The sequence below is a fragment of the Micromonospora sp. NPDC047074 genome (genome assembly GCF_040643815.1).
Lineage (GTDB): Bacteria > Actinomycetota > Actinomycetes > Mycobacteriales > Micromonosporaceae > Micromonospora.
The window spans coordinates 1-57,194 of sequence record NZ_JBEYVB010000031.1 but is presented as its reverse complement, the minus strand read 5'-3'; the positions used below and the strand labels follow the sequence as shown (position 1 = coordinate 57,194).

Sequence of the window (57,194 nt, the reverse complement as noted above, 5' to 3'; positions counted from 1 at the left end):
GGGCGCGCAGGCCCACCGGGTCCGGTGCCGGCACCGCCGGGGCGGGCTCCGGCACGTCCCGGCGGGCGTCGAAGTACGCCGCCGCTGCCCGGTCCTCCTCGGTGGGCGCGGCGAGGATCGCGTAGACCAGCCCGACCACCCCGAACACCACCGCGAGGATGATCGGCACCAGCAGGCTGCTGACCCCGGCACCGGACACCTCGCCCTGCCGCGAGTGCGTGTGCACCGACATGGCGCTCATGCCCGTGAAGTGCATGCCGTTCACCGCGACACCCATCAGCAGGGCCGAGCCGACGATCGCCAGCGGCCGGCGGACCGTCACCGCGAGCCAGAGGGCCACCGTGGCGGCGACCACCGCGATCACGATGGACAGCACGACGCGGACCCTGTCGTAGCCGATGCTGCCGTTGAGCCGCATGGCCGCCATGCCGGAGTAGTGCATCGCGGCGACCCCGGCGCCGGTGAACAGGCCCCCGGCGAGCAGCCGCACGGCGGAGAGCCGCCCGGTGCCGACGATGGCCAGGCCGATGCCGACCGCGATCACCGCGATCAGCGCGCTGGCCGCGGTGATCGGCACGTCGTACCGGATCCGGGTGCCCTCGACGGCGAAGCCGAGCATCGCCATGAAGTGCATGGTCCAGATGGCGGTGCCGCCGATGGCCCAGGCCGACAGGCACCCCCACCAGGCGCGCTGGCCCGCGCTGCCGGCGGTGCGGATCCGGCCGGCGCAGATCAGGCCCAGGGCCGAGCCCAGGACCGACAGCGCGTAGCTGAGCGCAGGGGTGATCCACCCGTACTCAAAGTGATTGATCTCCGCCACGGCGGCCTTCCCTCAGATCGGTTACCGGCGCGCGGTTGTTTGCGCCGCAGCAATGATCAGGGATGCCTTCAACAGGCACGACGGCACCCCCCGGACAATTCGGGGGGTGCCGTCGCGATGACTCAACGATGCGTCGATTTCGATATGCGGTTACCTACGGTAACGATCAGGCAGTGGCGTGATAGGCGAGCACGCCGCGGTTCACCCCGGCGATCGCCTGCCGGGCGGTCGCCCTGAGCTCCGTCGAGGCACCTCCGGAGTCGGCGAGCTGACCGAGCAGGTCGACCACCTGCCGCGCCCACCGGACGAAGTCCCCGGCCGGCATCTCGCCGTCGATCTCGTGGCCGCTCGCGAGGACCTTCGCCAGCGCCTCGCCCCGGGCCCACCGGTAGATCGGCCAGGCGAAGCCGAAGTCGGGCTCGCGGGTGACCGCGAGGCCACGGGCCGCCTCGTCGGCCTCGATCTCGCTCCACAGCTTGAGCGTCTCGTCGACCGCCTCGGCCACGGCACCACGCGGCAGCGACGCCCGCTCGTCGACGTCCCGACGGGCCTCGAAGACGACCACGGAGACCGCGGCCGCCAACTCGGCCGGGGAGAGCCCGTCCCACACCCCGCGCCGCAGGCACTCGGCGACCAGCAGGTCCGCCTCGGTCCAGATCCGGCCGAGCATCCGGCCGGCGTCGGTCACCGCGCCGTCCGGCGTGAGGTAGCCCCGGGCGGTGAGCAGCGCCACGATCCGGTCGAACGTCCGGGCCAGCGAGCCCGTCCGCCCGGCCACCCGCTGCCGCAGCTCCTCGGTGTCCTTCTCCAGGCGGCGGCGCCGCTCCGCCCAGCGGGCGTGCTCCTCGCGGTCGGGGCAGGCGTGGCAGGGGTGCCGGCGCAGCTCGGTGCGCAGCTGGCTGAGCCGGTGGTCCTCACCGGCCGCCTGCCGGGAGCGGCCGCCCCGGCGCCCGCCGTGCCGGTCCAGCCCCGTGCCGCTGACCTCGGCGGCCAGGTCACGGCGGGCCGCCGGCGAGCGGTGGTTGAAGTGCTTCGGCACCCGGATGCGCGCCAGCACCTCCGCCGGAGTGGTGAAGTCGCCGGGGCTGATCCGACCCGCCCAGCGGTCCTGGGTGAGCACCAGCGGCCGGGGCTCGCCGAAACCACCGGTGGCCGGGTCGAGCACGACGGCCAGGCCCGCCCGCCGGCCCGACGGCACCCGGATCACGTCGCCGACCCGCAGCCGCTCCAGCGAGGCCACCGCGGCGGCCTTGCGCTGGGTCTGCCCCTGCCGGGCGATCGCCCGCTCCCGGTCGGCGATCGCCACCCGCAGCGCGAAGTACTCGTCGAAGTCGCCGTGGTGGCAGGCCGCCTCCGCGCCGTACGCCTCGATGGTCTCGGTGTTGCGCTGCACCTGGCGGGCCAGGCCGACCACCGACCGGTCGGCCTGGAACTGCGCGAACGAGGACTCCAGCAGCGCCCTGGCCGGCTCGGCACCGACGGTGCCGACCAGGTTGACCGCCATGTTGTACGACGGCCGGAAGCTGGACCGCAGCGGGTAGGTGCGGGTGGAGGCGAGACCGGCCACGTGCCGGGGATCGGTCTCCGGGGACCAGACGACGACCGCGTGCCCCTCGACGTCGATGCCACGCCGCCCGGCGCGGCCGGTGAGCTGGGTGTACTCCCCCGGCGTCAGGTCGACGTGCGCCTCGCCGTTGTACTTCACCAGGCGCTCCAGCACGACGCAGCGGGCCGGCATGTTGATGCCCAGGGCCAGCGTCTCGGTGGCGAAGACCGCCTTGACCAGGCCCCGGACGAAGAGCTCCTCGACGACCTCCTTGAACACCGGCAACATGCCGGCGTGGTGGGCGGCCAGGCCGCGCTCGAGGCCGTCGAGCCACTCCCAGTAGCCGAGGACGGTCAGGTCCTCGCCGGGGATGGCGGTGACCCGCGACTCGACGACCCGGCGGATCTCCGCCCGCTCCTCCGGGGAGGTGAGCCGCAGTCCCGCGGCGAGGCACTGCTGCACGGCGGCGGCGCAGCCGGCGCGGCTGAAGATGAACAGGATCGCCGGCAGCAGCCCCTCCCGGTCGAGGCGGTCGACGATGTCGGGACGCATCGGGCCGCGCCACCGGGGCCCGCGCCGCCCGGCGCCGGGGCCGGCGCTGCGCCCCTCGCCGAGCTCGAGTCGGCGCATCGTGTCGCGGGTGTAGCGCAGCAGCTCGGGGTGTACGTCGTGCTTGCGGGCGGCGTCGGCGTCGTGGAACAGGTCGAACATCCGCTTGCCGACCAGCATGTGCTGCCACAGCGGCACGGGGCGGTGCTCGCTGACCACCACGGCGGTCTCGCCGCGCACGGTGACCAGCCAGTCGGCGAACTCCTCCGCGTTGGACACGGTGGCCGACAGCGAGACCAGGGTCACCGAGGCGGGCAGGTGGATGATCACCTCTTCCCACACCCCGCCACGGAACCGGTCGGCAAGGTAGTGCACCTCGTCCATCACCACGTACGCCAGGCCCTCCAGGGTGGCCGAGCCGGCGTAGAGCATGTTGCGCAGCACCTCGGTGGTCATCACCACCACGGGGGCGTCGCCGTTGATGGCGTTGTCGCCGGTGAGCAGCCCGACCTGCGCGGCGCCGTAGCGCTCGACCAGGTCGTGGTACTTCTGGTTGGACAGGGCCTTGATCGGGGTGGTGTAGAAGCACTTGCGCCGCGGGGGCGGGGTGGCCACGCCGCCGGCCGTCGGTGTCGCCGCGGCGTCACCGGTCGCCTCGCGTGCCGGCGCCCCGCGCAGCGCCAGGTGCACGGCGAACTCGCCGACCACGGTCTTGCCGGCCCCGGTCGGGGCGCACACCAGGACACCGCTGCCCCGTTCCAGCGCCTGGCACGCCTCCCGCTGGAAGTCGTCGAGATCGAACCCCAGGTCAAGGGCGAACTCGTCCAGCGCCGGGAACTGTGAGGCCTGCGCGGCCCGGCGGCGCGCCGCGGCGTACCGCTCGGCGGGGCTCGACATGCCTCCAAGATTAATGCGTGCCCCCGACGACCACCGGACAAGGCCAACCGACAACAGGTTCCGGGGCGGTCGGTAGGGTGCACGACGTGCCGGATCATGCCGAACCGCCCCACGCCGCGCACGGCGCCGTGCGCCCCGGTCCGTCCCGCCGCCCCGTGGAGGCGGTCCTGCTCGACTTCCACGGCACTCTGGCCCAGGTCGAGGAGCCCCACGAGTGGGTGCTCGCCGCCGCCGCCTCCTGCGGGGTGACCCTGGAGCGGATGCGGGCCACCGCGCTGGCCGACCGGCTGCTGACCGCCGGCCGCGCGGGTGGCCCGCGGCCCACCCGGGTGCCGCCCCGGCTGGCCGAGCTGTGGGCGGACCGGGACCTCTACCCGTACGCCCACCGGGGCGCCTACACAGGGCTCGCCGAGACCGTCGACGCCGGCATCGAGGGCTTCGCCGAGGCGCTCTACGAGCGGGTGCTGGTGCCCGAGGGTTGGGTGCCGTACCCGGACACCGCGCCGACGCTGGCCGCCCTGCGGGAGGCGGGCGTGCGGGTGGCCGTGGTCAGCAACATCGGCTTCGACATCCGGCCGATGTTCGAGGCGTGGGGGTTGGCCGGCCTGATCGACGCGTTCGTCCTGTCGTACGAGGTGGGGCGCTGCAAGCCCGACCAGGGGATCTTCCTGCGCGCCTGCGGGATGCTCGGCGTGGATCCGGAGCGGACCCTGATGGTGGGCGACACCGTGGCCGACGCGGGGGCCGTGTCGGCCGGGTGCGCGGTGCTGGTGCTGCCGGCGGCCGAGGCGGGGCGGCCGAACGGCCTGGGTGCCGTGCTGGACCTGGCCGGGGTCGAGAAGCAGCGCTAGCGGCATGTCGACAGCACCGTTAACAGGCGGCGCTAACGCGAGGGCGTTATCGTCGCTGCCATGATCACTGAGACGTCGCCCCGGGACCGGATCGTCCGGGCCGCCGCCGCCCTGCTCGCCGAGGGTGGCCGGGAGGCGGTCTCCACCCGCGCGGTCAGCCGTGCCGCCGGCGTGCAGGCGCCGACGATCTACCGGCAGTTCGGCGACATGCGCGGCCTGCTGGACGCCGCGGCCAGCTACGGGTTCGCCGCGTACCTGCACGCCGAGGCGGCCCGGGACCTCGCCGGCGACCCCGTCGACGACCTGCGCCGGGGCTGGGACATGCACGTGGACTTCGGCGTGGCCAACCCGGCCTTCCACACCCTCATGTACGGCGATCCGCGCCCCGGCGAGACCCCCACCGCGGCCCGGGTCGCCGCCGACATCCTGCGCCAACTCGTGCGGCGGGTCGCCGAGGCGGGCCGGCTGCGCACGGGCGTCGACGAGGCGACCGAGATGCTGCACGCCGCCGGCTGCGGCGTGACCCTCGCCCTGATCCGCACACCGGCCCGCGACCGCGATCCCGCCCTGTCGGCCCGGACCCGGGAGGCGGTGCTCGCCGCCCTGGTCACCGACTCCGCCGCGGCCCGGGCGACCTCCCGGGCCGACCGCCCGGTCCGGCACGCGGTGGCGCTGCGGGCCGCCCTCGACACCGTGGCCGCCGACCTCACCGCCGCCGAACGCGCCCTGCTCGCCGAGTGGCTCGACCGCATCGTCCGCGACGGGCGCTGACCCGCCGCACGGCCTCCGGCCAACGCCGCGCCCGCGCAGCCCGTGCCGCGGCGACACCCTGCCGGCGGAAGGTCAGCGCAGCAGGCGCAGGGCGGCGGGCACCGCGGTGACGGTCAGCGGGAGGTCCAGGGCGCGCTCGCCGTCGGCGTACGTGGTGATGCCCTCGGCGTCGAGTTCCACCGTGCGGACCCGGTAGCTGCGCACGAGCGGGTGGGTCACGTGGCTGCCCCGGTAGATGCGCGGCTTGACCCGCATCAGGGTGCGCCGGTCGAACCGGCCGCCCACCACCACGTCGAGCAGGCCGTCGGTCGGGTCGGCGTCCGGACAGACCCGCATGCCGCCGCCGTAGCTGGCGCAGTTGCCGACCGCGACCAGCACGGCGTCCACCTCCTGCACCTCCCCGTCGAGCCGGAGCCGGTAGCGGCGCGGACGCAGCCGGGCCAACTCCACCAGGATCGCCAGGTCGTAGCGGCGTGGACCGCGCGGCCAGCGCATCCGGTTGGCGCGCTCGTTGACGATCGCGTCGAAGCCGGCCGCGAGCACCGCCGCGTACCAGCGGCTCGTGCCGTCGCCGGCTGTCATCCGCGCCAGGTCCACCGGGTGGGTGCGGCCGTCGCGCAGGGCCGCCGCGATGACGTCGGCGGCGGCGAGCGGGTCGGCCGGGAACCCGGTGTCGGCGGCGAAGTCGTTGCCGGTGCCGGCCGGCACCGGGCCGAACGGGACCGCCGTCCCCGCGACCGCCTGCACGGCGCGGTGCACGGTCCCGTCGCCGCCGACCGCGACCAGGGCCGAGACGCCGTCGCGCACCGCCGCGCGGCAGGCCGCCTCGGCCTCGTCGCCGGTGTGCGCGCGCAGCGGGCGTACCGGCCGGCCGGCGGCCTCGATCCGGTGCAGGACCTGCGGCAGCAGCGCCCGGTGCCGCCCCCGGCCCGAGGTCGGGTTGGCCAGCACGGCGACGGGCCCGTCGGGGGCCACGGAGGGGTGATCGTCTGCGGTCACGGCGAGCACCGTACCGCCCCCGGCCGGGTGGGGGCACCGCCCACCGTGCGGTCGGCGACCCGTCGGCAACGCGCCGCGCACCTCGGACGCAACTGACATTTGTCACGGCCCGCCGTGCGGCACGCATTCGTCGTCATGACTGAACGCACTGGAACCGCCATGGCCCGAACGGACAAACTCATATCCGTCAGCAGGACGCAAGCATCGACCGAACAGCGGAGGGAGTGGTCACGGTGGACGAGCGCTACGACAGCTACTGCGCCGCCGACCGGATGTTCTACGACTCGCTCGGCAGCGCGGTCGACCAGCCCACCTTCGCGGCGGCGCAGCGGCCCGTCCCCGACGGCTGGCGTTCCGAGCCGCTCGACGACTGGCTGATCTACGCCCCCGAGGGCGGCACGCTGCCCCAGCAGGGCTGGAAGATCCACGTGTCGGCGACGCTGGCCAACGCGGAGCGGGTGCTGGACACCGTCTGGGACTACTGCGTCCCGCGTGCACTGTCCTTCAAGTTCCTCCGCGGCCCGCGCACCCTGCTGCTGCGCAACTCCAAGTACGCCGCCCGGGCCGCCAGCGGCAAGTTCGTCACCGTCTACCCCCGCGACGACGCGGAACTGGAGCTGGTCTGCAAGGAGCTCGACGAGCTGCTCGCCGGCGAGCCCGGCCCGTACATCCTCAGCGACCTGCGCCACGGCGCCGGGCCGGTGCACGTACGCTACGGCGGCTTCGCCGCGCGCTACTGCCACTCCCCCGACGGCCAGGTGGTCCCGGCCATCGAGGACGACACCGGCACGCTGGTGCCCGACCGCCGCGATCCCGTGTTCCACGTGCCGTCCTGGGTGACGCTGCCCGACTTCCTCGGCCCGCACCTGGCCGCCCGCAACGCCACCAGCACCGACGAGGTGCCGTACCGGATCGAGAAGGTCATCCACTTCTCCAACGGCGGCGGCCTCTACGTCGGCCGGGACGTGCGGACCGACACGAGGGTGGTGCTGAAGGAGGCCCGTCCGCACGCCGGCCTCGACGCCGACGGCACCGACGCGGTCGCCCGCCTGGCCCGGGAGGCCGACGCGCTGCGCCGGCTCGCCGACCTGCCGCAGGTGCCCCGGGTGCACGACGAGTTCACCCTCGGCGAGCACCGGTTCCTCGCGCTGGAGTTCATCGAGGGCCGCGCGCTGAACAAGGTCCTCGTCGACCGGTACCCGCTGATCGACGCCGACGCCACGGACGCCGACCGCGCCGACTACACCCGCTGGGCGCTGGACGTGCACCGGCAGGTCGAGCAGGTCGTCACGGCGATCCACGAACGCGGCCTGGTCTACGGCGACCTGCACCTGTTCAACGTCATGGTCCGCCCCGACGACCGGATCACGCTTGTCGACTTCGAGGTCGCCGCCCCGATCGACGGGCACCGCCGGCCGGGCCTGCGCAACCAGGGCTTCGCCGCACCCCGGGACCGCTCCGGTCCCGCCGTCGACCGGTACGCCCTGGCCTGCCTGCGGCTGGCGCTGTTCCTGCCGCTGACCCAGCTCGTCCGGCTCGGCCCGGACAAGGCCGCGCACCTCGCCGACGTGATCGCCGAACACTTCCCGGTTCCGAGGGAACTCCTCGACGACGCCGTACGGGAGATCACCGGCACCGGTCCGGCGGACGCCGGGCCGGCCCCCGACCTCACCGTCGACGTCGGACCGGAGCACCGCGACCGGCTCGCCCGGGCGATCCTCGCCAGCGCGACACCCGAGCGCGACGACCGGCTCTTCCCCGGCGACATCGAACAGTTCCGCAGCGGCGGGCTCAACCTCGCCCACGGCGCGGCCGGCGTCCTGTACGCCCTGCACGTCAGCGGCGCGGGCCAATGGCCGGAACACGAGCGGTGGCTGGTCCGCCACGCCACGGCACCCGCCTCCGGCACCCGGTGCGGCTTCTACGACGGCCTGCACGGCGTCGCGTACGCCCTGGAGGCGCTCGGCCGCCGGCAGGACGCCCTCGACGTGCTCGACATCTGCCTGCGCCAGCCGCTGGACGGCCTGGACCACAGCCTCTCGGGCGGCCTCTCCGGCATCGCGCTCAACCTGGCCGAACTGGCCGGACGCACCGGCGAGACGGCCCTGCGCGACGCGGCCTGGCGGGTCGCCGAGCGGGTGGTCGACCAGCTCGCCGACGACCCGGGGCCGGACGTCAGCGGGGGGCGCAACCCGTACGCCGGGCTGCTGCGCGGCCGGACCGGGCCGGCGCTGCTGCTGGTGCGGCTGCACGAGCTGACCGGCGAGCAGGCGCTGCTGGAGCACGCCGCGACGGCCCTGCGGCAGGACCTGCGCCGCTGCGTGGTGCGCCCCGACGGCGCGCTGGAGGTCAACGAGGGCTGGCGCACCATGCCCTACCTCGGCCAGGGCAGCGTCGGCATCGGGCTGGTGCTCGATGCGTACCTGCGGCACCGCGCCGACGAACGGTTCGCCGAGGCCAGCGCCGGCGTACGCCGCGCCGCCCGGTCACCGTTCTACGCGCAGTCCGGCCTCTTCGCCGGGCGCGCCGGCATCGTGGCCTACCTGGCGGCGTACCCCGACGATCCGCAGCGGTGCCGCGAACGCGACGCCCAGGTGGCCCGGCTGGCCTGGCACGCCCTGCCCCACGCCGACGGGACGGCCTTCCCCGGCGAGCAGTTGCTGCGGCTGTCCATGGACCTCGGCACCGGCACCGCCGGCGTGCTGCTGGCGCTGGCCGCCGCGCGGCCCGACGCCCCGGTGAGCCTGCCGTTCCTCGCGCCCCTGGCGGGCGCCCCCGACCCCCTCGCCGACGCGAGGGCGACCGACCCGACCGACCAGCACGGAAGGAGGTGACACGACATGGCGCTTCTGGACCTCCAGGGCCTCGAGATGGCCCCCGCCGACCGCACCGGCGGCGGCAGCCGGGCGAGCCTGCTGCTCTGCGGCGACAGCTCGCTGTCCATCACGACCTGCAACTGATCATGTCACCACGCGAGGCCCTGGGCGGGTAGACGTATCCGCCCAGGGCCGCACGTCTTACGCGGGAGAAACCATGGGCGCGCCGACCGGCTCCGACCGCCTGCTGCGGCGGGTGGTCCGCGACGGCGGCGGGTGGACGGTCCTGCTCGGCGCGGTCGCGCTCACCGGTGCGGCCGCCGAGCTCGCCCTGCCCGCCGCGCTCGGGCTCGCGGTCGACGCCGCCGTCGGCGGCGACGGCTCCCTCCGCTGGCCGGCCGCCGCCTGCGGCCTGGTCGCCGTCCTCATGGTCACCGACGTCCTCGCCGACGTGGCCAGCGGGTACGGGGCGGCCCGGGCCACCGCGCGGCTGCGCCGCCGCCTGTTGCGGCACCTGTTCGCCTGCGACGTGCGCACCGTCCGCCGCTATCCGGTGGGCGACCTGGTCGGCCGGCTCGCCGGGCAGGCCGCCGACGCCGGGCAGGCCGGCACGGCCGTGGTGCTGGGCGTCGTCGCGCTGCTCCCCCCGGTCGGCAGCGTCGTGGCGCTCACCCTGCTCGAACCGCTGCTCGGCGTCACCCTCCTCGGCGGGCTGGCCCTGCTCGCGGTGCTCATGCGCACCTTCGTCACCGACGCCTCCGCCGCCGTCGCCGGCTACCAGCGGGTGCTGGGGGTCCTCGCGGGCCGGCTGCTGGAGGCTCTCGGCGGCGCCCGCACCATCGCCGCCGCCGCGACCGTCGAGCGGGAACGCGACCGGGTGCTGGCGGCCCTGCCGGAACTGCGCGGGTACGGCCAGCTCGGCTGGCGCCTGCTGGCCAGGGCGAGCGCCCGCACCGCCGCCGTGGGGCCGCTGCTCCAGGTGGCCGTCGTGGCCGTCGGCGGGTACGCGCTGACCGCCGGCTGGCTCTCCCCCGGCCAACTCGTCGCCGCCGTGCAGTACGCGGCCCTCGGCGCCGGCCTGGGCGCGGTGCTGGCCACGCTGAACCGCCTCGTCCGCAGCCGCGCGGCGGCCGGCCGCATCGCCGAGCCGCTGGCCCACCCGGTACGCCCCGACGGCACCGAACCGCTGCCGCCCGGCCGGGGCGAACTGCGGCTGCGCGGGGTCGGCGTCCGCGCCGAGGACGGGCGGCCGGTCCTCGACGGGATCGACCTGACCGTCCCGGCGGGCGCCATGGTGGCCGTCGTCGGGCGCTCGGGCGCCGGCAAGTCGACCCTCGCCGCCGTGGCGGGCCGGCTGCACGACCCGGACGTCGGCGAGGTGCTGCTGGACGGGGTGCCGCTGCGCCGGTTGAGCCCGCCCGCGCTGCGCCGGGCCGTCGGCCACGCCTTCGACCGGCCCGTCCTGGTGGGTGAGACCGTGCACGACGCGGTCGGGCTCGGGCTGCCCGCCGGCTCGGCGCCTCCGCCCGACGGCGCCGCCCCGGCCACTGCGGCGGTGCTGACCGCGGCACGGGCGGCCCAGGTCGCCGACGTCGTCGCCCGGCTGCCCGAGGGCTTCCGCACCCGGCTGGTGGACGCGCCGTTCTCCGGTGGTGAGGCGCAGCGCCTCGGGCTGGCCCGCGCGTTCCCCGCCGAGCGGCTGCTCGTCCTCGACGACGCCACGTCCAGCCTGGACACCGCCACCGAACACCGGATCGCCCGGGCGGTGGCGGCCGGCGCCCGCGGGCGTACCCGGCTCGTGGTCACCCACCGCGCGACGACGGCGGCGGCGGCCGACCTGGTGGCGTGGCTCGACGGCGGGCGGTTGCGGGCCGTGGCGCCGCACCGGCGGCTCTGGGCCGACCCGGCCTACCGGGCGGTCTTCGCACCGGACGGGGCCACCCGATGAGCGGCCCCGGCGTGCGCCGCACCACCTGGGCGGCACTGCGTGCCCGCCGCCGGGCGCTGGGCCGGCTGGCCGCCTGGTCGGCGGTCGAGGCCCTGCCGGCGCTGCTCGGCGGGGTGCTCGTGGCCCGGGCCGTCGACCGGGGCTTCCTGGCCGGTCAGTTCGCCACCGGCCTGGCCTGGCTGGGTGGGCTCGCCCTGGCCGTGCTGGTCGGCGCGGCGGCGACGGGGCAGGTGTACCGCAGCCTCGGCGCGGTGGTGGAGCCGTTCCGCGACGAGCTGGCGACCCGGGTGGTGCACGGGGCACTGCGCGAGGCGACCCGGGCCGGCGGCCGGGCGGACAGCGCCGCCGTGGCCCGGCTGACCCACCAGGTGGAGGTGGTCCGGGACACCTTCGGCGGGCTGCTGCTGGTGGTGCGCGGATTCCTGTTCGCCGCCGGCGCCGCGCTGCTCGGCCTGCTCGCCCTGGCGCCGCTGCTGGCGGGCGCGGTGGCCGCCCCGCTGGCGGTGGGGCTCGCCGTGTTCGGGGCGTCGCTGCCGGCCATGGTGACGCACCAGCGGGCCCAGGTGACCGCCGGCGAACGGCTCGGCCGCTCGGCGGCGTCCGCGCTGGCCGGGCACCGCGACGTCGTCGCCTGCGGCGCGCGCGAGCGCGTGGTCTCCGCCGTGGACGGGCGGGTCGCCGCGCAGGCCGACGCCGAGCGGACACTGGCCCGGATGGCGGCGCTGCGCAGCCTCAGCATCGGGGTGGGCAGCTGGCTGCCGGTGGCGGTGCTGCTGCTGGCCGCGCCGTGGCTGGTGCGGCAGGGGCTGAGCGCCGGGGCGGTGCTGGGCGCGCTGGTCTACGTGACCACCGGGCTGCAACCCGCGCTGCACGCGGTCGTACAGGGCGTCGGCGGCGGGGGCCTGCGCTACGCCGTCACGCTGGGCCGGATCCTGCGCACGAGCCCACCCGACGACCCGCCGCCCGCCGCGGCGACCGCCGCCGACCCGGGGGGCCCGCCACCGGCCGGTACCCGCGCGGCGCCGCGTACCGCCGCTCCCGCCGGCGGGTGGGCGGTGGAGCTGCGCGGGCTGACCTTCCGGTACGGCCCGCAGGCCCGGCCCGTCCTGGCGGACCTCACCCTGACGGTGGCGGCCGGCGAGCACCTGGCCGTGGTGGGACCGAGCGGGGCCGGGAAGTCCACCCTGGCCGCGCTGGTCGCCGGGCTGGTGACACCGGACTCGGGCTCGGCCCACCTGGCCGGCGTGCCGGTCGCCGGCACCCCGCCGGACGCGCTGGCCCGGCTGCGGGTGCTGGTGCCGCAGGAGGCGTACGTACGCTCAGGTTCCCTGGGTGACAACCTCCGCTACCTGCGCCCCGACGCCGACGACGCGACCGTCCTCGCCGCCGTGCACGCCCTCGGGGCCGGCGCCCTGGTGAACCGCCTCGGGGGCCTCGACGCCGCACTCGACCCCGCCGCACTCTCCGCCGGGGAACGCCAGCTCGTCGCGGCGGCCCGGGCCTACCTCGCACCGGCGTCGCTGGTGATCCTCGACGAGGCGACGTGTCACCTGGACCCGACGCTGGAGGCGACCGTCGAACGCGCCTTCGCCCGGCGCGGCGGCACCCTGGTGGTGATCGCGCACCGGATCAGCTCGGCGACCCGGGCCCGCCGGGTGCTGGTGCTCGACGGCGACCGGCCGCTCGCCGGCACCCATGACGAGCTGCTGGCCCGCTCGCCCACCTACCGGGAGCTGGTCGGGTACTGGGAGGACGCGCCGCCGCCGGCCCGCGTGCCGCTCAGCCGCGCGTGACGGCACGCCGGGCCGGCTCCGCGGTCAGATCCAGCCAGCCTCGCGGGCGACCCGCACCGCCTCCACCCTCGTGCGCGCGCCCGCCTTGCGGGTGATCCGGCCGAGATGGTTGCGTACGGTCCCCGGGGCGAGCCCGAGCGTCCGGGCGACCTCCGCGACCGGCGCCCCGGCCGCGGTCAGGTCGAGGATCTCGGTCTCCCGTGAGGTCAGCGGGCTGTCCCGGGCCAGCGCCGCCACCACCAGGTCGGCGTCGACCACCGACTCGCACCGCGCCAGCCGCCGGATGCCGTCCAGCACGCGGTGCGGGGAGACGTCGCTGCCGAGGATCCCGACGGAGCGTCCCGGCACGAAGACCCGGTGCAGGCTACGCGCCCGGCGCCGGTCGGCGAGCACCAGCAACGGGCACTGCCCCGCCACGCCCGCCTCACCGATGAGGGCGAGGTCGACGACCGCGACGTCGGGGCGCTGCGCGCGAACCGCCCCCGGGAGGGCGTCGCCCCGGTCCAGCTCCGCCACCACGCTGATGTCCACCTCGGCGGCGAGGACGAGCGACAGGGCGCCACGGACCAGGGCACCGTCCAGGGCGAGCAGGGTACGGATCACCGTCGACCCCTTCGGAGCGTCATCAGACAGATCACGGACCGTCAGAATTCAAACACGTCCCGGTGAGTTCCGCTCGGCGAGCGACCGGCACCGTCCACGCTGGATGAGCACCCGGGGGTACGGGCCGGACCGGCACGCCCGGCCCGCACCCCGCAGGACGGCTACATCCAGCCGTCGCGACGGGCCCGCCACACCGCCTCCATGCGGTTGCGGGCACCGGTCTTACGCATGATCGCCGACAGGTGGTTGCGTACCGTCCCGTGCGCCAGGTAGAGCCGGCGGGCGATCTCCTTGAGCGGCAGACCCTCCGCGGCCACCCTCAGGACCTCCACCTCCCGACGCGTCAGCGGGCTCGATCTGGGGCGCAGTGCCGTCACGGCGGCGGCGGCGTCGATGACCTTCTCCCCGGCGGCGAGTTCCCGGACGGCCCCGACCAGCGCCCCCAGGGAGGCGTCCTTGCCGAGCAGGCCCCGGACGCCCGCGGCCAGCAGGTCCTCGACCACGCTCTGGCTCCACCGACGGCCCATGGCCAGCACGGCCGTGCCGGGTACCGCTCCGGTGATCTCGGCGACGGCCTCGACCGGGTTCGGGGCGTCCGGCGCCAGGTCGACAAGCACCACGTCCGGCCGGTGCCGACGCAGCAGGACGGGCAACTCCGTCACCCCGGTCACCTCGGCGACCACCTCGATGTCCTCCTCGCTCGACAACGCCGCGCACAGCGCGGTGCGCAGCAGACCCATCTCCTCAACAACGACGACGCGGATCAACGCGTTAGCTCCGATCTCGGGGTACGCGGGCGGCGACCGGGTCCTGTTGACGGGACCGCGCTGGCCGGCCGCGCGAAACGGCTGGGTCCTGGCCCGCGACACGTCGACGACCGACGGTCTGGGGCAACCGTGTGGCCAGGCTCCGGGCGATGTGGTCGGACGGACCGGACGATCACGCGGGACGGGCCACCAGGGGGACTCAGCCGGGGCGGGCGGTCACGCCGAAGAATCGGTCACCGCGGGCCGGCGGTGCGGGTGGCGACCCGTCGTCGACCCCGCCCGGGTGGTCCGTGTCGGTCGACGGCCCGGCCACCGCCGGGGCACCGCCGTCCGTGGTGGCCGCGACGCCGTCCTCGCCCGGCAGGACGGGGCGGGCCGGCAGGCCGGTCGGTCCCGGTGCCGACGCGGCCGCGTCCCCACCGCCCCGGCCGGGGCGCCGGTCGGATTCGGCACCGGGCGCCGGGGCGATCGGGAACCACGTCCCGGCGGCCGGTGCTGGAGCGTTCGCCGCGCTCGGCGACTGCACCGACGTCGACGCCACCGGCCGCTGCGCCGCCGGGGGCGACAGGCCCGGCCCGCCGGCGGGAGGCGACGACGGGTCAGCCGGCACGACCGGCGCCGGGGCGATCACACAGGGCAACCCGATCACGCGCGACACCACGGAGTCCGTGGCGGACAGGACGGCACGGACCACCGGTGTCACGACGGACGACACGGTGCCGGCGGCCCGGGGAACCAGGGCTGCCCCGGCAGAGGTCGCCGGCCGTGCGAGGGACGACGCCATCGCGGCGAGGCGGGGAACCAGGGACGTCCCGGCAGGCGCCGCCGGGGCACGGGACGAGGGCGCGAGGCGGCGTACGGGCGGAGGCGTGCCGTCGTCCGGCACCGCGGCGCCAGGTGCGGCAGTGACCGGGGCGGTGGGGGTGGCGGTGGCCGGTGGCCGGTGCCGCTCGTCGTCCCGGGGGCGATCGCGGTCCCGGGAGGCGGGCGTCATTCGCCGGCCCAGCTCGGTCACGAGGTCGCCGACCGGCGTCACCAGGCCGGTACGCGCGCCCGGCCGGTCACGGCGGCCGGTGCGGGGCGCGGATCGGGCAGGCCCGACCACGGCAGTACCGTCGCCGGTCAGCGCCGGAGCGGGTCGGGAACCTGGCGGGCCCGAGGCCTCCGTGACGCCGCCCAGCCCCGTCCCGGCGAGGCCCGCCCGGTCCGCGGCGGTGGCCGGGTCGCCGGACAGGGCGACACCCAGGACACCGGCCCCCACGGCCACGCCGAACAGCAGGGCCAACCGGGCGACGGGCAGCCTGCGCCGCCGCGGCGGAGAATCAGGCGCCGGGGCGGCGACGGGTGTACGACGAAACGTCGGGCGACGCACTGGACAGCGACCTCCCTCGTCGGGCACGTCGACACATCGTAAAGATCTGCTTACCCGATCGCAGCTCGTGAGTGCTGGGTGACGGATTGCCGACTGGGCGCTGGCGGCTGAGGCGTGGTGCGTTAAGACGGAACAAGCCCTCCCGGTGCGGGAGGGCTTGTTCCGTGCGTCGCGGGACGGGCGGCCGGTCAGGTCACGTCGTCGTAGCGGCGGTCGATCGGCGTCGGCGCCGCGACCGGATCCGGGGCGGCGACGGGCGCGACGGCGTCGACCCGCTGCCCGGCCTCGACCGGCTCGGGGTCGAACTCCAGCGGCGACACCTCGTCGTCGGCGACGCCGGCATGGGCCTCCTTGCCCCGGCCCTTGCGCTTGTCGTTGATGAACGCCACCCCGACTGCGGCAAAGTAGAGCGCGCAGAGACAGATCGCCAGCGCGGTCATTCCGAACGGGTCGGGCGTCGGCGTGACCACGGCGGCGAACGCGAAGAACACGAACACCGCGATCCGCCACCAACTGAGCAGTCGCTTGGCGCTGGCGATACCGACGAAGTTCAGCATCAGCACCAGCAGCGGAAACTCGAACGCCACCCCGAACAGCAGGATCAGGTTGGTGACGAACGCGATGTAGCGGGTGACCTCGAGATTGGTGGCGATGTCGTCACCGGAGATGTTGAGCAGGAACTCGAGGCCCTTGGTGGTGACGAAGAACGCGAGCACGGCACCCGCCGCGAACAGCGGCGCGGCCAGCGCCGTGAAGATGTAGGCGTAGCGCCGCTCGTGCCGGTGCAGGCCAGGCGCGATGAACGCCCAGAGCTGGTAGAGCCAGACCGGGGCCGCGATGATCAACCCCACCCAGAGCCCGATTTTCAGATTCAGCAGGAAGACGTCCGCGACACCGAGCTGCACGAACTTGCACTTGCCGGTAGCGAGGTCGATCGATGCCGGCAGGTCGCAGTACGGCTTCGAGAGCAGGATCCGGACCGGCCCGGCAAGCCAGATACCGATGCCGAAGCCGACCAGGATCGCCAGCGACGCCTTGAACAGCCGGTTGCGCAGCTCGCGGAAGTGCTCGACCAGCGACATCGAGCCGTCGGCGGCCCGCTCGAACTTGCTCGGACCGCGCTTCTTGAGGGCGAAGGCCACGGGTCTCGGGCCCTTCGGTCAGTTGTCGCGGACGCGCTGCACCGGGTCGTTGACCGGGGGTGCGTACGGCTGCTGCTGCGGCGGCGGAGCGGGCGCGGCGTACGGCTGACCGCCCTGCCCGGCCTGCGGCGGGAGCGGCTGGTAGCCGGCCTGCGCGTCGGCCTTGCCGGCGAGGTCCCGGTCGTCGTCGTGCAGGCTCTTGGTCTCGGCCTTGATGATCCGCAGCGACCGGCCCAGCGAACGGGCCGCGTCGGGAAGCCGCTTCGCGCCGAAGAGCAGGATCAGCACGACCACGAGTACGGCGATGTGCCACGGCTTGAGGGCACCCATGGGAAGCTCCAGTCGCTCTGTGTCGTCGTGAGGGGTGTACTACGGCCCATCGTACGTGCGCTGACGGCCGTTGCCACCCGCCGGGCGGTGGTGGTTCGCCCCGGCCGGTGAAGTCTTGACCAACGTGGGATGTCCCGTCAACCGTCTGCCGACGGATCGTTGCTGCGCGGAACCGGACCGGTTCGCGCAGCGACCGGACACCGATCGATCAGCCGCCCCGCCGGGCCCTGATGACGGCGAGCCGCCGCTGCGTCGTGTCGAGCTGCTCCTGGAGGGCCTCGGCCCGCGTCTGGAGCGCCTCGGCGGACTCCCGCAGCGCCTCCGCCTCGGTCGCCCGACGTTGCAGGGCCACGGCCGCACGCCGCAGCCGGGGCAGCCTGCCCAGCACCGGCCGCACCGCCAAGCCGAGCACCACGAGCGCGAACAGCACCACCGCGAGCACGATCCACTTCACCACGGCGGCCAGCCTACTGGGTGCCCGCCGTGATTGCCGGGTTGGCCGAGGACACCGCCCGGGGCGTGTCCGCCGGCTCGCGCGGCGCGGCCGGCATGGGCGTCGCGTACGCGTCGAGCGCGGCGACCGCCGCGGCCCGGACCTGCTCGGCCAGCTCGACCGGGGCGACCACGGCGACGTCCGGGCCCAGGCCCAGCACGAACCGGCGGGCCCAGCCCAGGTCGGTGACCCGCATCGAGACCAGCCAGTGGTCGCCGTCGCCGGCCTCGACCCGCTCGCACGGGTAGTACTCGGTGAGCCACCGCTCGCCCCGGCCCACCCGCAGGGTGATCAACGGCAGGTCCGGCGACGGGCGGAACACGCCCTCGGTCAGGTCGTGCGGGCGGGCCTGCGGCGGCACCACGGCCCGCTCCGCCAGCTCGGTGACCGCGTCGATCCGGTCGGCCCGGAACAGCCGCACCGCCTCCGCCCGGCGGCACCACGCCTCCACGTACGCCCGCCCGCCGACCATCAGCATCCGCAACGGGTCGACGACGCGCTCGGTGGTCTCGTCCCGGGCGGCCGTGTAGTAGGTGATGCGCAGCGCCCGACCGCTCTCGACGGCGGCCCGCAGCTGCGCCACCTGGCGGGTGTCGGCGGGCAGCCGGACCTCGACCGGCGCGGCCACCAGGTCGCCGGCCGCGTCCTCGATCTTGGCCAGCGCCCGCTCGACGGCCTCCCGGTTGGTCACCCCGGGCGTCTCGGCGAGCATCCGCAGCGCCACCACCAGCGCGAGGGCCTCGTCGGGGGTGAGCCGCAGCGGCCGGTCGATGCCGGCGTCGTAGGTGATGGTCACCCGGTCGCCGTCGAACGCCATGTCGATCAGGTCACCCGGGCCGTAGCCGGGCAGCCCGCACACCCACAGCAGCTCCAGGTCCTCGCGCAGCTGCCGTTCGGTGACGCCCAGGTCACCGGCCGCCTCGGCGATCTCGATGCCGGGCCTGGCCAGCAGGTAGGGCACCAGGTTCAGCAGCCGGGCCAACCGGTCCGCCGACGCGCGGGAGCCGCTCCGGGCGGCCGGCCGGGTCACCGGGCACCCCCGGCGACCGCCAGCTCGTCGTGCCGGGCGGCGATCTCCTTGAGTCGTTGGATCACCGCGTCCCGCACCTCCGGTGGGTCGAGCACCCGCACGTCCGGGCCGTAGCCGACGAGTTGACCGGCCAGCTGGTCCGCGTCGGCGTACGGCAGGACCAGCCGGTCGCCCTCCGGGCCGGCGGTGACGCCGGCCGCCCAGCGCCGCAGGCCGGCGGCGCGGCCCGCCGCGACCAGGACGGTGGCCCGCCCGGTGCGCTCGGCCGGCCCCGTCGAGCGGGCCACGTGGCTGATCAGGTCGACCCCCGCCGGCGGCTCGTAGCCACCGGGGGCGCCGGTCGCCCGGACCGCGCCGACCACCCGGGACAGCCGGAAGCAGCGGGTCGCCTCCCGGTCGAGATCGTGCCCGACCACATACCACCGGCCCCGCCAGCAGACCACACCCCACGGCTGGAGGCGGCGGCGGGTCGGGTCGTCGCGGTCGGGCACCCGGTAGTCGAAGCTGACCTCGCGCCGGTCCCGGGCCGCGGCGGTGAGCGGCGCGAACGCCGGATCCACCGTGACCATCGGCTCCAGGCCCAGCGTGGCCTGCGGGTCCACGTCGACGCCGGCGGCGCGCAGCTTCGCCAGCCCGGAGGAGGCGGCGGCGGCCAGGCCGGCGTGCTGCCACAACCGGGCGGCGATCCCCACCGCGGCGGCCTCGTCCGGTTCGAGCGGGATGTCCGGCAGCGCGTACTCCCGGTGGGCGATCCGGTAGCCGGGCTCCGCGTCGAAGACGCTCGCCGTCCCGGTCTCCAGCGGCACACCCAGCTCACGCAGCTCGGCCTTGTCCCGTTCGAACTTGCGCTGGAACGCCTCGTGGTCACGCGCGTCGTCCGGATCGTGCTCGTAGCCGGGCACGGTCGCGGCGATCTGCGCGGCGGTCAGGAACCGTCGCGTGGACAGCAGGCAGATCACCAGGTTGACCAGGCGTTCGGTGCGGGTCCGCGACACCCGGTAGACGCTAGCAGCCCGCCCGCCGGGCCCGTGCACCCACGCGGGCAGGACGCGCACCGAGTCGCGCCGGCCCGGTTCACCGGTCGCCGGGTGCCCCGCCGCCTGCGACCATACAGTGACGTGGTGACCCAGCCGGAGGTCAGGACCGACAGCGTCGGCACCGTCGTGGTCGCCGGGGCCGCCAACCTCGCCATCGCACTGGCCAAGCTGGTCGCCGGGCTGATCTCCGGCTCGGCGGCGATGCTCTCCGAGGCCGCGCACTCCGTCGCCGACACCACCACCGAGGTGCTGTTGTACCTCGCGCTCCGCCGCGGCGCGCGGCCCGCCGACGTCCGGCACCCGTTCGGGTACGGCAAGGAGAGCTACGTCTGGGCGTTCCTGGCGGCCCTGTTCACGTTCGTCGCCGGCGCCGGTTTCGCGATCACCCACGGCGTCACCACGATCCTGGTGCACGAACACAGCGGTGACTACCTCGTCACCTACGTCGTGCTGGCGGTCTCCTTCGCCATCGAGTCGGTCTCGCTGGCCCGCGCCACCCGCCAGATCCGCGCCGAGTCCCGGCGCTGGCGCACCACGCCGCGCCGGTTCCTGCGGCTGACCTCGGACACCACCGTCAAGGCCGTGTTCCTGGAGGACTGCGCGGCCCTGGTCGGGCTGGTGCTGGCCGCCGTCGGCGTGGCGCTGTCCCAACTCACCGGCGACGAGCTGTGGGACGGTCTCGCCTCCGTACTGATCGGCGTGCTGCTGCTCGTGGTCGCCTCCGTCCTGGCCCACAGCAACATCTCGCTGCTGGTCGGCCGGTCGGTGCCCGAGCGGCTGCGCGGCGAGATCGCCGACGAACTCGCCGCGCTGCCCGCCGTACGGCGGATCGACACCCTGCTGACCATGCAGCTCGGGCCCAGCGACGTGCTGGTCGCCGCGAAGGTCGACTTCGACGACGAGGCGACCGGCGCGACCATCGAGGCCGCCGCCGACCAGGCCGAGCGACGACTCACCGCCCACCACCCGCACATCCGGTACGTCTTCCTCGATCCGACCCGCAGCGGAGGCCCCGCAGGGCCCGACGACTGACCGCCGGGCGCGGCCCCGGGCGCGGCCGGGCGGGGCGGCGACGCTAGCGTGCCGGGCATGGTGCGATGGCGGTCGGGAACGGTGGCGGCGCTACGGCGGCAGTGGACCGGGGCGGTGGAACTGGACGTCGACCTGCCCGACGGCGGCACCGTACGCGCCCTGGCCTACCCCGAGCTGGTCGGCCGGCCCGAGCCCGGCGACCGGGTGCTGCTCAACGCCGGCGCCCTGCTGATGGGCCTCGGCACCGGCGGATACGCCCTGGTCGTGGCACTGCCTGACCGGCTGCCACCCGACCCGCCGCAGTCCCTCGACACCCGCGACGCGGGCCACCTGGTGAAGGCGCGCTACACCCCGCTGCAACCGATCCTGCTCGGCGTCGACGAGGAGGCCTCGCCGCACCGGGACGTGATGGCCGCCGCCGACGACCTGGCCGGGCTGCCCGTGGTCACCGCCGACCTGCACTCCGCGCTGCCGGCGATTCTGGCCGGCATCCACGCCGACGCCCCCGACGCCCGGGTGGCGTACCTGCTGACCGACGGTGGAGCGCTGCCGGCCTGGTTCTCCCGCACCCTCGCCGGGCTGCGCGAGCACCTCGTCGGCACGGTCACGGTCGGCCAGGCGTTCGGCGGGAACCTGGAGGCGGGCACCGTGCACAGCGGGCTGCTGGCCGCCCGGCACGTGCTGCGCGCCGACGTGGCGATCGTCGCCCAGGGCCCCGGCAACCTCGGCACCGGCACCCGGTGGGGCTTCTCCGGGGTGGCCGTGGGCGAGGCCGTCAACGCCGTCGCCACGCTGGGCGGACGCCCGATCGGATCGCTGCGGATCTCCGACGCCGACCCCCGGCCACGCCACTGGGGGGTGTCGCACCACAGCCTCACCGCGTACGGCCGGGTGGCCCTCGCCCCCGCCGAGCTGGTCGTGCCCGAGGGCCTGGCCCCGGCGCTGGCCGCCGAGGTGGACGCGGCGCTGGCCCCCCTCACGGGCCGGCACACCGTCGTCCGGGTCCCGGCCGGCGGGCTGGACGCCGCGCTGCGGGCCGCGCCGGTACCGCTGTCCACGATGGGCCGGGGCCTGGACGCCGACCACGCCTACTTCCTGGCCGCCGCCGCGGCCGGCCGGCACGCCGCGCGACTGCTGGCCTGACCGGCGCGGTCACCCGGCCCGGCGCCGCCGGTGCGGCGGACGTCCGCACGCGACCGGAGACACCGGGCCGGCAACGGTCCTGCTCAGTCCGCCCCGTAGCCGTACCGCACGATGCGCTCGGCGGCCTTCCCGTACACCGCCGGGTCCTCCGGGGGCAGCGTGCCCAGCCCGTCCACGTACCGGTTGAACATGCAGAACGCCGCCGCGATCAGGACCGTGTCGTGGATCTCCAGATCCGTCGCGCCGGCCCCCCGGGCGACCTTGACCAGGTCCGCCGTCACCTCCCGGCCGCTGCGCTGCACGGCACCGGCGATGTCCAGCAACGCCCGCAGCTTCTCGCTGACCTCGGCGGCCGCCAGGTCGGTGCGGACCTGGTCCACCAGCCGCATGCCCGCCGGCAGTTGCGCCGCCGCGAAGGCCGAGTGCGAGGCACAGCAGAAGTTGCAGTCGTTGAGCCCCGACACGTACGCCGCGATCAGCTCCCGCTCGCCCGGCGTCAGCGTGGGGTGCGGAGCGCGCAGCAGCACCTCCGCCAGCTCGCCCAGTGGCTTGGCGGTCTCGGGACGGAAGCGCAACGGGCCGTTGATGCCCGGGTGCTCCCGCTCGTCGAGGCCGAGGTCGATGTGTGCCATACGGTCACCCTCCCTGCCGAGACCACGCAGCGTGCGCGGCCGGTCACCGAAAATGCCCAACGGGCATGACGGTTTCACCCGGGTCAGGGGCGGCACAACTTCCAGATTGCGCCATCGCCGGCCGGCTTCCGCGCCGGGCCGGGCCGGGTCACACCGGACCGGTGTCCGCGCGGCGGTGCCGGCCCACGCGGCCGACGGTGGTCAGACCAGGAAGATCAACGCGAGCCAGGCGCCCACGATCAACACCAGGGCCAGCGCCAGCACCCAGGTGGGCACCGTGTACTCGCCGCGCCGGTTGCGCTCGATCTCGGCACGGATCTTCTCGCGGCGGCGCTCGGCCCAGTTCTGCCGCTGCCGGCCGCTCTCGGGAGGTTCGGAAGTCGTCATGGCGCGCCCAGCCTACCGGCCCGGCCGGCCCGGACGGCGGTCGCCACCGCACCGGGCCGGCCCACCGCGTCACATGCTGGCGATCAGCCGCTCCACCCGCTCGTCGTACGCCCGGAACGGGTCCTTGCAGAGCACCGTGCGCTGTGCCTGGTCGTTGAGCTTGAGGTGCACCCAGTCGACCGTGAAGTCGCGCCGCTTCTCCTGGGCGTGCCGGATGAACTCCCCGCGCAGCCGGGCCCGGGTCGTCTGCGGCGGGGTCTCCTTGGCTTCGAAGATCTCCGGATCGGTCGCCACCCGGTCCACCTCGCCGCGCCGCTCCAGCAACCCGTAGAGGCCCCGGCCCCGGCGCAGGTCGTGGTAGGCCAGATCCATCTGGGCCACCCGCGGATGCGACAACGGCAGGTCGTGCTTGCGCTGGTAGCGCTCGATGAGCCGCAGCTTGGTCACCCAGTCGATCTCCCGGGACACCGGCTCCAGGTCACCGGTCTCCACCGCGCGCAGCACCCGACCCCACAGCTCCACCACCCGCTTGGCGGTCTGGTCACCGCCGCGCCGCTCCACGAACTCGGTCGCCTTGGCCAGGTATTCCTGCTGGATCTCCAGCGCGCTGACCTCCTTGCCGGAGGACAACCGCACCTTGCGCCGGCCGGTGATGTCGTGCGACACCTCCCGGATCGCCCGGATCGGGTTCTCCAGCGTCAGGTCACGCATCACGACCCCGGCCTCGATCATCCGCAGCACGATGTCGGCCGTGCCGACCTTGAGCAGCGTGGTGACCTCGTTCATGTTGGAGTCGCCGACGATGACGTGCAGCCGGCGGTAGCGCTCCGCGTCCGCGTGCGGCTCGTCGCGGGTGTTGATGATCGGCCGGCTCCGGGTCGTGGCCGACGAGACGCCCTCCCAGATGTGCTCGGCCCGCTGGGAGAGGCAGTAGACCGCCCCGCGCGGGGTCTGCAGCACCTTGCCCGCCCCGCAGATGAGCTGCCGGGTGACCAGGAACGGGATCAGCACGTCAGCCAGCCGGCCGAACTCACCGTGCCGCGAGACCAGGTAGTTCTCGTGGCAGCCGTACGAGTTGCCGGCCGAGTCGGTGTTGTTCTTGAACAGGTAGATCTCGCCCGCGATGCCCTCGTCGTGCAGCCGCTTCTCCGCGTCGATGAGCAGACCCTCCAGGATCCGCTCGCCGGCCCGATCGTGCGCGACCAGGTCCACCACCGAGTCGCACTCCGGGGTGGCGTACTCCGGGTGCGAGCCGACGTCCAGGTAGAGCCGGGCGCCGTTGCGCAGGAACACGTTGCTCGACCGGCCCCACGACACCACACGGCGGAAGAGGTACCGGGCGACCTCGTCGGGGGACAGCCGCCGCTGCCCACGGTAGGTGCAGGTGACGCCGTACTCGGTCTCGAGGCCGAAGATTCGCCGCTCCATGATGAGACATTAGCCGCCCGAGGCCCCAGATGGGCAGCGCACACCATGCCGCATCCTCCGGCGCTCCCGCCGGCCGCGCCCGGGCCGGCACCGCCCGACCCCGTCCAACAGCACCCATCCGCCGCCCGTGTTGCACACAGCCGTGGCACACGGGCGGCCCGTCCCAGGTGGAACTGCGCCCCGCCGGCCCGTAGCGCCGCAGCCGTCAGGGCCAGCGGGCGATCGCACAGGCAACCGGCGGGACAACCGCAGCGTCCACCTGGGTCAGGCGCGCCACTTACGCCTCGGGCTTCTCCTGGCCCTCCAGGTCCGCCGAACCGGCCGACGTGGTGGGCTTCCTCGCCTCCTCGGTCGGCGAGGACGGCACCTCCGGGCGGGCCGGCACCTCCTCGGCCTTGCCGCCGTCGAGCAACGCGCTCAACGCCGCCCCGGTGATGCGGCGGAACGTCCGCCCCACCCGACGGCGGTCCAGGACCGCGACCTCCAGCTGGTTGGCGGCGATCGTACGGGCGGCGCCGCCCTCTCCCCCGACGCTGCCCAGGGCCCGCACCGCGACCTTCACCGCCTCACCCAGCGACATGTCCGGACGATGGTCGGACTTCAGCACGCCGGCGATCGCCTCGGCCTGCCCGCCCATCGCCATCCGGCCCGGCTCGTCGTTGACGGAGCCGTCGTAGGTGAGCCGGTAGATCTCGTCGTCCTCGGCGGTGGACCCGACCTGGGCCACGCAGATCTCCACCTCGAACGGCTTCGACTGCTCGGTGAAGATGGCGCCCAGGGTCTGCGCGAACGCGTTCGCCAGGGCCCGGCCGGTGACGTCACGCCGGTCGTAGCTCAGGCCGTTGAAGTCGGCCATCCGCACCCCGGCCCGGCGCAGGTTCTCGAACTCGTTGTAACGACCGACGGCGGCGAAGCCGATCCGGTCGTAGATCTCACTGACCTTGTGCAGGGCGCTGGAGAGGTTCTCGGCGACGAAGAGCACCCCGCCCTCGTAGCTCAGGACCACCGCGCTGCGGCCCCGGGCGATGCCCTTGCGGGCCAACTCGGAGCGGTCGCGCATGATCTGCTCGGGCGAGGCGTAGAACTGCATGGCCACGGCGGCGGTTCTCCTTCAGGGCGCTGTGCTGACGGCTGCTGACTGGTGCGGGCGGGAGCGGATCAACCGCCCGGGTTCTCCATCCGGCCGGAGACCACGCTCTCGGCGATCGCCGACATCTCCTCGTCGGTGAGCCGGTGGGTGCCCTCCGCCGTCGCCGTCATCACCACCGGGTAGATCCGCCGGATCAGGTCCGGACCGCCGGTCGCGGTGTCGTCGTCGGCCGCGTCGTAGAGCGCCTCGACGGCGAGCCGGACCGCCTCGTCGATGGAGAGCCCCGGCTGGAAGCGCTTCTTCAGCGCCGACCGGGCGAAGAGCGAACCGGAGCCGATCGCGTCGTAGCCGGTCTCCTCGTAGGGGCCGCCGGTGACGTCGAAGCTGAAGATGCGGCCGGCGCGCGCCGGGTCCTTCGCGGCCAGGTCGTAGCCGGCGAAGAGCGGGATGACCGCGAGACCCTGCATGGCGGCGCCCAGGTTGCCGCGGATCATCGAGGCGAGGCGGTTGGCCTTGCCGTCGAGCGAGAGCATCGCGCCCTCGATCTTCTCGTAGTGCTCCAGCTCCACCTGGAACAGTCGCATCAGCTCGATGCCGATCCCCGCCGTGCCGGCGATGCCGACCAGCGAGTAGGCGTCGGCCGGGTGGACCTTCTCGATGTCGCGCTGGGCGATCAGATTGCCCATCGTGGCGCGCCGGTCGCCGGCAAGCACGACACCGCCGACGGCCGAGATGGCCACGATGGTCGTCGCGTGCGGCGCCATGTCGGCGGCCATGCCCGGCGGCAGCGGCCGGCGGCCGGGCAGCATCTCGGGGGCCACCTTGCTCAGAAACGAGGTGAAGGAGGACGTCCCCGCGTTGGTGAACACATCTGGTAGACGCCCGGATGGATCAAAACCCGCTGCCACGTGGTTCCTCTCAGATATGTGATCGCCCCGGCCGGCCGCGACTGATCGTCACGGAACTGGCCAAGGCCACCGTTGCAGTTGAAGCACAATATCCCGCGCACCCACCCGGTGCGATGATCGTGGTCGAGATGTTGGGGATCCGGCGTGCCGCAGATCGCGCAGACCCCGCCCTGCTCGGCCAGCAGCTCCTGGAACTCCTTCTCACCGATGCCGTAGCGCCGCCGCAGGTGGTACTCGCGGCTGCCGCCATACAGCCGCTGAGCCGTCTCCTTGCCCCGGGCGTTGTGACAGGGCTTGCAGTAGCTGCGCCGCCCGCTGCGATTGGTCGTCCTGGGGAACTCCGCCACCGGCTTGATCTGCTCGCAGTCCGGGCACCACTTCAGACCCTCGCCGACCGGCACGGCGGAACGCTGCTGCGGCCTGATGCCTCGTCGACGACGACTCGCCATGGAACGGGCCGCCGCGCAGGATTTGCAATAGTAGGCAAGTCCGTCGGCCCGCCGCCGATTGCGATGAAACTCGGCGACGGGCAGCAAGCGGTTGCACTGGGGGCACACCTTGTCCGACGCCGGAGGCAAATCGGACATAAGTGCTATTCCCCACCTTTCTGGACATACCCCCTGACGAACTCCTCGGCGTTCTCCTCGAGGACGGAGTCGATCTCGTCGAGCAGGTCGTCGACGTCCTCGGTGATCTCGGCGTGCCGCTCGGCGACCTCCGGGTTCGCCTCGGTGGTGACGTCCTCGATCTCCTCGCCCTGACGCGACTTGCCCGACTGCGACTGCCCGCCGCTGTCACGAGTGGCCATTGCTGCCTCCTCCACGATCGCCCTGCGATCAACTTACCTCGCGGAGGCGACGAAAAGCCCGCCGCGCGCCGCCTTCGGCACACGACGGGCATTCGTCGACAAGGTCAGCCGCCGGTGAGGGTCTCCAACAGGTCCTTGGCGCTCGCGCAGCGGTCGAAGAGCGCCCCCACGTGCTTGCGGGTGCCCCGCTCGGGCTCCATCATCGGCACCCGCACCAGCGACTCGCGGCCCACGTCGAAGATCACCGAGTCCCAGCTCGCCGCGACGACCTCGGAGGCGTACTGGGCCAGGCAGCGACCGCGGAAGTAGGCCCTGGTGTCCTCCGGCGGCTCGGTCATCGCGGTGCGGGTCTGCTCGTCGTCGAGCAGCGTCTTCATCGAGCCCCGGGAGACCAGCCGGTGGTAGAGGCCCTTCTCCGGGCGGACGTCGGAGTACTGCAGGTCGACCAGCTGGAGCTTGTGCGAGCCCCAGCCGAGCTGCTCGCGCTCCCGGTAGCCCTCCAGCAGCCGCAGCTTGGCCACCCAGTCCAGCTCGTCGGCGCAGAGCATCACGTCGCGGCCCAGCAGGTCCAGCACACGCTCCCAGCGGGCGAGCACGTCCAGGGTCTGCTCGTCGGCGTCGGTGCCGTAGCGGTCGTCCACGAAGGACCGGACCCGCTCGTAGTAGGCCCACTGCACGTCCAGAGCGGTCAGCCGCCGACCGTCGCGCAGCCGCATCCGGTGCGTCAGGGACGGGTCGTGGCTGACGGCACGCAGCTCGCTGACCGGGTCGGCGATGCCGAGGTCGGCGCCGAGCGCCTTCTCCTCGATCATCGTGAGGATCAGCGCGGTGGTGCCGACCTTGAGGTACGTGGAGATCTCCGACAGGTTGGCGTCGCCGATGATGACGTGCAGGCGGCGGTACTTGTCGGCGTCGGCGTGCGGCTCGTCGCGGGTGTTGATGATCGGCCGCTTGAGGGTGGTCTCCAGGCCGACCTCGACCTCGAAGAAGTCCGCACGTTGGGAGATCTGGAAGCCGCTCTGCCCGCCGTCCTGGCCGATGCCGACGCGGCCGGCCCCGCAGACGATCTGCCGGGTCACGAAGAACGGCGTCAGGTACGCGACGATGTCGGCGAAGGGCGTCTGGCGGCGCATCAGGTAGTTCTCGTGGGCGCCGTAGCTGGCGCCCTTGTTGTCGGTGTTGTTCTTGTAGAGGTGGATCGGCTGGGTGCCGGGAATCGTGGCGGCGCGGCGGGCCGCCTCGGCCATCACCCGCTCCCCCGCCTTGTCCCAGCGCACCACGTCCAGCGGGTTGGTCACCTCGGGGGTGGAGTACTCCGGGTGGGCGTGGTCGACGTAGAGCCGTGCGCCGTTGGTGAGTATCACGTTGGCCAGCCCGAGGTCCTCGTCGGCGAGGGCCTCGGCCGGGTCGTACGCGGCGCCGGAGTAGGTGAAGCCCCGCGCGTCCCGCAGCGGCGACTCCTCCTCGTAGTCCCAGCGGGCGCGGCCGCCCCGGTTGAGTTCCGGGCGCGCCCCGTAGGCGTTGACCACCTGGGAGGAGGTGACCATGGGGTTGGCCCCGGCCTGGCCGGGAACGGAGATTCCGTATTCGACCTCGGTGCCCATGATCCGTCTTACGCTCATCGACCTACCCGCTTCGCTCGCCCGACCGGTCCCCCGTCACGTCGAGCGTAGTCCGCCGTACGGCGGAAGGGGGCGCGCCGGACCGGGGCGGCGGGCTCGGACCGGGCGGGGCGCGGACGGGACAGGGCCCGTGGCGGTCGCGCCACGGGCCCTGTGCGGGTGTCCGTCAGAGGTACTGGCCGGTGTTGCTGGCGGTCTCGATGGACCGGCCGGCCTCCGCGCCCTTGCCGCCGGAGACGAGCGTGCGGATGTAGACGATCCGCTCGCCCTTCTTGCCGGAGATGCGGGCCCAGTCGTCGGGGTTGGTGGTGTTGGGCAGGTCCTCGTTCTCCCGGAACTCGTCGACGCAGGCGTCGAGGAGGTGCTGCAGGCGCAGGCCCTTGCGACCGGAGGTGAGGAACTCCTTGATGGCCATCTTCTTGCCCCGGTCGACGATGTTCTGGATCATCGCGCCGGAGTTGAAGTCCTTGAAGTAGAGGACTTCCTTGTCGCCGTTGGCGTAGGTGACCTCGAGGAAGCGGTTCTCCTCGGTCTCCGAGTACATCCGCAGCACGACCGCGTCGATCATCGCCGCGACGGTGGCCTGGGGGTCGCCGCCGTGCTCGGCCAGGTCGTCCGGGTGCAGGGGCAGCCCGGAGAGGATGTACTTGGAGAAGATGTCCTTGGCCGCCTCGGCGTCCGGCCGCTCGATCTTGATCTTCACGTCGAGCCGACCGGGGCGCAGGATCGCCGGGTCGATCATGTCTTCCCGGTTGGAGGCGCCGATGACGATGACGTTCTCCAGCCCCTCCACGCCGTCGATCTCGCTGAGCAACTGCGGGACGATCGTGTTCTCCACGTCGGAGGAGACGCCGGAGCCCCGGGTCCGGAAGATCGAGTCCATCTCGTCGAAGAACACGATGACCGGGGTGCCCTCGCCGGCCTTCTCCCGGGCCCGCTGGAAGATCAGCCGGATGTGCCGCTCGGTCTCGCCGACGTACTTGTTGAGCAGCTCGGGGCCCTTGATGTTGAGGAAGAAGCTGGTGTGCTTCTCCTTGCCCTCCCGCTCGGCGATCTTCTTGGCCAGCGAGTTGGCCACCGCCTTGGCGATCAGCGTCTTTCCGCAGCCGGGCGGACCGTAGAGCAGGATGCCCTTCGGCGGGCGGAGCTGGTGCTCGCGGAACAGGTCGGCGTGCAGGAAGGGCAGCTCCACCGCGTCGCGGATCTGCTCGATCTGCGAGTGGAGGCCACCGATGTCGGTGTAGTCGACGTCGGGCACCTCCTCCAGGACCAGTTCCTCGACCTCGCTCTTCGGGATCCGCTCGTACGCGTACGCCGAGCGGGGCTCGATCATGAGCGAGTCGCCGGCCCGGATCGGCGAACCGATCAGGGTCTCGGCGAGGTGCACGATGCGCTCCTCGTCGGAGTGCGAGACCACCAGCGCCCGGTCGCCCGGGCTGCCGTCGGGACCCGCGAGGATCTCCTTGAGCATCACCACCTCGCCGACCCGCTCGAAACCGAACGCGTCGACGATGTTGAGCGCGTCGTTGAGCAGGACCTCCTGACCGCGTCGCAGCTCGGCGACGTCCAGCGAGGGCGAGACGGCGACGCGGAGCTTGCGCCCGCCGGTGAACACGTCCACCGTGCCGTCGTCGTGCCCCGCGAGGAAGACGCCATAGCCACTCGGTGGCTGTGCGAGGCGGTCGATCTCCTCCTTGAGCGTCACGATCTGCGCGCGAGCCTCCTTGAGGGTGCTCACGAGCCGGTCGTTGTTCTCGGTCAGCCGCGCCAACTGTGCCTGGGTGGCCGCCAGCCGCTCTTCGAGCTGCCGGACGTGTCGGGGGCTTTCGGTCAACTTGCGCCGCACCAGAGCGAGTTCCTCTTGAAGGAACGCGACCTGCGTGGAGAGATCGTGGGCCTCCTTCTCCCACCGTGCGGCGCGCGAGTCCGCGTCGTCGCTGCGTGCCACGTCCCACCTCCCCGGGGGGCTTGAACGTTCTGCCCTAACACTAGCCGCTATGAGGCCGATTCGGTCCCACGCAACGCCCTCGTCACCGAACCTTGATCGCCAAGGGTGGCCCCCGGGGCCGGTCCTGGCGTTCGGGTACCGTCGGGGCGTGGGACGGGAGAACATGGGGGGTGCGCCGTGGCGGAGGTCGTGACGGACCAGTTGCAGGTCTGGGTTGACCAGGATCTCTGCACGGGAGACGGGCTCTGCGTGCAGTACGCGCCCGAGGTCTTCGAGTTCGATATCGACGGGCTTGCGTACGTCAAGGGCCCCGACGGTGACCTGCGGATGGCGCCGGGCAGTCGGGTCGACGTGCCGGCGCACCTGCGCCTCGAGGTGATCGACTCGGCGAAGGAGTGCCCGGGCGAGTGCATCCACGTCGTGCGCGGCAGCGACGGCGTCGAGGTGGCCGGCCCGGAGGCCGAGGAGGACTGACGGCCGGTCCGTCCACGCCGCAGGGCGCGGACGGACCGCGATCCGCCCGGCGGGCCGCAGGGCGCGGACGGACCGCGATCCGCCCGGCGGGCCGCAGGGCGCGGACGGACCGCGCTCCGCCCGGCGGGCGGCCGGGCGGGCGGGCGGATCAGAGCATCGGGCGGCCGACCACCGAGGCGACCAGGCGCGCGAACTCCTCCAGCCGGGCGATCTGCCCGGCGCCGCCGTCGTCGAGGGTCTTGCCGAAGCGCAGCGCGTCGTGCCGGGGCGCGCCCACCGCGTCGTCGCTGGGCGGCGCCTCGTCCAGCGAGGTCAGCAGCAGGTAGACGTCGATGCTGTCGACCCGGATCCCCCCGTCCTCGGCGCGGGTCAGCCGGCGCCGGCAGCCGACCTCGGTCACGGTGGAGATCGGCACCACCCGCAGCGACGAGGTCATCGAGCCGGGTGGCCCCTCCCCCGGCGGTACGTCCTCGCCGTGCCAGAGCACGAGCCGGCTGCCGTCGCAGACCACGACCTCCTGCCACACCCCGTTGACCTCGTTGACGAAACGCTCCAGGGTGAAGCCGAGCACGGACGCCCCGCGCAGCACCCCGCCGAGCGCCTCCAGCGCGACGTCCGGGTCCCGCAGGTACGCCCGGGCCGCCGATTCGAGATCCTGGTAGGGCGACCAGTCCGGGAACACCGCCGGCAGGTCGCCCCCGCCGAAGCCCGGCCGGCTCATGCCACCTCCCCGTGCCCGGCCCGCCGGCCCGCGCCGGCGGGCGGGATCAGTCCGTTCACTCCGCGCCGCCCCGCTTCGCCGTCACAGCCGTTCCGTGTCCCCGGCCGGCGCCTGCTGCGCCGCGGTCGCCGCCGCCTGCCGGGCCGCCTCCGCCTCGCGCAGCGCCTGGCGCCGCTCGGCGTACGCCTCGGCGCCCTTGCTGGGCTTGCGGCGGCGCGGTGGGGCGGTGACGCCGGGGGCGAGCTTGCGCGCGGACACCAGGAACGCGGTGTGCGCGATCATGCGGTGGTCCGGTCGCACGGCCAGGCCCTCGGCGTGCCAGTCGCGGACCAGCGACTCCCAGGCCCGCGGCTCGGTCCAGCCGCCGCGCTCGCGCAGCGCCTCGACCAGCTCGGACAGTTGCGGGGTGGTCGCGACGTAACCGATGAACACGCCGCCGGGCACCAGGGCCCGTTCCACCATGTCGAGGGTCTCCCACGGGGTGAGCATGTCGAGGATGATCCGGTCGAAACCGGTCTCGGTGCAGCCGGCGACGTCGCCGACGTGCAGGCGCCACGCCGGGTGTGGCCCGTTGAAGAACGCCTCGACGTTACGCCGGGCGATCTGGGCGAAGTCGTCGCGCACCTCGTACGAGTGCAGCTCGCCCCCGGTGCCGACCGCGCGCAGCAGCGAGCAGGACAGCGCGCCGGAGCCGGCGCCGGCCTCCAGGACCTTGGCGCCGGGGAAGATGTCGCCCATGGCGACGATCTGGGCGGAGTCCTTCGGGTAGATCACCTGGGCGCCGCGCGGCATGGAGAGCACGTAGTCCGACAGCAGCGGACGCAGGGCCAGGAACGCGGTGCCGCCGCCGGTGGTGGTGACCACGCTGCCGTCGGGAAGGCCGATCAGCGCGTCGTGCTCCAGGATGCCCCGGTGGGTGTGGAACGCCTTGCCCGGCTCCAGGGTGACCGTGTGCATCCGCCCCTTGGGATCGGTCAGCTGGACCCGGTCTCCGGGCCGGAACGGCCCACGGTGCACGGGGGGCAGCGCCGGGACGTCGGCGGGCACCGGGGTGCCCTGGTCGGCCGGGGCGGCGGGGGGAGTTGCGGTCACGTGTTCATCTTCCGTCGAGGTTCGTTCCGTCGCGGTTCGAGGAGCTGAGCAAGATCCGCGATGTGCAGGATGCCGACGACATTTTCGCCTGACGTCACCACGTACTGCGCGCCCGGGTGGGTCTGCACCGCCGCCATCACGCGTTCCCCGTCGAGGCCCACCGGAATCGCCGGCAGACCGGACAGCGAGCGGGCGACCGCGTCGACGGCCAGCCACGGCCGGCGTTCCACCGGCACGGCCTCCGCCGCGGCGGGGTCGACCAGGGCGACCGGCCGGCCGGCGGTGTCGGTGACCAGGAGCGCGGCGCCCGGGTCGGCGCCTGCGGCCCGGCGGCGGTACGCCTCGGCCAACGGCGTGCCGGTGGGCACGGCGAGCACGGGGCGGGCCAGCCGGGACAGGTCGATCAGCGGGAAGCGGCGGCTGATCCGGGCCATCCGGATCGACTGCCCGGCACCGCGCCACAGGGTGAACGCCACGAGCAGCATCAGCGGCAGCGCCAGCGGCGCCAGGTGGCGGGTCAGGGTGAGCAGGGCGACCAGCGCGGCGGTGCCGACGGCGACGGCGCGGCCCACCCAGCCGGCGACCTCGGTGCCCCGGTGCCGGTCGCGGGTCACCGCCCAGACCGCCGCCCGCAGTGCCCGGCCGCCGTCGAGCGGCAGCCCGGGCAGCATGTTGAACACGGCGACGATGACGTTGCTCACCGCCAGTTGGAACGCCAGCTGGTTGGCCAGGGTGCGGTCGGGCAGGGCGAGCGTGGCGGCGACCGCGAGTACGCCGAGCACGGCGGAGACCGCCGGGCCGGCGAGCGACACCAGCAGGTCGACCCGGGGCGACGGGGCGTCCCGGTCCATCTCGGTGTAGCCGCCGAGCAGTTCCAGGGTGATCCCGCGCACACCGATGCCGTAGCGGCGGGCGGTGAGGGCGTGGCCCAGCTCGTGCAGGAGCACCGAGCCGAGCAGGGAGACCACGAAGCCGAAGCCGATCAGGTAGCCGGCGAGCTGGGACAGGTCGAGCTGGCGGCGGGCGAACTCGGCGTAGAGCACGGTCACCAGGAGGGTGAGCAGCAGCATCGAGCCGTTGAGGTGCAACGGCACCCCGAACACCCGGCCCACGGTCAGGCCGGGCCGCGCGTCGGGCCGGCGCCGCGGTTGCCTCGTCTGCTCCACCGGATCGATGCTACGCGGCGGGAGATCATGCGCCGGTGCGGCGACGGCGTTGGTGTCACACCGGTGTCCTAACCTTCCGGGCATGACGGCGGAACCGGTGATCACGCAGCAGCCCCCGCTCCCGGAGTCTTTGCCCCCGGCCGAGTTGCCGGCGACGGTGCGGGCCTCGCTGTCGCCGTCCCGGGCGGCGGATTTCAAGACCTGCCCGCTGCTCTACCGGTTCCGCAGCATCGACCGGCTGCCCGAGCGGCCGACGGTCGAGCAGGTCCGGGGCACGCTCGTGCACGCCGTGCTGGAGCGGCTGTTCGACCTGCCGGCTGCCGGGCGCACCCCGCGGGCGGCGGGCGACCTGGTGGCCCCGCAGTGGGACCGGCTGGTCACCGAGCAACCCGAGCTGGCGACGTTGTTCGCCGACGGTGACGCGGCGGCCGCCGAGTTCCTCCGCTCCGCCGCCGGGCTGCTGGAGGGCTACTTCGCGGTGGAGGATCCGCGCCGGCTGGAGCCGGCCGAGCGGGAGAGCCTGATCTCGGCGGTGGTCGACGAGGAACTGCTGATCCGGGGCTACGTCGACCGGCTCGACGTGGCGCCCGACGGGGCGCTGCGGGTGGTCGACTACAAGACCGGCGGTGCGCCGCGGGAGGCGTTCGAGGCCCGGGCGTTGTTCCAGCTCAAGTTCTACGCGTTGGTGCTCTGGCGCACCCGGGGCGTGGTGCCCCGGGTGCTGCGGCTGCTCTACCTGAAGGACGCGGAGATCTGCGACTACGCGCCGGACGCCGACGAGCTGCTCCGTTTCGAGCGCACGGTGGTGGCCCTGTGGCGGGCGATCGAGCAGGCCACCGCCCAGCAGGACTTCCGCCCCCGGCCCAGCCGGCTCTGCGACTGGTGCAGCCACCAGGCTCTCTGCCCGAGCTTCGGGGGCACGCCGCCCCCGTTCCCGGCGCAGGGAGCGCCGGATCCGCTGCGCGACGCCCGGTCCCGCCCGACCCCGCCCGGCGCCGACGAGTGAGCCGGGGCGGCTGACCCGACGCCCCCGGCTGCCTCGGCCCCGCCGACCGGGGTGCGGGGCGCCTCTACGGTGGTGTCCTGCGCACCGGTGACCCGGCGGGAGGGCGCTTCCCGGTGTCCGTGAGGATCCCCGGCGGCCCCGGTGACGCGGCGACGTGACCGGGATCGGGACTGGGGGGATCGGGTGACTGACGCGACGGTGCCGGCACGGCCGGTACGCATCCTGCTCGCCGACGACCAGCCGCTGCTGCGTACCGGCTTCCGGATGGTGCTGGGCACCGAGGCCGACCTGGACATCGTGGCCGAGGCCGCCGACGGCCTGGAGGCGGTGGAGTTGTCCCGCCGGCTGCTGCCCGACGTGGTGCTGATGGACATCCGGATGCCACGGATGGACGGGGTCGCCGCGACCAGGGCGATCGTCGACGCCCGGCTGCCGGTGCGGGTGCTGATCCTGACCACGTTCGACCTGGACGAGTACGTGGTGGGGGCGCTGCGGGCCGGGGCGAGCGGCTTCCTGGCCAAGGACGTGCCGGCCGACGACCTGGTGGCCGCGATCCGGGCGGTGGCCGCCGGGGACGCGGTGGTGGCACCCCGGATCCTGCGGCGGCTGCTCGACCGGTTCGCCGACGTGCTGCCCGATCCGGCCGCCGCCCCGCCCAGGGCGCTGAGCGCGTTGACCGAGCGGGAGCGGGAGGTGCTCGTGCAGGTGGCCCGGGGGCTGTCCAACGCCGAGATCGCCCGGGCGTTGTCGGTCAGCGAGACGACCGTCAAGACCCACGTCGGGCACGTGCTGACCAAGTTGGGGCTACGCGACCGCGTACAGGCCGTGGTGCTGGCGTACGAGTCGGGCCTGGTCCGCCCGCGGGCGTAGCGCCGTGTCGCCGGCTGGTCCGGGCGGCGTACCCGGGGATACGCCGCGAAGCCGACGACGCGGTTGTCGCTGTCACCTACCGTGACCGGAGACGACGCCGCGTGGTTGACCCTGACACGGCGTCAGTGTGCAGGATCGGTCCCGGCGGCGGAGAAGCCGCGCGACCGGTCGGCGGCTCAGGGGCAACCCTGAGCCGGTGGTGGGGGGCACCCGCAGAGCGAAATCCGCCCCGGCTCCGACCAGAGTCGGACGGATCGGAGCCGGCGGGCGCACATGATGGGGACTGCCGCGTCGGACCAGCGGGGGCGGCGCGGATCGCAGACAGACGGAAGAGGTAGATGACGTGACCGCTACGGTAGGCCAGCACGCGCAGGCCGCGGCCCGGGCGAGCGACGTGTGGAAGGTGTACGGCAGCGGCGAGGCGCAGGTCGTCGCGCTGCGGGGGGTCAGCGCCGAGTTCGAGCGGGGCCGGTTCACGGCGATCATGGGGCCGTCGGGCTCGGGCAAGTCGACGCTGATGCACTGCCTCGCGGGGTTGGACTCGGTGACCCGCGGCACGGTGTCGGTCGGCGACACCGAGGTCACGGGGCTGGGCGACGCCGGCCTGACGAAGCTGCGCCGGGACAAGGTCGGTTTCATCTTCCAGCAGTTCAACCTGCTGCCGACGCTGACGGCCAAGGAGAACATCCTGCTGCCGCTGTCGATCGCCGGGCGCAAGCCGGATCCGGCCTGGTACGACACGGTGATCGCCACGGTGGGGCTGCGGGACCGGCTGGACCACCGGCCGGCGCAGCTCTCGGGCGGTCAGCAGCAGCGGGTGGCCTGCGCCCGCGCGCTGGTCTCCCGGCCCGAGGTGATCTTCGCCGACGAGCCGACGGGCAACCTGGACTCCCGCTCCGGCGCGGAGGTGCTCAACTTCCTGCGCCAGTCGGTCCGTGAGCACGGCCAGACCATCGTCATGGTGACCCACGACCCGACCGCCGCCGCGTACGCCGACCGGGTGGTCTTCCTCGCCGACGGGCAGATCGTCACCGAGCTGATCGAGCCGACGGCCGACACGGTGCTGGACACGATGAAGAAGCTGGACACCCCCGCCGAGGTGGCGCGCTGATGTTCCGGGCGACTCTGAAGAGCCTGCTGGCCCGCAAGGTCCGGCTGATCCTCTCCGGCCTGGCGGTGGTGCTGGGTGTCATGTTCGTCTCCGGCGCGTTCGTCCTCACCGACACCCTCGGGCGCTCGTTCGACGCGATCTTCGCCGACGCGTACGAGGGGGTGGACGTCAACGTCGCCGCCAAGCCGAAGATCGACGTCGGCGGGACGGAGGGCATGCCGGTGGCCGCACCGGTGCCGGCGGCCGTCCTGGACAAGGTCCGGGCGGTGCCCGGGGTGGCCGAGGCCACCGGCGTGGTCGGCGTCGACGGGGCGCGGATGATCGGCGCCAACGGCAAGGTGGTCGCCTCGTTCGGCCCGCCGCAGCTCGGCGAGAACTGGACCGGCGAGAGTGACCTGGTCAAGCTGCGCGAGGGGCGGGCACCGCAGGCCGACGACGAGATCGTCATCAACCGGGCGCTGGCCACCGCCGGCAAGGTGAAGGTCGGCGACCGGGTGGGCGTGCTGACCCTGGAGCCGAAGCGGGAGTTCACCATCGTCGGTGTCTTCGGCTACAGCGGCGACCGGGACTCCATCGGCGGCGCCACCGAGATCATGTTCACCACGCCGGTCGCGCAGCGGCTGATGCTCGGCACACCGGGCACCTTCAGCAACATCTCGGTCACCTCGGCCGGCGGGGTGTCCGACGAGGCACTGCGCGACGCCGTGGCCGCCGCGGTGGGCGCCGACTACGAGGTCAAGACCGGCGAGCAGCTCTCCACGGAGGCGGCGGCCGGCATGAAGGAGGCGCTGTCCTTCTTCAACCGCATCCTGCTCGGCTTCGCCGCCGTGGCGCTGCTGGTGGGCACCTTCCTGATCCTCAACACGTTCTCGATCATCGTGGCGCAGCGCACCCGGGAACTGGCGCTGATGCGCGCCATCGGGGCCAGCGGCCGGCAGATCATCGGGTCGGTGGTGCTGGAGGCCGTCGCGGTGGGCCTGATCGCCTCGGTGCTCGGCCTCGGTGCGGGCATCGGCATCGGCGCGCTGCTGGCGTACCTGTTCAGCACGTTCGCCGGTGGGCTGACCCTGGCCGGGGTCGGCGTGCCGCTGTCCGCCGTCGTCGGCGCGTTCGCCGTCGGCCTGGTGATCACCGTGGTGGCGGCGCTGCTGCCGGCGCTGCGGGCGTCCCGGATCCCGCCGATCGCGGCCATGCAGGACGTGGCCACCCCGGACCGCCCGCTGACCAAGGTCACCGTGGCCGGCGCGATCGTCACGGCCATCGGCGGTGCGCTGCTGGCCGTCGGGCTCACCGGCAACGCCGAGGGCAGCACCCTGGCCACCATCCTCGGTGGGGTGCTGTTCGCCTTCATCGGCGTGGCCCTGCTCACGCCGCTGATCAGCCGGCCGGTGGTGAGCCTGCTCGGCGCGCTCTTCGCCTGGTCGGTGCCGGGCAAGCTGGGCCGGCTCAACTCCGGCCGCAACCCGCGCCGCACCGCCATCACCGCCGCGGCGCTGATGGTCGGCATCGCCCTGGTGACCGGGGTGACGGTGATCCTGGACTCGGCGAAGAGCAGCATCGGCGCCCTCGCCGAGGACAACCTGAAGGCGGAGCTGGTGATCTCCGGGGCGCAGAGCGGCCCGCGACCGCCGAGCTTCGACCCCGCGGTGCTGACGAAGGCCGCGGCGATCCCCGGGGTCCGCATCGCCGACGGCGAGTACGGCGACATGGCCGTGGTCGGCGGTCAGCGCACCTGGGTGGCGGCGAGCAGCGACGTCGCCGCGCTGCGGCAGATCTTCGGGGCGGAGGCCACCGCCGGGGACATCGACCGGCTCGCGCCGGACCAGATGCTGGTCAGCTCGGACACCGCGACGTCGCGCGGGCTCTCCGTCGGGTCGCGGGTGCCGGTGCAGCTGTCCCGGGGCGAGGCCAAGACCTACACGGTGTCCGGCATCTACGCCAGTTCCGAGCTGACCAACCCGCTGGTGCTGCCGCCGGAGGCGGCCCGCGACTTCACCATCCCGCAGCCGATCCAGGGCTTCATCCAGCTCGCCCCGGGCACCCGGGCAGCCGACGTGCTGCCCCGGATCGAGGCGCTGCTGGCCGACTCTCCCGAGGTGTCGGTGGCCGACCGGGAGGCGTTCATCGAGCAGCAGACCGGTCAGCTCGACGGGCTGCTCACGATGATCCAGATCCTGCTGGCGCTGGCCATCGTGATCGCCGTGCTCGGCATCATCAACACGCTGGCGCTGTCGGTGCTGGAGCGCACCCGGGAGCTGGGTCTGTTGCGGGCCATCGGCCTGCGTAGGGCGCAGACGATGCGGATGATCACCGTGGAGGCGGTGGTGATCTCGGTCTTCGGCGCGCTGCTCGGCGTCGCCGTGGGCACCGGCCTCGGTGCCGCCGTGGTCGAGGCGCTGCGGGACGAGGGGATCACCGACCTGGTGCTGCCCTGGACCCAGATGGGCGTCTTCCTCGGCCTCGCCGCGATCATCGGGGTGATCGCCGCGGTGCTCCCGGCGATCCGGGCCGCCCGGATCAACGTCCTGGGCGCCATCGCCCACGACTGATCCGCCACTGACGGGCCCCGCCGACCGGCGGGGCCCGTCGGTCGCGTCAGGCCTCGCCGGGTGGCCCGCCGAGCAGGGCGGCCAGCAGCTCCAGGTCCGCGCCGGTCAGGCTCTCCAACTGGTGTACGCCGTCCAGCGGCCCGAGCGGCACCTCCGCCGGTACGGCCAGCACCGCCGCGCCGGCAGCGAGCGCGCTGGCCACCCCCGTCGGCGAGTCCTCGATCGCCACGCAGCGGGCGATCGGCACGCCGAGCAGCCGGGCGGCGGTCAGATAGGGCTCCGGGTGCGGCTTGGCCGCGTCGACCTCGTCGCCGCAGACGACCGCGTCGAAGCTGTCCCGCCCGAGGGTGTCCAGCGCGACCTCCACGAGGGGCCGGCCGCTGGAGGTGACAAGCGCCGTCGGGATGCCGGCCGCGCGGACCGCCCGCAGCAGGGTCAGGGCGCCGGGACGCCAGCGCAGGCCCGTGCGGAACAGCTCCAGGATGCGGGCGTTGATCCACGCCGCGCTCGCCCCCGGGTCGCGCCCCGGCTGGCCGAGGTCGTCGTGCAGGATGCGCATCGACACCCCCATGCTGCTACCGATCATCGCCTTGCGGGCGGGATCGGAGAGGGTGCCGCCGTACTCCGCCGCCAGCTCGTGCAGCGCGACGTCCCACAGCTTCTCACTGTCGACCAGGGTGCCGTCCATGTCGAAGAGCACGGCGGCGGGATGGTGGCTGCTCAGCGGATCCTCCTCGGGGTGCGTACCCGGTGGATCCTCTCAGCCGGCCCGCGCCGGTGCTGCCCAGGTGCGGCCCGGGGTGACCTGGCCGACGGGTCACGGGCGGGGGCAGCACCGGGGCCACCGCGCGTCAGAGCGGGTTGAGGCGGGCCTTGAGCAGGCAGAACTCGTTGCCCTCGGGGTCGGCGAGGACGTGCCAGGACTCCTCGCCGGTCTGGCCGACGTCGGCCGGGCGCGCCCCGAGCTTCAGGAGGCGTTCGAGCTCGGCGTCCTGATCGCGGTCGGTGGCGTTGACGTCGATGTGCAGCCGGGGCTTGGCCCGCTCCGGCTGGTCCCGATAGCTGAGGATGATCGTCGGCTGCGGACCGCCGAACCCTTCGCGGGGCCCGATCTCGACGCAGCCCTCCTCGCGGTCGAGCACCACGAAGTCCAGGACCTCGCACCAGAACCGCGCCAGCACCTCGGGGTCGCGGCACTCGAGCACGAGCTCACTGATCCGACACGCCATCGACGAAACCTACTCTCAGCCGGGAAGCCGCCGGGGCCGGGCACGGCGTGCCCGGGCTCCGCAGCGGAAACACGCCCGCGACCGTACCGGGCGGGGCGAGCAGTCGCGCAACGGCTTTTCCGGGTCCCGCCCCGCCGGCCGGGCCGTTCAGGTGAGGTCGCAGGCGGCCAGGGACCGCTCGTAGCCGCGGAAGAACGCCTCCGTGCGCTGCTCGGCGGTGCCGTGCGAGCCCTCGGCGAACCACGGCTGGTCGGGCTCGTCGCCGACGGCCAGCAGCCCTTCGCGGAACTCCTCCAGGTCGCCGTCGTCGAGCTTGAGCGCCGCCGAGCGGACCGAGTCGCCGAGGTAGGCCCCGGCCATGCAGTCGGCCTGCAACTCCTGCTGGATGGTGTACGAGTAGCGGATGCCGAGCCGGGTCTGGATGCCGTGCGCGTACTCGTGGCCGAGCAGGTAGAACACGAACGCGTCGCCGACCTGGCGGAACGCGCCCACCGACCAGTTCACGTCGTAGGCGATGAAGTCACCGGCCGAGCAGTAGACGGCGTTGTTGCGCGGCAGTGGCTGACCGCCGCAGGACACCTCGCCGTCGCGCTGGTACGGGATGACCCGGCGGATCGGGCGGAACCGCTGCCCCGAGGCCTGGAACTGGGCGGCCCAGTACCGCTCGGCGATGGCCTGCGCGTCGGCGACGTCCTGCTGGAACTCCTCGACGCTGGTGGTGCCGTCGGCCCGGGTCTGTCCGGCGCCGGGCGAGTCCGGGCCGCCGGGTCGCTGCGGCGCGGGCTCCTGCCCGCCGGGCTCGGAAACCCCGCCGACCGCGCAGCCGACCGCCACGACGAGGGCCACCACGAGCCCGGGCAGCACCCGTCGCGGCCGGCGTGCCATGCGCCTCGTCACAGTGCCCTCCCGGGGTCGGCGTCGCCGCGTCCAGTACCCCGCCGGGCCAGCCGCCATGCCCTGGTGTCACGCGCGGTGGCCGACCTGGACGGTCAGGGGCTGGCGGCGAGGAAGACGAACGCGGACAGCAGCACCAGGTGCACGCCGCCCTGGAGCACCGTGGCCCGTCCCGGCACCACGGTCAGCACGCTGGCCACGACGGTGAGGGCGAGCAGGGTGAGCTGGGTGCCGCCGAGGCCGAGCACCAGCGGGCCGTCCAGCCAGATCGAGGCGAGCGCGATCGCCGGGATGGTCAGCCCGATGCTGGCCATGGCCGAGCCCAGGGCCAGGTTCAGGCTGATCTGGACCCGGTCGCGGCGGGCGGCCCGGGCGGCGGCGATCGTCTCGGGCAGCAGCACCAGCAGGGCGATGACCACACCGACGAAGGACTGCGGCAGGTTCGCCCCGGCGACGGCGGACTCGATCGCCGGCGACACGGACTTGGCGTCGCCGACCACGGCGACCAGGGCCACCAGCAGCAGGCCGAGGCTGAGCAGGGCGGCCCGGTCGGACGGCGGCTCGGCGTGCACCTCCGCGTCGAGCGTCCGCCCCTGGTTGTTGACCGGCAGGAAGTAGTCGCGGTGGCGGCCGGTCTGCACCATGACGAACAGGCCGTAGAGAGCCAGCGACGCCACGGCGGCGAAGGCGAGCTGCGCCGGGCTGAACTCCGGGCCGGGCCGGCTGGTGGTGAACGTCGGCACCACGAGGCTCAGGGCGGCGAGAGTGGCCACGGTGGCCAACGCCCCGCCGGTGCCCTCGGAGTTGAACACCGCCACCCTGCGGCGCAACGCGCCGATCAGCAGGGACAGCCCGAGGATGCCGTTACAGGTGATCATGACGGCGGCGAAGACGGTGTCCCGCGCCAGGGACTGCGTCTTCTCGCCACCACTGATCATGAGCGTGACGATCAGGGCCACCTCGATGACGGTGACGGCCACGGCGAGCACGAGCGAGCCGTACGGCTCCCCCACCTTGTGGGCCACCACCTCGGCGTGGTGCACGGCGGCCAGCACCGCACCGGCCAGCAACACGGCCACCACGCCCACGACGGGACCGGACAGGTCGCGTCCCCAGGTCATGATCAGCACCAGGATCGCCAGCAGCGGGGTGACGACGGTCCAGTCGGTCAGCCGGGAGCGGAAGAGCGCGGTCATGCCCCAACCCTTTCAGGAATCACGATCATCCGACCGCCAATGCGTGGCACCGGATCCCGACGCCGGGCGCGGGCACGCCGTCCGGCCGAGCCGGCGGTCAGCCGACCCGACACCGCCGCCGGCCGTAGGTGGGACCCCGCGACCGGCCGGCAGGACCCCCGCCCCGGCCGCCGCCCTCGGCGTCGGCGCAGGGGCGTCGCCACCAGGAACGACCCATACCCCTCACTAAAAGTAGTCACTCCATTGTGGGTGGTCAGCGGGAACGCACGTTACCGTTACGAGATCATGACGAGATTGCCGGCCCGACGGTAACCTCCTAGCCTGAGTCGCGACCTGGGATCCTGGTCCACACGTCGTTGCCGCTGGGCACAACGGACGGGCCTGGCGCGGGACCGTACGACCGCTGGTGACCGGCAGTCCCGCAGCAGCAGGACATCACCGACAGTGAGCGAGGTCGAGGTGGAACCATCGTCGCGGGCATCCCATCCGGCCGACGACGCGCCTCCGGGGTCCGCTGGCCGCCGCGCCTGCCTGCCCGTGGAGTCGGGCACCGCCCCGGAGCCGGCGGTGACCGGCGGCCGGTACCTGGTGACCGGCGGGCTCGGGTTCGTCGGCGGCCACCTCGTCCGGCACCTGCTCGCCCTAGGCGGCGAGGTCACCGTCTTCGACAACGACCGGGCCCCGGCACGGGCCGCCCGGCTGCGGGCGACCGTGCCGACCGGAACCGGGTCGCGGCTGCGGATCGTGTCCGGCGACATCCGGTGCCCGGAGGACCTCCAGCAGGCTCTGGCCGACGGTCCCTTCCGGTCGGTGTTCCACCTCGCGGCGTACTCGGTGATCGAGCGGGCGGCCCAGGACCCGGCCGGCGCGATCGCGACCAACGCCATCGGCACGGTCAACCTGCTCGACGCGCTGCGCCGCGCGCCGGCCGCCGTCCCCGACTCGGTGGTCATCGCCTCCACCGACAAGGTGTACGGCGAGATGGAGGGCACCCGCTACACCGAGCAGAGCGCGCTGCGGGGCATCGGCATCTACGACGCGGCCAAGCTCGCCGGGGACGTCATGGGGCAGGCGTTCCACCAGTCCTTCGACATCCCCACCGTCGTCCTGCGGCTGTGCAACGTCTTCGGCCCGGACGACCGCAACTGCCGCTATCGGCTGATACCCCGGTCGCTGTCGTTCGTCTTCGACCCCACCGGCCCGGCGCCACCGGAGCTGTACTTCGAGTCCATCGGCCACTGGCGGGACTACATCCACGTCGACGACGTGGTGACCGCGCTGCTGCTCGCCGCCGTCCGTCCCGCCTGCCGGGGCGAGGTGTTCAACATCGCCGGCTGCGTCAACCTGAGCACGCCCGAGGTGCTGCGGCGGGTGGTCGAGGCCGCCGCGGGCCACGAACGCGGCCACGACCCGCACCGCGCCGAGCGGATCATGGCGAACGGGTTCCGGGTGGTGGTACGGGGGCAGGCCCCGGGCGTGACGACGATCAGCCGCCAGCACCTCGACGGCACGAAGTTCGGCCAGTTCACCGCCTTCCGCCCGCGGGTCGACTTCGACCACGGGCTCGCGGCGACCGTGCGGGCGGCCCGGGCCTGGCACCTCGACCCGGCGGTGCGTCCGGTCCTCGCCGGCACGACGCGATGAGCGCGTCGACGCCACCGGCCGCTCCGGCGACTCCCCCGGCGCCGGCCGGGCCGGACCCGGCGACCTTCTGGGCCGGCCGACGGGTCCTGGTCACCGGCGGCTGCGGGTTCGGCGGCGGCCACCTGGTGATCCGGCTGGTCGCGCTCGGCGCCGAGGTGAGCGTGCTCGACCGGGACCCGGGACAGGAGGGTGTCCTCGCCGTCGATCCGGCGCGGTCCCGGGTCGACGTGCGCGAGGGCGACGTCCGCGACGAGGCGGCGGTCGCCGGGGCGCTACGCCGGTGGCGGCCCCAGGCCGTCTTCCACCTGGCCGCCCAGCCGCTGGTGCCGGAGAGCGTACGGGCCCCGGCGGACACCCTCGCGGTGAACGCGGGCGGCACCTACACCCTGCTGGAGGCGGTCCGCCGGGTCGACCACGTGGCGGCGTTCGTCTTCGCCTCCACCGGCGGGTACTACGGCGAGAACCACGACGACCGGCCGCTGCACGAGGACGACCCGGCCCGGGCCGCCGCGAACCTCTACGGCGCCTCCAAGATCGCCGCCGACGTGGCCGTGCAGGCGTACGCCCGCACGTTCGGCCTGCCCGCCTCGGTGTGCCGGTTCATGAACACCTACGGGCCCGGCGACCGGCAGACCTCCCGCCTGGTGCCGCACGCGATCCGGCGGCTGCGCGAGGGCGGCCCGTACGACTTCGGCGAACGCGACGACGGCACGACCCGGCTGGACTTCCTCTACGTCGGTGACATGGTGGAGGGCTACCTGCGGGTCGCCGAGCGGCTCGCCCGGCACCCCGGCGGCTGCTACAACTTCGGCTCCGGGCGACCCACCGCCATCCGGGAGGTGGCCCGGATGGTCAGCGAGGCGTACGACGGGGTCGCCCGGGAGCCGGTCTTCCGCGGGCCCCACCGGGTCCGGCCGCTCGTCAAGAGCCTCGACGTCACGCGGGCGCGGACCGAACTGGGCTGGACACCGGCCGTCCCCCTCGCCGAGGGGATCGCCCGCACCGTCCGGTACGCCACGGCGGGACCGCCCGGATGAGCGGGCCGCTGGCGCGGATCCTGCGGGACGCCGCGCACCGGGCCGAGGTCTTCCCGGTGACCCGGGAGCGGACCTTCCTCGCCCACGCCGCCGTCGCACCCCTGCCCCGGCCGGTGGCCGACGCGGTCACCGGCTACCTGGACCGGGCCGCCCGGGACGGCCAGTTCGACTGGCTCTGCCCCGACCTGGCCGACGACACCCGCCGACTCGCCGCCGACCTGCTCCGGGTCGACCCCGACGAGATCGCGCTGAGCCCCTCCACGTCGGCCTCGCTGGGCACTGTCGCCGGGGCGCTGCGCTGGCGGCCCGGCGACCGGGTCCTCGTCCTCGCCGACGACTTCCCCAGCCTGCTGCTGCCCTGGACCGCCCTGCGCGAGCAGGGCGTCGAGGTGGCGACGCTGGCGTACCGGGACGCGCCGCTCGGCACCGACGAGGTGCTCGACGCCGTCGACGGCCGGACCCGGCTGGTGGCCGTCTCCACCGCGCACTTCGTGACCGGCCGGCCGGTGGCCGACCTGTCCGCTCTGGGGCGGGCCCTGCGCGGGCGGTCGGTGCTGCTGGCGGTCGACGCCATCCAGACCCTCGGCGCGTTCCCGGTCGACGCCCGGGACGTCGACTTCCTCGCCGCCGACGGGCACAAGTGGCTGCTGGCCCCGGCCGGAATGGGCGTGCTGTACGTGCGCCGGGCCCTGCTGGAGCGGCTCCGGGTGCCGACGGTCGGCTGGCACAGCCTGGGCGACCCGAAACGGTACGCCGCCGACGGGCCGCTCGCCGAGGGCGCCCGGCGGTTCGAACCGGGCTCGCCCAACGTGCTGGGCCTGCTCGGGCTCAGGGCCGCGCTGACCCTGCTCACCGAGGTGGGGCCGACCGCCGCGGCCGACCGGCTGCGGGCGCTGCGCCGGACACTGGTCACCGGCCTGACCGGCCGCGGCTACCACGTGCCCGGGGCCGACGTGGCGGACTGGAGCGGCATCACCGCGTTCCGCCGGGACGACGTCGACGCCGACGGCCTGGCCCGGCACCTGCTGGCCGGCGGGGTCGTCACCTCGGTACGCCGGCTGCCCGGCTCGGGCGCCGGCCACGTCCGGCTGGCCCCGCACTACTACACCACCGACGAGGACCTGGAGCGGCTGTGGGAGCGGCTGTGAACCCGCCCGCGCCGCACGCGTTCGACGGGCTCGCCGCGCAGTACGCGGCGTTGGAGGAGACGCCGTGGCAGCGGCTGCGGCACCGGCTGGTCACCGCCAACCTCGGCCGGCACCTGAGCGCGGCACACCGGAGCTGGCTGGACGTGGGGGCCGGGGACGGCCTGCTCGCCGCCGACCTGGCCGGTGCCGGCCGCCGGGTCACCCTGGTGGAACCCGCCGCCGACCTGCGCGACGCGGCGCGGCACCGGCTGGCCTCGGCGGGGCTGCTGTCGCGGTGCGACATCGTCGACGGCACCACCGACGACGTCGGCCGGCTGGTGGCCGCCCGGGCCCCGCACGGGCTCAGCCTGCACAACGTGCTGGAGTACGTGCCCGACTGGGTGCCCGCCCTGGACGGCTGCCTGCGTCCGCTGCCCGCCGGCTGCCTGGTCTCGGTGCTGGTCAGCAACCCGTACGGCCAACTCCTGGCCGCCGCCGCACGGGGCGCTGACCCCGGCGACCTGCTCGACCGGCTGCGCTCCGGCGCCCTCACCGTGGGGCTCGACGGGCACCGGTTCACCCGCCCGGCGCTGCCCGCCGAGGAGGTGGCGCGACGGATGCGGACGGCCGGGGTGCGCGTCGTCGGCCGCTACGGCGTCCGGGTCTTCAACGACGTGCTCGCCGCGGCGGCCGGCGGGCGGGCCGTCGACCCGGAGGCGGTGTTCGCCCTGGACCGCGTCGCCGGCGAGGATCCGGTGCTGTCCCACCTCGGACGGCACGTGCACCTGGTGGGAGAGAAGGAATGAGCGACGTCCCGGCGGCCGGGGTGCCGGCGTTCCACACCCTCTGGACCGCGCCGAGCCGCGCCCGGGGGGCCCGGCACGAGTTCGCCCCGTGGGAGATCGTCACGACCGTCCTGTCGGTCCGGTCCTGGCAGCGGTTCCACGGGCCCGTCCGGCTGCACACCGACCACGACGGCGCCCGGCTGCTGGACGGGCTGGGGCTGCTCGACATCTACGCCGACGTGACCGAGGACCTGTCCGGGATCGACCCGGGGGACATCGACCCGGTCGTCTACTACACCGGGGGCAAGCTGGTGGCGCTGGCCGCCGAACGCGCCCCGGTGGCCATGCTGGACCTGGACCTCTTCCTGGTCCGGCCGGTCGACACCGCCCGCGCCGACTTCGTCTTCGCGCACCGCGAACGCGCCAACGGCGACATCTACCCGCCGCTGGACCGGCTGCCCGGTGCCGACCGGATCGCCGGCACGCCGCCGGACTGGGCGGCCAACACGGCGCTGGCGGTGTTCAACGACGACCGGCACCGGGCCGCCTTCACCGCCACCGCGGCACGGTTCATGCGCGGCAACGCCGACCCGGCCGGCTGCGCGCCGGTCGCCCTGCCCGCCTTCTGCGAGCAGCGGCTGGTGCTGGTCGAGGCGGACCGCCTCGGGCTGACCTGCGCCCCGGTGATCCCGGCCGTCTGGGACCCGCTGCTGCGGGACTGGTCCGGCGACACCAGCGGGGTGCCGTTCCGCCATACCTGGTTCCGCAAGCGGGTGCTCGCCGGTGATCCGGCGTGGCAGGACCGGTACGTCCGTCAACTGGTCACCGTGCTGGGCCGGCACTGGCCGGCGGACCTGGACCGGCTCGCCGCGATCGCTCCCCTAGCCCGGGCCGTCGCCCGGGTGCGCGACCGGGATCCGGTGCCGGGGCCATGACCCTGCGGTTCACGGTGCTCGGCCCCGTCGGGGTCACCGTGGGGACGCGACCGGCCGAGATCCACCGGCCCCGCCGGCTGACGGTGCTGGCGTACCTGCTGCTGAACGCCAACCAGGTGGTCACGGTGGACCGGCTGATCGGCGCGACCTGGGGCGACGCGCCACCGGCCACCGCCCGCGCGCAGATCCAGTCCGACATCCACGCGCTACGCCGGGCGATCCGGGCGGCCGGCGCGCCGGACGAGCCGATCTCCACCCACCCGGGCGGTTACCGGCTGGACCTACGACCGGAGCAGCTCGACCTGAACCTCTTCGCCGACCGGGCGGCGCTGGCGCGGACCGCCGCCGACCGGGGGCAGCCGGCCGTGGCCGCCGACCTGATGCGAGCGGCGCTGTCGCTGTGGCGCGGCCCGGCGCTCTCCGGGGCCGGCGGCGACCTCCTGGAGCCGGCCCGGACCCGGCTCGAGGAACACCGGCTCGACGAGTACGAGTGGCTGGTCGACCTGGAGCTGACGCTGGGCCGGCACCACCGGTTGATCGCCGAATTGACCGAGCACGTCACGGAGCACCCGCTACGGGAGCGGCTACGCGTCCAGCTCATGCTGGCGCTGTACCGCAGCGGCCGGCAGCCGGACGCCCTCCGGGTCGCCCGGCGGGGCCGGGAGATCCTCGTCGACGAGTACGGGCTCGACCCCGGGCCGGCGCTCACCGAGCTGGAGACGGCGATCCTGCGTCAGGACCGCACGCTGAACCTGGCGGAGGAGCCACCGACCGAGGTGCCGCCGAAGGCCGGCGGACCGGGCCAACCCGGGGTGGTCGACGAGCGTCCGCTCCCACCCGTGCCGTGCGGCCCGGCGCAGCTGCCACCGGCGCCGGTCCCGTTCACCGGCCGCGCCCAGGACGTGGCTCTCCTCGCCGACCGGCTGCGCGGGGCGGCGCGTCCCGGTGGTTGCCCGGCCCCACCCGTGCTGCTGCTGCACGGGATGCCCGGCGTCGGCAAGACCGCCCTGGCGGTGCACGTCGCCCACCCGGCCGTGGCCGACCACCCCGACGGGCACCTCTACCTCGACCTACGCGGCAGCCACCCGGAGCCGCGCAGCCCCCGGCACGTCGTGGCCGAGGCGCTGCGCGGTCTCGGCGTGGACCACCGGGACATCCCGTACTCGCTGGCCGAACGGGCCGCCCTGTACCGGAGCCTGGTCGCCCACCGGCGGCTGCTGGTGGTGCTGGACGACGCCGGCTCGGTCGACCAGGTCCAGCCGCTCGTCCCGGCCGCGCCGGCCTGCGGCGTCGTCGTCACCAGCCGGCACCTGCTGGACCTGCCGGGGGCGCTGCGGCACCGGGTGGACCCGCTGCCGGAGGCGGCGGCGCTGGACGTACTGGCGGCGCACCTCGACGCCGGGCGGGCCGAGGCGGAGCCGGACGCCGCCCGCGCCGTCGTCCGGGCCTGCGGCGGGCATCCGCTCGCGCTGCGGATCGCGGCGGCCCGGGTCCGCTCCGGTACGTGGCTGGCCGACCTGGCGGACCTGCTCGGCCAGCCCCGGCACCTGCTGGACGAACTCACCGTCGACGCGATCTCCGTGCGGGACGGCCTGGCCGCGGTGCACCGGTCGCTGAGCCCGACGGCTGCCCGGGTACTGGCGGCCGTGGCCCGCCTGCCGACGCCCACGGTGCCGGACTGGGTGCCGGTGACCTGCGCCGGCCTCGGCTCCCGCGAGGCGGTCCGGGCCCTGGACGAACTGGTCCGCTGCCACCTGCTGACGCTGGCCCCACGGGCGGCGCCCGGGCCGAACCGGTACCTCGTGCACCGGCTGGTCGCCGCCTTCCTGGCCGACGGGGACGCCCCGCCCGGCGACCCCGTGGCCCGGGCCGCGCACACCTGGGGCGCGCTGGCGGCCGAGGCGGTCCGGCGGATCGACGCGCCGGGGCTGCCATCCGGGTGCGACCCGGACCTCGCGCCGGCGGATCTGCGGGACCGGGCCCTGGCCGACCCGGGCGGATGGCTCCGGGAGGAACAGGCGAACCTCGCCGCGGTGCTGGCCCTCGCCCGGGAACGGGACTGGCCGGAGCTGGCCGTACGGGTGGCCGCCGCGCTGGCCGACCACCGTCGCTACGGCTGCGCCGATCGGCCCGTGCCGGCGGCCGCCGGGCCGAGCAGGAGTTCCCGGTAGGCGGTGACGGTGGCGGCGGCGCTGTCCGCCCGCAGTCCCGCCGGCGCCCGGTGGCCCCCGCGCAGGGCCGCGACCATCGCCGCCAGCCACTGCCGCACCTGCGCCCCGGTGAGCGTCACCCCGTAGTGGGGGCCGCAGGGCGGCGCGTCGAGGCAGATCCCGCCGGAGCCGACCGCCTCCGGCAGCCCACCCACCCGGGTCGCCACGACCGGTACGCCGTGCACCGTCGCCTCGCGGGCGACCATCCCGAAGCTCTCCCGCCACAGGCTCGGCGCGAGCAGCAGGTCGGTCCGCGCGTACAGGCCGCAGACGTCCTCCTGGAACGGCACCACCTCCAGGTGGGGGATGCGCGTCGGGTCGACGCCGATCCGGCGCAGGTCGGCGGCCGTCCAGCGGCCCTCCACGAACCGGAAGCGCAACGGCAGCCGGTGCGCGGCGCTGGCCTGCGCCAGGGTGAGCACGACGCCGAGGCCCTTGGCGGGTTCGGGATTGACGAAGGTGACCCGGAACGGTACCGCGCCCACGGCCGGCAGGCGGTCGGCCGGGCAGTCGCAGGGCCGCAGCAACGGCTCGACGGCGTGCGCCCACCGGCCGGTGGCCGCGGCGAAATGCCGGCGCGCGAACCGCGACGGCACGACGACATCGGCGGCGTACGCGACCGTGTCGGGATCCGGCGGCAGGTCGGCGGCGGGGTGTTCGAGGACCAGCCGGACCCCGGCCTCGGCCAGCCGGCGGGCCAGCCGGGTCTCCTCGCCCCGCGCGCCGGGCCAGAGCAGGGCGGCGGCGGGCCGGTCCGCGTCGAGCAGCCGGTCGAGGTCGGCGTGGAGCCGGCGCAGCGCGGCCCCGGGGTCGGCCACCGGCCGACCGGGCTGCAACGGTCCGTCCAGGACGGTGACCCGCTCCCCCGCCGCCGCCAACGCCTGGGCGAGCTGCCGCAGGTGGACGGCCTCCCCGGAGCGGCCACCACGCAGCCGGTGGACGCTCAGCAGCAGCAGATGACTCACCGGGGCGTCCGCAGGCCGCCGCGACGGTACGACGGCAGGCCGAACGCCTCCCGTACCCGCGCGAAGGCCGCCCCGCGCCGGCGCAGCTCGGCCCGGCTGGCCGGGTCGTCCTTGCGGTAGGTCAGCGGCGCCAGCCAGACCAACGCCCGGGAGTCCAGCGGGCGCAGCGTCCACGGGGTGTCGGCCAGCGCCGGCTCCGCCTGTTGGGCGCGCCAGTACGCGACCACGAGCGCCGGGTCGAACGGCAGGCAGGCGGTGTGCCATTCCAGTCCCACCGGTCCGCGCGCCACCGCGTCCGGCTGGTCGCCGCTCGCACCGAGGATTCGCAGGTCGTCGGCGGGGCCGGCCGCGTCGAGGGCCGCCCGCAGCCCGTGCTGCGCGGCGATCCGCCGCACCTCGGAGACGGTGGCGCCGAGCATCGGCCGGGACCCGGCACCGACGCCCAGGTGCAGCACCAGGCCGTCGTGGGCGGTGACCAACCCCTGGATCCGCCGGCGGACCGGCGGCTGGAGCAGCGAACCGTCCACCAGTCGCTGCCGGAGCAGCTCCCGCCAGCAGCGCAGCAGCGCCTCGGTGGGCTCCGGGCCGGCGAGCAGGACCAGCGGCGCGGTGTACGGCACGGCGACCGGCAGCACGTGGGTCAGCTCGACCACGACCGGTCCGTGCCCGCCGGTCTGGAACACCGACCCGCGCCGGTGCGGCCCGGGCGGGTACGGCACGGCCCGGCGGACCCGGTCGGCCTCCCGCCCGGGCCAGTCGAGCCGGGTCAGCGTGCCGTCGCGGGCCATCACCAGGAAGTCCCGGCAGTGCTGCTCGCGTTCGCCGAGGCCGGACAGCAGCCCCCGGTCGAGGGCGTTGCCGAGCACCGAGGTGTGCGGGCCCGACCCCGGCGCCGGCAGCCGGAACGGGGCCTGTGCCTCGTCCAGCGCCGCCCGCAGCCGGGCGAAGGTGACCCCCGGTTGCACGGTGGCCAGGCCCAGCTCCGGGTCGAGGTCGAGGCGGTCGAGGCGGGCCAGCCGGACGATGACCCCGGGCTCGGGAACCCGGCCGTCGTCGTAGCCCCAGTTGCGGCCCAACGCGTCGACCCGCCAGCGGACCCCGGCGGCGTTGAGCAGGCCGACGGCCGCGACCAGGCCGTCCAGCGAGTCGGGCTCGACCAGCCAGTCCGGCGGGTGCCCGTCCGGCACGGTGGAGTCCGGCGCGCGGTGGACGGCCGCCCCGGTGTTGGCCAGCCGGTCCGGCAGGTCGGCGTCGATCATGCCCGCTCCACGGCCGTACGCAGTCGGTCGGGCGCGATCCCGTACCCGTCGACGAGGATCCCGCGGACCATGGCGAAGGCCTGCACGAGCCGGTCGGGGCTGGCGCCGCGCTTGAGGTTCCACAGGTGCCCGAAGGCCGGTGGCGGCGTCAGCCAGCACAGCGAACGGGTCGACCAGCGGGCGTCGAAGACGGGGGTCAGCGGTGCCCCGGCGCGCCGGGTGAGATGGGTGGCGAGCACCTGCTCGGCGACCGTCATGTGCAGGTGGACGTCCCGGCCCGAGGTGGCCGGGTTGCCGGCCAGGAAGGCCAGGCCGGCGGCGCTGATCCGGTCGGCCAGCGCGGGGTCGGCGGCACGGAACAGCGAGGTGTTGCCCACCACTTCCGGGTCGTCGGGCAGCTCCACCCCGGCCGGGTTGCGCAGCCCGTGCAGGGCCGCGTAGAAGTCGCCGTCACCGACCTCCAGGTGCGCGACGTGCGACCCGGGGCCGGTCAGCCTCAGCGGCGCGACGAGGTAGGCGTCGGTGTCGACCAGCACCGCGCTCGGGAACCGGGCGAGGGCCAGCAGCTTCGGCAGGGCGAAGCAGGCGGCCCGGTCGTACCGGTCGTCGAGGCCGGTGTCGTCGAGCAGGGTGGCCCGGTCGTAGTGGTCGAGCCAACCCAGCGCGGCGAGCCAGTCGGTGGTCGGGGCGTCGGCGTACAGCTCCACGGGGCCGGCGTACCGCCGCCAGGACAGGATGCTGAGCAGCCAGGTCAGGGCGGCGAGCTGCCGGTACGCGCGGGGTCGCCGGCCCGGGACCCGCCAGTACGCGTGCACGCCACGCAGCCCGTCAGTCATCGCCGGGCACCAGGCGGGAGACGCCGTCGCCGTCCCGCTCGATCACCAGGTGCCGGCTGCCCAGGTGCGCCGCGACCGGCCGGTGACTGACCACCACCAGGGTCTCCACCCGCTGCTGGACGGCACGCAGCAGCCGCAGCTCCATCGCCCGGTCCAGCGAGTTGGTGGCCTCGTCGAGGATGAGCAGGGACGGCTGGCGCAGCAGCGCCCGGGCCAGGGCGAAGCGTTGCACCTCGCCGGCGCTGAAGGTGCCGCCGTCGACCTGGAGGGTGGTACGCAGGCCCAGCCGCAGCGGTCGCAGCACCTCCTCCAGTTCGAACAGGCGCAGCACCTCGTCGAGTTCGGCGTCGGTGATGTCGTCGACGCCGCTGCACAGGCTGTCGCGCAGGGTGGTGCGGGCGAAGTCCGACCGCGGGGGCACGTAGCAGACCATCGGGCGCAGCCGGTCGGGATCCCAGTCGGCGACCGGGACGCCGTACGCCTCGGCCCGCCCCGCCGGGGTCGGGTCGAGCCCGCAGACGATCCGGGCCATTGTCGACTTGCCGACCCCGCTCGCGCCGCCGACGGTCACCGTCTCGCCCCGCTCGATGCGCAGGTCCAGCCGCAGGTCGAAGCCGTCGCGGGGGCGGTGCACCCGCACGTCGCGCAGCACCACGGCCGGTGCCCCGGGCAGCGGGTCGGTGTGCGTGCCGGCCGGGACGACCGGCAGGTCCAGCAGGGTGGCGACGTACCGGAGCTGGCGTTCCATCTGGGCGGTGGCCGGCAGGCTCTCCGCGATGTTGACGACCGCGAACATCACGGTGCCGCCCATGGTGAGGAACCCGAAGAGTTCCCCGGTGCTGACCGCGCCGGTGCCGACCAGCACCGACCCGACCAGCAGGATCGCGTAGAGGCCGACGAAGCGCAGCGCCTCGGTCGGGCCGCTGATCCAGGAGAGCCGGAACTGCAGGGTCCGGATCGCGGCGTTGAGCTGGTCCAGGCGGTGCTCGTGGGTGGCCCGGAGGTGACCGGTGGCGCCGAGCCCCCGGAAGGTGGACAGGCCCCGGGTGAGGGTGATGAGGATGTCCTGCACCTCGCCCTCCAGCCGGAGCCGCTCGTCGTAGTGGCGCACGATCGGGCGGCGGGCCAGGGTGGTCAGCCCGATGTGCCCGACCGCGAGGGCGGCGACCACTGCGGAGAGCGGCAGGGACATGGAGACCATGAAGCCCATGAGGATCACCACCGCGCAGGCGTTGGTGAAGACCGACAGGGCCAGCGCGGTGGTTCCTTCGCGGACCTCCCGGACGGTCATCACCCGGTGCAGCAGCGAGCCGGAGGACGTCTCGGTCGTCGTGGCGGTCCGGGAGACGCGGTCCACCAGGTGGTTGATCAGTGCCCGGTCGAACGCGAGTCCCAGGGTGGTGAGCTGCCGCTGCCGGAACCAGAACATGGCGCTGAGCAGGACGAAGAAGAGCGCCAGACCGACCAGCAGGGCGACCTGCCCGCCGTGGCCGCCCACGCTGGTCCGGTTCAGGTACGGCATCAGCACGAGGTTGAGCAGGGTCAGACCGGTGTAGAGCAGCAGGCTGACCGCGAGGACCGGGACGGCCTGGCGGGGCCGGAACCCGCCGGCGCGCACCAGCGGGCGCAGCCAACCGAACCGGGGCACCCGCCGGGGCCGGGCCGCGGGCGCCGGGGCTGACCCGTCGGCGGCCCGGGGCAGCAGCGCCCAACCGGAGGCGCGGTCGCGGTAGGCGCGCTCGTCCAGCCAGCCCGGCCCGGACGCCGGATCGAAGATCCGCACCCGGCGCAGCCGCCGGCCGACCACCGTGACGTAGTGGTCGGCGCGCAGGTGCACCACCGCCCCGGCGGTGAGCGTGTCGAACGGGCAGTCGCGGACGCCCCGGTAGCGGACGCCGCAGACGTCGGCGGCGGCGTCCCGCAGCTCCCGCATCGAGCGGGCGCCCCGGACGTCGAGGGCCTCCCGCAGCCGCGCCTCGGGCGGTTCGTGTCCCAGCGTCCTCAGGCTGGTGATCAGTGCCTGGACGCCACAGTCGTTGTCCTGCTGTTGCAGGGTGAACGTCATCGTCCGCCTCCGGCCACCGTCGGGGTCCCGTCGCCGAGGCTCATGCCGGCGCCCCACCAGGGCGGAGTCGGGTTGGCGGTCTCTGCCAGCGCCAGCGCGACGCCGAGCGGCCCGCTGAGCACGGCGTGCACCAGCGGCACGTCGAAGACGGAACCCACCTGCGCGTCGTCGGCGCGGTCCAGGTGGCCGACGAGGCGGCCGGCGAGCCGGGTACGCAGGTCGTCGGGAACCATCCGGTGCCAGAGCGGGGCGAGCTTCATCGCCAGCCCCACCCCGGCCAGCCCGTGGCAGAGGGTCTCGTCGCTGCCCGGGTCGGCGAGCAGGTCGGCCAGCCGGGTGAGCGACGCGGCGGCGACCGGTGCCCGGTCGACCTCCGCCGACAGGTCCGGGTCCACCTCGGGGCCCAGCGCCACGGCGATGCCGGGCAGCCCGTAGCAGAGGGTGACCCCGCCGACGCCGAGTTCGCCGGTGTCCAACGCGGCCGGGGTCAGCCGGGCGAGGTCGTCGACGACGGGCGCGAGGCCGGGCGGGTCGCCGACCGGCCCTCCGTCGGCGGCACCGGTGTCCGGCCGGATGACGCCGGGACCGGCAGCAACGCCGGACGGGGCGGCAGCGGGCCCGGCCGGCGCGGCGGCGGCCAGCATCCGCCGCAGCAGGAGGGCGCCGCCGCGACCGTGGTAGAGGCCGTTGGTGGGTTGCCGGGTGAGGTCGCGGGCCACCCCGGCCAGGGAGGGCGCCACGGCCCGGCGGAGCGCGTCGTCGGCGACGTCCCAGAGCCGCATGCCCACGCCGCCGGCCCCGTTGATCAGGTCGACGTGGTCGGCGGCCAGGTCGTACCGGTACTGCTCGCGCAGCGCCGCGACGGCGTCCCGGCGGGCCACCGCGGCCAGCGCCCGGTCCTCCGGTGCGGCGGTGAGGCAGTCGTCGGCGAGCCGGCACAGCAGCCACGCGGTCCGCTCGTCGGCGACCGGCCCGCCGCCGAGCGCGACCCGGGTCAACGCGGCGGCGAGCGGACGCCGGTCGAGGCGCCGGGCCAGCAGCGCGACGCCGGCCAGGGCGGGTGCCGGCGCCCGACCCCGCTGCCGCACCGCGCCGACCAGCCGGGCGAGCATGCCTTCGGCGGCCGTCGTCCACCCGGCCGCGCCCGGCCACCCGCCTGGTCGCGCGGGCCGGCCCGGCGCGGGGGGGGGGGGGGCGGCGGGGGGGGGGGCCATCCCGGCCGCCCCCGGCGGCGGCGGGGCCCGCCCGCGCGCCCGGCGTC

General features: G+C 74.6%; 51 protein-coding genes (1 of these 51 running past the window's edge). 19 read left to right on the top strand and 32 right to left on the bottom strand.

Annotation, left to right across the window (positions count from 1 at the left end; translation table 11 throughout):
- Together ABZ809_RS26360 and ABZ809_RS26355 are read right to left on the bottom strand one after the other, a co-directional pair.
- Positions 1-820, bottom strand: partial view of an MHYT domain-containing protein gene (locus ABZ809_RS26360; RefSeq protein ID WP_357565285.1) — the 5' portion only. 80 nt of this gene lie to the left of the window's left edge; only the first 820 of its 900 coding nucleotides appear in the window; its start codon is at positions 818-820; its stop codon lies off the left edge, out of view.
- Positions 821-986: 166 nt separating this feature from the next.
- Entirely contained in the window at positions 987-3,812 is a 2,826-nt protein-coding gene (locus ABZ809_RS26355) for a DEAD/DEAH box helicase (RefSeq protein ID WP_357565284.1), read from the bottom strand.
- An 86-nt stretch (positions 3,813-3,898) separates the two neighbouring features.
- Here ABZ809_RS26355 and ABZ809_RS26350 point away from each other — a divergent pair, with 86 nt between their 5' ends.
- Together ABZ809_RS26350 and ABZ809_RS26345 are read left to right on the top strand one after the other, a co-directional pair.
- Positions 3,899-4,663 carry an HAD-IA family hydrolase gene (locus tag ABZ809_RS26350; RefSeq protein WP_357565283.1) on the top strand — a complete coding sequence of 255 codons (765 nt, stop codon included), beginning with the start codon at positions 3,899-3,901 and terminating at the stop codon, positions 4,661-4,663.
- A gap of 60 nt (positions 4,664-4,723) precedes the next feature.
- Positions 4,724-5,434, top strand: a complete 711-nt coding sequence (locus ABZ809_RS26345) for a helix-turn-helix domain-containing protein (RefSeq protein WP_357565282.1) — start codon at positions 4,724-4,726, stop codon at positions 5,432-5,434.
- Positions 5,435-5,506: 72 nt separating this feature from the next.
- Here ABZ809_RS26345 and ABZ809_RS26340 read toward each other — a convergent pair whose 3' ends face one another.
- Positions 5,507-6,442, bottom strand: a complete 936-nt coding sequence (locus ABZ809_RS26340; RefSeq protein WP_357565281.1) for a diacylglycerol kinase — start codon at positions 6,440-6,442, stop codon at positions 5,507-5,509.
- Between the two features lie 224 nt (positions 6,443-6,666).
- On the opposite strand from ABZ809_RS26340, the gene lanKC reads away from it, so the two are divergent.
- The 4 genes from lanKC to ABZ809_RS26320 all read left to right on the top strand — a co-directional run bounded on the left by lanKC (position 6,667) and on the right by ABZ809_RS26320 (position 12,990).
- Positions 6,667-9,267, top strand: a complete 2,601-nt coding sequence (gene lanKC, locus ABZ809_RS26335) for a class III lanthionine synthetase LanKC (RefSeq protein ID WP_357565280.1) — start codon at positions 6,667-6,669, stop codon at positions 9,265-9,267.
- A gap of 6 nt (positions 9,268-9,273) precedes the next feature.
- Entirely contained in the window at positions 9,274-9,393 is a 120-nt protein-coding gene (locus tag ABZ809_RS26330; protein ID WP_120569348.1) for a SapB/AmfS family lanthipeptide, read from the top strand.
- A gap of 73 nt (positions 9,394-9,466) precedes the next feature.
- Positions 9,467-11,197 (top strand): ABC transporter ATP-binding protein, encoded by a 1,731-nt coding sequence (locus ABZ809_RS26325; protein WP_357565279.1) that lies wholly within the window; start codon positions 9,467-9,469, stop codon positions 11,195-11,197.
- Positions 11,194-12,990 (top strand): ABC transporter ATP-binding protein/permease, encoded by a 1,797-nt coding sequence (locus ABZ809_RS26320; RefSeq protein ID WP_357565278.1) that lies wholly within the window; start codon positions 11,194-11,196, stop codon positions 12,988-12,990. Before ABZ809_RS26325 ends, ABZ809_RS26320 begins: the two co-directional genes overlap by 4 nt.
- 24 nt (positions 12,991-13,014) lie before the next feature.
- Here ABZ809_RS26320 and ABZ809_RS26315 read toward each other — a convergent pair whose 3' ends face one another.
- The 8 genes from ABZ809_RS26315 to ABZ809_RS26280 form a co-directional block, all read right to left on the bottom strand.
- Entirely contained in the window at positions 13,015-13,593 is a 579-nt protein-coding gene (locus tag ABZ809_RS26315; protein ID WP_357565277.1) for a response regulator transcription factor, read from the bottom strand.
- Between the two features lie 161 nt (positions 13,594-13,754).
- Entirely contained in the window at positions 13,755-14,360 is a 606-nt protein-coding gene (locus ABZ809_RS26310) for a response regulator transcription factor (protein WP_357565276.1), read from the bottom strand.
- A gap of 199 nt (positions 14,361-14,559) precedes the next feature.
- Complete coding sequence (locus ABZ809_RS26305; RefSeq protein ID WP_357565275.1) at positions 14,560-15,645, bottom strand: hypothetical protein; 1,086 nt, start codon at positions 15,643-15,645, stop codon at positions 14,560-14,562.
- 275 nt (positions 15,646-15,920) lie between these two features.
- Complete coding sequence (gene tatC, locus ABZ809_RS26300; protein ID WP_357565274.1) at positions 15,921-16,874, bottom strand: twin-arginine translocase subunit TatC; 954 nt, start codon at positions 16,872-16,874, stop codon at positions 15,921-15,923.
- A gap of 18 nt (positions 16,875-16,892) precedes the next feature.
- The gene (gene tatA, locus ABZ809_RS26295; protein ID WP_357565273.1) at positions 16,893-17,204 is read right to left on the bottom strand and encodes a Sec-independent protein translocase subunit TatA; all 312 of its coding nucleotides are present in this window, start codon (positions 17,202-17,204) and stop codon (positions 16,893-16,895) included.
- Between the two features lie 208 nt (positions 17,205-17,412).
- On the bottom strand, positions 17,413-17,661 hold the full coding sequence (locus ABZ809_RS26290; RefSeq protein ID WP_357565272.1) for a hypothetical protein: 249 nt from the start codon (positions 17,659-17,661) through the stop codon (positions 17,413-17,415).
- A 10-nt stretch (positions 17,662-17,671) separates the two neighbouring features.
- Positions 17,672-18,727, bottom strand: coding sequence for a YafY family protein (locus ABZ809_RS26285; RefSeq protein WP_357565271.1), 1,056 nt, complete (start codon positions 18,725-18,727; stop codon positions 17,672-17,674).
- Entirely contained in the window at positions 18,724-19,722 is a 999-nt protein-coding gene (locus ABZ809_RS26280; protein ID WP_357565270.1) for a WYL domain-containing protein, read from the bottom strand. Before ABZ809_RS26280 ends, ABZ809_RS26285 begins: the two co-directional genes overlap by 4 nt.
- Positions 19,723-19,848: 126 nt before the next feature.
- Here ABZ809_RS26280 and ABZ809_RS26275 point away from each other — a divergent pair, with 126 nt between their 5' ends.
- Together ABZ809_RS26275 and ABZ809_RS26270 are read left to right on the top strand one after the other, a co-directional pair.
- Complete coding sequence (locus ABZ809_RS26275; RefSeq protein ID WP_357565269.1) at positions 19,849-20,796, top strand: cation diffusion facilitator family transporter; 948 nt, start codon at positions 19,849-19,851, stop codon at positions 20,794-20,796.
- A gap of 57 nt (positions 20,797-20,853) precedes the next feature.
- Positions 20,854-21,939 (top strand): DUF3866 family protein, encoded by a 1,086-nt coding sequence (locus ABZ809_RS26270; protein WP_357565268.1) that lies wholly within the window; start codon positions 20,854-20,856, stop codon positions 21,937-21,939.
- 83 nt (positions 21,940-22,022) lie between these two features.
- Here the strand turns inward: ABZ809_RS26270 and ABZ809_RS26265 are convergent, their stop codons facing one another.
- The 9 genes from ABZ809_RS26265 to arc all read right to left on the bottom strand — a co-directional run bounded on the left by ABZ809_RS26265 (position 22,023) and on the right by arc (position 30,762).
- The gene (locus tag ABZ809_RS26265; protein ID WP_357565267.1) at positions 22,023-22,571 is read right to left on the bottom strand and encodes a carboxymuconolactone decarboxylase family protein; all 549 of its coding nucleotides are present in this window, start codon (positions 22,569-22,571) and stop codon (positions 22,023-22,025) included.
- A gap of 201 nt (positions 22,572-22,772) precedes the next feature.
- Positions 22,773-22,958 (bottom strand): hypothetical protein, encoded by a 186-nt coding sequence (locus tag ABZ809_RS26260; RefSeq protein WP_089000436.1) that lies wholly within the window; start codon positions 22,956-22,958, stop codon positions 22,773-22,775.
- A 69-nt stretch (positions 22,959-23,027) separates the two neighbouring features.
- On the bottom strand, positions 23,028-24,386 hold the full coding sequence (gene pafA, locus ABZ809_RS26255) for a Pup--protein ligase (protein WP_121398241.1): 1,359 nt from the start codon (positions 24,384-24,386) through the stop codon (positions 23,028-23,030).
- A gap of 277 nt (positions 24,387-24,663) precedes the next feature.
- Entirely contained in the window at positions 24,664-25,482 is an 819-nt protein-coding gene (prcA, locus tag ABZ809_RS26250) for a proteasome subunit alpha (protein ID WP_357565266.1), read from the bottom strand.
- 62 nt (positions 25,483-25,544) lie between these two features.
- The gene (gene prcB, locus ABZ809_RS26245) at positions 25,545-26,384 is read right to left on the bottom strand and encodes a proteasome subunit beta (protein WP_357565265.1); all 840 of its coding nucleotides are present in this window, start codon (positions 26,382-26,384) and stop codon (positions 25,545-25,547) included.
- Positions 26,303-26,785 carry an endonuclease VII domain-containing protein gene (locus ABZ809_RS26240; RefSeq protein WP_357565264.1) on the bottom strand — a complete coding sequence of 161 codons (483 nt, stop codon included), beginning with the start codon at positions 26,783-26,785 and terminating at the stop codon, positions 26,303-26,305. The genes prcB and ABZ809_RS26240 overlap by 82 nt, the downstream gene beginning before the upstream one ends.
- A gap of 191 nt (positions 26,786-26,976) precedes the next feature.
- Positions 26,977-27,192: a ubiquitin-like protein Pup gene (locus ABZ809_RS26235; RefSeq protein ID WP_088993750.1), complete on the bottom strand. Its 216-nt coding sequence runs from the start codon at positions 27,190-27,192 to the stop codon at positions 26,977-26,979.
- Positions 27,193-27,296: 104 nt separating this feature from the next.
- The gene (dop, locus tag ABZ809_RS26230) at positions 27,297-28,814 is read right to left on the bottom strand and encodes a depupylase/deamidase Dop (RefSeq protein WP_357565263.1); all 1,518 of its coding nucleotides are present in this window, start codon (positions 28,812-28,814) and stop codon (positions 27,297-27,299) included.
- A gap of 166 nt (positions 28,815-28,980) precedes the next feature.
- Positions 28,981-30,762, bottom strand: a complete 1,782-nt coding sequence (gene arc, locus ABZ809_RS26225) for a proteasome ATPase (RefSeq protein WP_357565262.1) — start codon at positions 30,760-30,762, stop codon at positions 28,981-28,983.
- A 177-nt stretch (positions 30,763-30,939) separates the two neighbouring features.
- Between arc and ABZ809_RS26220 the strand changes: the two genes are divergently transcribed.
- Positions 30,940-31,236 carry a ferredoxin gene (locus tag ABZ809_RS26220; protein WP_357565261.1) on the top strand — a complete coding sequence of 99 codons (297 nt, stop codon included), beginning with the start codon at positions 30,940-30,942 and terminating at the stop codon, positions 31,234-31,236.
- Between the two features lie 148 nt (positions 31,237-31,384).
- On the opposite strand, the gene ABZ809_RS26215 is transcribed toward ABZ809_RS26220, so the two are convergent.
- The 3 genes from ABZ809_RS26215 to ABZ809_RS26205 form a co-directional block, all read right to left on the bottom strand.
- The gene (locus ABZ809_RS26215) at positions 31,385-31,957 is read right to left on the bottom strand and encodes a hypothetical protein (RefSeq protein WP_357565260.1); all 573 of its coding nucleotides are present in this window, start codon (positions 31,955-31,957) and stop codon (positions 31,385-31,387) included.
- An 81-nt stretch (positions 31,958-32,038) separates the two neighbouring features.
- Entirely contained in the window at positions 32,039-33,004 is a 966-nt protein-coding gene (locus tag ABZ809_RS26210) for a tRNA (adenine-N1)-methyltransferase (RefSeq protein WP_357565304.1), read from the bottom strand.
- A 41-nt stretch (positions 33,005-33,045) separates the two neighbouring features.
- A complete protein-coding gene (locus tag ABZ809_RS26205; RefSeq protein WP_357565303.1) occupies positions 33,046-34,119 on the bottom strand; it encodes a site-2 protease family protein in 1,074 nt (357 codons plus the stop codon).
- A 178-nt stretch (positions 34,120-34,297) separates the two neighbouring features.
- Here ABZ809_RS26205 and ABZ809_RS26200 point away from each other — a divergent pair, with 178 nt between their 5' ends.
- The 4 genes from ABZ809_RS26200 to ABZ809_RS26185 all read left to right on the top strand — a co-directional run bounded on the left by ABZ809_RS26200 (position 34,298) and on the right by ABZ809_RS26185 (position 39,751).
- Positions 34,298-35,221, top strand: coding sequence for a PD-(D/E)XK nuclease family protein (locus tag ABZ809_RS26200; RefSeq protein ID WP_357565259.1), 924 nt, complete (start codon positions 34,298-34,300; stop codon positions 35,219-35,221).
- Positions 35,222-35,404: 183 nt separating this feature from the next.
- Positions 35,405-36,091, top strand: a complete 687-nt coding sequence (locus ABZ809_RS26195) for a response regulator transcription factor (RefSeq protein WP_357565258.1) — start codon at positions 35,405-35,407, stop codon at positions 36,089-36,091.
- A gap of 343 nt (positions 36,092-36,434) precedes the next feature.
- Entirely contained in the window at positions 36,435-37,202 is a 768-nt protein-coding gene (locus tag ABZ809_RS26190; RefSeq protein WP_357565257.1) for an ABC transporter ATP-binding protein, read from the top strand.
- A complete protein-coding gene (locus tag ABZ809_RS26185; protein ID WP_357565256.1) occupies positions 37,202-39,751 on the top strand; it encodes an ABC transporter permease in 2,550 nt (849 codons plus the stop codon). The genes ABZ809_RS26190 and ABZ809_RS26185 overlap by 1 nt, the downstream gene beginning before the upstream one ends.
- 46 nt (positions 39,752-39,797) lie before the next feature.
- On the opposite strand, the gene ABZ809_RS26180 is transcribed toward ABZ809_RS26185, so the two are convergent.
- From ABZ809_RS26180 to ABZ809_RS26165, 4 genes are all read right to left on the bottom strand, one after another.
- A complete protein-coding gene (locus tag ABZ809_RS26180) occupies positions 39,798-40,451 on the bottom strand; it encodes an HAD family phosphatase (protein ID WP_357565255.1) in 654 nt (217 codons plus the stop codon).
- A gap of 151 nt (positions 40,452-40,602) precedes the next feature.
- Positions 40,603-40,980 carry a VOC family protein gene (locus ABZ809_RS26175; RefSeq protein WP_357565254.1) on the bottom strand — a complete coding sequence of 126 codons (378 nt, stop codon included), beginning with the start codon at positions 40,978-40,980 and terminating at the stop codon, positions 40,603-40,605.
- 147 nt (positions 40,981-41,127) lie between these two features.
- Positions 41,128-41,865, bottom strand: coding sequence for a neutral zinc metallopeptidase (locus ABZ809_RS26170; protein ID WP_357565253.1), 738 nt, complete (start codon positions 41,863-41,865; stop codon positions 41,128-41,130).
- Between the two features lie 104 nt (positions 41,866-41,969).
- Positions 41,970-43,070 carry an ionic transporter y4hA gene (locus tag ABZ809_RS26165; RefSeq protein ID WP_357565252.1) on the bottom strand — a complete coding sequence of 367 codons (1,101 nt, stop codon included), beginning with the start codon at positions 43,068-43,070 and terminating at the stop codon, positions 41,970-41,972.
- Positions 43,071-43,607: 537 nt separating this feature from the next.
- On the opposite strand from ABZ809_RS26165, the gene ABZ809_RS26160 reads away from it, so the two are divergent.
- From ABZ809_RS26160 to ABZ809_RS26135, 6 genes are read left to right on the top strand one after another with little or no spacing between them, the layout of a single operon-like run.
- Positions 43,608-44,714: an NAD-dependent epimerase/dehydratase family protein gene (locus ABZ809_RS26160; RefSeq protein WP_357565251.1), complete on the top strand. Its 1,107-nt coding sequence runs from the start codon at positions 43,608-43,610 to the stop codon at positions 44,712-44,714.
- Positions 44,711-45,751, top strand: a complete 1,041-nt coding sequence (locus ABZ809_RS26155) for an NAD-dependent epimerase/dehydratase family protein (protein WP_357565250.1) — start codon at positions 44,711-44,713, stop codon at positions 45,749-45,751. The genes ABZ809_RS26160 and ABZ809_RS26155 overlap by 4 nt, the downstream gene beginning before the upstream one ends.
- Complete coding sequence (locus ABZ809_RS26150) at positions 45,748-46,899, top strand: aminotransferase class V-fold PLP-dependent enzyme (protein ID WP_357565249.1); 1,152 nt, start codon at positions 45,748-45,750, stop codon at positions 46,897-46,899. The genes ABZ809_RS26155 and ABZ809_RS26150 overlap by 4 nt, the downstream gene beginning before the upstream one ends.
- A complete protein-coding gene (locus tag ABZ809_RS26145) occupies positions 46,896-47,684 on the top strand; it encodes a methyltransferase domain-containing protein (protein WP_357565248.1) in 789 nt (262 codons plus the stop codon). The genes ABZ809_RS26150 and ABZ809_RS26145 overlap by 4 nt, the downstream gene beginning before the upstream one ends.
- Positions 47,681-48,598, top strand: coding sequence for a hypothetical protein (locus tag ABZ809_RS26140; RefSeq protein ID WP_357565247.1), 918 nt, complete (start codon positions 47,681-47,683; stop codon positions 48,596-48,598). Before ABZ809_RS26145 ends, ABZ809_RS26140 begins: the two co-directional genes overlap by 4 nt.
- Positions 48,595-50,769: a BTAD domain-containing putative transcriptional regulator gene (locus ABZ809_RS26135; RefSeq protein ID WP_357565246.1), complete on the top strand. Its 2,175-nt coding sequence runs from the start codon at positions 48,595-48,597 to the stop codon at positions 50,767-50,769. Before ABZ809_RS26140 ends, ABZ809_RS26135 begins: the two co-directional genes overlap by 4 nt.
- Here ABZ809_RS26135 and ABZ809_RS26130 read toward each other — a convergent pair.
- From ABZ809_RS26130 to ABZ809_RS26110, 5 genes are read right to left on the bottom strand one after another with little or no spacing between them, the layout of a single operon-like run.
- A complete protein-coding gene (locus tag ABZ809_RS26130; protein WP_357565245.1) occupies positions 50,709-51,773 on the bottom strand; it encodes a glycosyltransferase in 1,065 nt (354 codons plus the stop codon). The genes ABZ809_RS26135 and ABZ809_RS26130 overlap by 61 nt on opposite strands.
- A complete protein-coding gene (locus ABZ809_RS26125; RefSeq protein WP_357565244.1) occupies positions 51,770-53,032 on the bottom strand; it encodes an FAD-binding protein in 1,263 nt (420 codons plus the stop codon). Before ABZ809_RS26125 ends, ABZ809_RS26130 begins: the two co-directional genes overlap by 4 nt.
- The gene (locus ABZ809_RS26120; RefSeq protein ID WP_357565243.1) at positions 53,029-53,868 is read right to left on the bottom strand and encodes a hypothetical protein; all 840 of its coding nucleotides are present in this window, start codon (positions 53,866-53,868) and stop codon (positions 53,029-53,031) included. Before ABZ809_RS26120 ends, ABZ809_RS26125 begins: the two co-directional genes overlap by 4 nt.
- Positions 53,861-55,933 carry an ATP-binding cassette domain-containing protein gene (locus ABZ809_RS26115; protein WP_357565242.1) on the bottom strand — a complete coding sequence of 691 codons (2,073 nt, stop codon included), beginning with the start codon at positions 55,931-55,933 and terminating at the stop codon, positions 53,861-53,863. The genes ABZ809_RS26120 and ABZ809_RS26115 overlap by 8 nt, the downstream gene beginning before the upstream one ends.
- Complete coding sequence (locus ABZ809_RS26110) at positions 55,930-57,045, bottom strand: hypothetical protein (RefSeq protein WP_357565241.1); 1,116 nt, start codon at positions 57,043-57,045, stop codon at positions 55,930-55,932. Before ABZ809_RS26110 ends, ABZ809_RS26115 begins: the two co-directional genes overlap by 4 nt.
- Between the last annotated feature and the right edge of the window lie 149 nt (positions 57,046-57,194).

What these genes read in the sequence shown, in the direction of transcription:
- ABZ809_RS26355 (WP_357565284.1), bottom strand. Translation starts at nt 3,812, where the DNA reads ATGTCGAGCCCCGCCGAGCGGTACGCCGCGGCGCGCCGCCGGGCCGCG.
- ABZ809_RS26345 (WP_357565282.1), top strand. Translation starts at nt 4,724, where the DNA reads ATGATCACTGAGACGTCGCCCCGGGACCGGATCGTCCGGGCCGCCGCC.
- ABZ809_RS26330 (WP_120569348.1), top strand. Translation starts at nt 9,274, where the DNA reads ATGGCGCTTCTGGACCTCCAGGGCCTCGAGATGGCCCCCGCCGACCGC.
- ABZ809_RS26325 (WP_357565279.1), top strand. Translation starts at nt 9,467, where the DNA reads ATGGGCGCGCCGACCGGCTCCGACCGCCTGCTGCGGCGGGTGGTCCGC.
- ABZ809_RS26320 (WP_357565278.1), top strand. Translation starts at nt 11,194, where the DNA reads ATGAGCGGCCCCGGCGTGCGCCGCACCACCTGGGCGGCACTGCGTGCC.
- tatA (WP_357565273.1), bottom strand. Translation starts at nt 17,204, where the DNA reads ATGGGTGCCCTCAAGCCGTGGCACATCGCCGTACTCGTGGTCGTGCTG.
- ABZ809_RS26270 (WP_357565268.1), top strand. Translation starts at nt 20,854, where the DNA reads ATGGTGCGATGGCGGTCGGGAACGGTGGCGGCGCTACGGCGGCAGTGG.
- ABZ809_RS26265 (WP_357565267.1), bottom strand. Translation starts at nt 22,571, where the DNA reads ATGGCACACATCGACCTCGGCCTCGACGAGCGGGAGCACCCGGGCATC.
- ABZ809_RS26260 (WP_089000436.1), bottom strand. Translation starts at nt 22,958, where the DNA reads ATGACGACTTCCGAACCTCCCGAGAGCGGCCGGCAGCGGCAGAACTGG.
- pafA (WP_121398241.1), bottom strand. Translation starts at nt 24,386, where the DNA reads ATGGAGCGGCGAATCTTCGGCCTCGAGACCGAGTACGGCGTCACCTGC.
- ABZ809_RS26235 (WP_088993750.1), bottom strand. Translation starts at nt 27,192, where the DNA reads ATGGCCACTCGTGACAGCGGCGGGCAGTCGCAGTCGGGCAAGTCGCGT.
- dop (WP_357565263.1), bottom strand. Translation starts at nt 28,814, where the DNA reads ATGAGCGTAAGACGGATCATGGGCACCGAGGTCGAATACGGAATCTCC.
- ABZ809_RS26215 (WP_357565260.1), bottom strand. Translation starts at nt 31,957, where the DNA reads ATGAGCCGGCCGGGCTTCGGCGGGGGCGACCTGCCGGCGGTGTTCCCG.
- ABZ809_RS26205 (WP_357565303.1), bottom strand. Translation starts at nt 34,119, where the DNA reads ATGCTGCTGCTCACCCTCCTGGTGACCGTGCTCTACGCCGAGTTCGCC.
- ABZ809_RS26200 (WP_357565259.1), top strand. Translation starts at nt 34,298, where the DNA reads ATGACGGCGGAACCGGTGATCACGCAGCAGCCCCCGCTCCCGGAGTCT.
- ABZ809_RS26185 (WP_357565256.1), top strand. Translation starts at nt 37,202, where the DNA reads ATGTTCCGGGCGACTCTGAAGAGCCTGCTGGCCCGCAAGGTCCGGCTG.
- ABZ809_RS26175 (WP_357565254.1), bottom strand. Translation starts at nt 40,980, where the DNA reads ATGGCGTGTCGGATCAGTGAGCTCGTGCTCGAGTGCCGCGACCCCGAG.
- ABZ809_RS26170 (WP_357565253.1), bottom strand. Translation starts at nt 41,865, where the DNA reads ATGGCACGCCGGCCGCGACGGGTGCTGCCCGGGCTCGTGGTGGCCCTC.
- ABZ809_RS26165 (WP_357565252.1), bottom strand. Translation starts at nt 43,070, where the DNA reads ATGACCGCGCTCTTCCGCTCCCGGCTGACCGACTGGACCGTCGTCACC.
- ABZ809_RS26155 (WP_357565250.1), top strand. Translation starts at nt 44,711, where the DNA reads ATGAGCGCGTCGACGCCACCGGCCGCTCCGGCGACTCCCCCGGCGCCG.
- ABZ809_RS26150 (WP_357565249.1), top strand. Translation starts at nt 45,748, where the DNA reads ATGAGCGGGCCGCTGGCGCGGATCCTGCGGGACGCCGCGCACCGGGCC.
- ABZ809_RS26140 (WP_357565247.1), top strand. Translation starts at nt 47,681, where the DNA reads ATGAGCGACGTCCCGGCGGCCGGGGTGCCGGCGTTCCACACCCTCTGG.
- ABZ809_RS26135 (WP_357565246.1), top strand. Translation starts at nt 48,595, where the DNA reads ATGACCCTGCGGTTCACGGTGCTCGGCCCCGTCGGGGTCACCGTGGGG.
- ABZ809_RS26125 (WP_357565244.1), bottom strand. Translation starts at nt 53,032, where the DNA reads ATGATCGACGCCGACCTGCCGGACCGGCTGGCCAACACCGGGGCGGCC.
- ABZ809_RS26120 (WP_357565243.1), bottom strand. Translation starts at nt 53,868, where the DNA reads ATGACTGACGGGCTGCGTGGCGTGCACGCGTACTGGCGGGTCCCGGGC.
- ABZ809_RS26115 (WP_357565242.1), bottom strand. Translation starts at nt 55,933, where the DNA reads ATGACGTTCACCCTGCAACAGCAGGACAACGACTGTGGCGTCCAGGCA.
- ABZ809_RS26110 (WP_357565241.1), bottom strand. Translation starts at nt 57,045, where the DNA reads ATGCTCGCCCGGCTGGTCGGCGCGGTGCGGCAGCGGGGTCGGGCGCCG.